Consider the following 57,671-nt stretch of genomic DNA (forward strand, 5'->3'; position numbering starts at 1 on the left):
TTATACGAATCTGAAGAATAAGCTGGGGCATATCCCGGCGCTTGCGGATTTTGATAAATATGGGGAAATGGATGTGCTGCGGATCTTCGGCAATAACAGCTTGGGTTCGTATTACAAATTCCTTGTAAAATACGAAAAGGAATATACCATCCGGCTGTCAGAAGACGAAGAAAAAGTGATCGAATTCATTTCCAAAAAGCTGGCAAGCGGATTCATGAGCTGGAATTGTTGAAACGTACGTTGCAGTATCGCCATGGAATCATTGGGCGTCTGCGGAAGCGTTTATCCGAGACGTATCAGTGTGAGATGGACGAGCATTGCACGGAAAATGTGATCAATATGATGACAAATGAATTCCCGACGAGCGCAGCAAAGAAGACTTACGCACAGTGTGTATTTCTCAAGAAGGAACAGGATGATTACGGCATTTCCGATGTGTATGGGAAAATGTTAGAGAATCCGGAATTCTGTGCGATTCTGGAGGAACTGGTGGACTTCGGAATCTCGAGATATAAGGTCAATTACAGTTACCATTATCAGGATACGAATCTGGTATTGTATCAGAAATATACATATGAGGATGCCTGCCGTCTGCTGAACTGGGAGAGAAATGAAGTGCCGCTGAACATCGGCGGTTACAAATATGATAAGAAGACTAAGACATTTCCGATATTCATTAACTACGATAAGCAGGATAATATCAGCGATACCACGAAATACGAAGATCATTTCGTAGCAGAGAACCGGCTGATCGCGATTTCCAAAAGCGGAAGAAGCATGGACTCAGAAGATGTGCAGAATTTCCTGAACGCAACAGAACGTGGCATAGATGTGCAGCTGTTTGTGAGAAAGAATAAGGATGATAAGATATCCAAGGAATTCTATTATCTGGGGCGTGTGATCGCGACTGGGAATGCGAAGCAGTTTGTGATGCCGAATACGGATAAGACGGCGGTGGAGATCGAATGGGAGCTGGAGACTCCGGTGAGAGAGGATATTTATCAGTATATTGTGAATGAAATGAAAAAGAACTCAAATTTGAAGTATAAATTTGAGTTCTTTTTTAGTTCATAAGAATAATATTTGAGTTTCTCTCATAAACTTAAATATAGTGCTAGAATCTAAAATATAAATGGAGGAACTAAAATGACAACAGAAGAATTATATGACAAACTAAAATTAATTCAAAAAATGAAATGCGAAACGCAGAATTTGGAATTGAAATCAGCGGAGCAAGAATATCCGAAACGATTATATGATTCTTTGTCAAGTTTTTCTAATCAGGATGATGGTGGCATTATTGTTTTTGGAATTGATGAGAAACAAGATTATAAAGAAGTTGGTGTTTATGATGCTCAGGACATTCAAAAGAAAATTAACGAGCAATGCTTGCAGATGAATCCGGTTGTACGGCCGCTTATTACAGTTGTGGAGAAGGAAAATAAAAAATTTGTTTCTGCTGAAATTCCCGGAATAGATTTGGCAGACAGACCTTGCTATTATCAAGGACGTGGAAGGTTGAAGGGGTCCTATACCCGTATTGGGGATAGTGATGAACCGATGACAGAATACGAAATATATAGTTATGAAGCATATAGAAGAAAATATCAAGACGATATCCGTGAGGTTCCGAGAGTAACATTAATGTCATTGGATCAGGAAGAACTGAATCGTTATGTTGAACTGTTAAAGAGAGGAAAACAAAGATTAGCAACACTTGATAATGAAAGTATTTATGAACTTATGAGCATAAAGCGAGGAGAGAAAGTAACGCTTAGTGCGACTTTGCTTTTTAGTCCATATCCACAGGCATATTTTCCACAATTGTGTATTACGGCAATTGTAATTCCTGGGAGAACAATAGGAAGTCTTGGCGACATGGGGGAAAGATTCTCAGATAATCAGAGAATAGAAGGAACAATTCCGGAAATGTTGGATGAGGCATTATTATTTGTGAAACGCAATATGCGGACAAAGACAATTATAAGTCCGACAACCGGACGAAGAACTGACAGAACAGACTATCCAATAACAGCGGTTAGAGAAGCTATTATAAATGCATTAGTACATCGTGATTATAGTATTCATACAGAAGGAATGCCGATTCAACTTATAATGTTTGAAGACAGGATTGAAATACATAATCCAGGTGGATTATATGGAAGAATCACTATCGACCAATTAGGAAAAATTCAACCGGATACAAGAAATCCGGTACTTGCATCGGCACTTGAAACATTGGGAATAATAGAAAACAGGTATTCGGGAATTCCAACAATCCGGATGGAAATGGAGAAATATAACTTAAGACAGCCAGAATTCTTGGATGAAAGAGGAAGTTTTATTGTAAAACTATATAAAGAATCAAAGAATGATTATGAAGATATGTCAAATGATGAAGAAACAAATAATTTAATAGTATTTTGTAAAACACCGCGTACAAGAAAGGAAATTTGTGATTATCTGGGGTTAAATTCTGTTACTTATGCTATACAGACGTATGTAAATCCATTAGTAGAAGCTGGCGTAATTAAGTTGAGTATTCCAGATAAGCCAAAGAGTCCAAAACAGTTATATTATAGCGTAGAAAGAGAAAAATGAGAGAAGACCAATTCCTGCGGCAGCGTCTGCAGAAAGAAATCCCGATTGAGATTTCACCTGTTTTAAGAGATTTAATAACTGTTATATTTTGTTATTAAATTCTCCGCAAACCCTTGAAAATCTTTGTGTGAATCCTCTATTTCGGACAGGAGATAATTTGACAGGAAATTTCAAAGAAGAGTATAATACATATTAAGACATTTTGAATCGGCATGTGTCCGGAAGAAGCTGTCACTGGCAGGTTCTCTGTATTATAAGCAGGTTCGAAATAGACGCTATGGGGGAAAATAATTTGGAAAAAAAACTGACAATAAATGATATAGCCCAGATGTCCGGTGTGGCAAAAAGTACTGTATCAAGATATCTGAACGGGGGAAGCGTTAAAGATGCAACGGCCCAGAAGATAAAAAAAATCATCGAAGAAAATAATTATGAGCCGAATCTGTTTGCAAGGCTGAATGCAAAAGAGAGCCGGATCATAGGACTTACGGTACCTGGATTTAACTCGGTAACAACACCGAGACTTGTAGAAGTAATCGTTGCCTATCTTAAGAAAAATGATTATACACCTCTTATCATGCATACGGAAAATGATATCGAAGAAGAAATACGCTGTATCGAACGGCTGAAGAATATGAATGTAGATGGAATTATGGTTCTTGCGACGGGAAGCACAAAAGAATACGAAGAAGCAGTAAAGAAGTTAAAAATTCCAATCCTGTTTCTTGGACAACGCTTCCCGGGAGAGAATTCTGTCATTAATGATGATTACAATGCAGGATATGCGGTGGGTAATTATATCGGACAACGTAAGTTCAAGGAGATTTATATGCTCTGGGTACCTGAAGATGACCCGGCAGTAGGAGGAGAACGACGCCATGGAGTGATCGATGGACTTATGTCCTGTGAGAAAAAGCCAAAAGAAGTCATAGAGACAACGTTCTTTTATGAAAATGCAATTGAAAATGTACAGAAATTTGTAGATCATATGAAGACACCGGCGGCAGTCGTATGCGCAACAGACCGTATCGCATTTGGCGTGTACAAAGTAATGTCAGAGAAAGGTATACGGATACCGGAAGAAGTATCCGTGGTAGGATTTGGCGATTACGAAGCAGGAGAACTGTTACAGCCGCCACTTACGACGGTAAAATTTGACTGGAAGAACTGGGGGGAGATCAGTGCTGAGTCGATGATCCAGATGATTTTAGGAAAGCCGGTAAGCCCGCTTCAGGTCAACCCGTATGAAATTATAGAAAGAAAAAGTGTAAAAGAGAACTGAGAATCAGGCGGATCTGTCAATTTGACAGACCTGCTTTTGTGCAATATAGACAAATTTAGATATCAATTTTTGGAACCGTTTCCAAAAATGAAATTGCAGTGACGTTTTGTGTTGACATACAAAAGCTGATGTATATAATAAAAACATAGGAACGGAACCGGTTCCAAAACAAAACAATACAAGGAGAAGAGAAATGGGAAAGAACAATGAGTATCTGGAAATATCAAAACAGATCGTAGCCAATATTGGTGGAATGGATAATATCCAGGGAACAGCACACTGTGCAACCAGACTCAGGATCGTATTGAAAGATAATGATCTTGCAGATATTGAAAAACTGGAAGATATCGACAAAGTAAAAGGTGCGTTCATAGCAGGTAATCAGTTACAGCTGATCCTGGGAGCTGGAACAGTGAATGATGTATATGAGGTATTTGCCGAGTATACGAATACACAGAATATGTCACTGGGAGATCTGAAGGAAGAAAGTGCGAAGAGGCAGAATCCACTTCAGGCAGTGATCAAAGCGTTATCTGATGTATTTATCGGAATCATGCCGGCACTTCTTGCAGCAGCCCTTCTGATGGGAATTACAAGCGTCCTTGGCGGACTTGAAGTAGTAAAGACACATGATACCTTATATGCGATCAACCGGCTGGTAAGTCTTGCGTCTACAGGTATCTTTGCAATCCTTCCAATGGCAGTATGCTATTCAGCCGTAAAAAGATTTGGCGGGAATCCGGTTCTTGGTATGGTAATCGGAGCAATCATGTTAGACAGTTCTCTTGCCAATGCTTACCAGGCTGCACAGGGAACCGTTGATATAGAAGTTATCCGTCTGTTCGGACTGAAGATTGAGATGGTAGGATTCCAGGGAGGAATCATCATCGCGCTTATGATGGGATTTGTAGTTGCAAAACTGGATAAATTCTTCAATAAGGTAATTCCGGATGTAATCAAGCTTCTGGTTGCACCAATGCTGACAGTATTTATCTCTACGGTATTACTTTTTACACTTGTAGGTCCGGCAGGACGAATTCTTTCTAATGGAATCACAGACGGACTGATGTGGAGTACAGAACATCTGGGAGCATTCGGGTATGCGTTATTTGCCGGAGTTCAGCAGATCGTAGTTATCACAGGTCTTCATCACATTATCGGTGCGGTAGAAGCACAGCTTATTGCATCGACAGGAACAAACTTTTTAAATCCACTGATGTCTGTAGCTTTATTTGGACAAAGTGGTGCGGTACTTGGTTATCTTTCCCTGAACTGGAAGAATTTAAAAGCCAGAGAGCTTTGTATTCCAAGTTTCTGCTCGACATTATTTGGTATCAGTGAACCGGCAATCTTCGGAGTAAACTTACGTTACAAGTTTCCACTGATCGGTGGATGTATCGGTGGTGCAGTTGCAGGTGCATATGTATACTATTCAAAGCTTACTGCTCTTGGATTCGGTACAACTGCACTTCCTGGAATGGCAATTGCTAATCCGGCACATCACGGGTACATTAACTACATCATTGCACATGCAATCGCGATTATGATTGGATTTGTATGTACAGTCATCTTTGGAAAAATGTGGTCAGCACCGGATAAGAATAAAAATGACAAAAAGAACGATACAAAAGAAAATGATACAACAAAGGCAGTTATTACAGAAGAGCCTGGTGCAGTCTATGCAGCAGCAGAGGGAACAGTAAAAGATATCGAAGCATCGACAGATCCGACATTTGCAAACAAGGTACTTGGAGACGGTGTCGTTATCTTTCCGGAAGACGGAACCGTTATGGCACCATGTAAGGCAACCGTATCACTCGTATATCCAACCGGACATGCAATCGGACTTACAACTGCAGATGGAGCAGAGATCCTGATTCACTGCGGGGTAGATACCGTCAATATGAACGGTGAAGGATTTGAGACACTTGTAAAAGAAGGACAGGAAGTAACAGCAGAAGAAGCACTTATCAGATTTGACATCGATCTGGTGAAGAAGCATGGATACTCTCCGGAGATTCTTGTTATCTTCACAGAGCTTCCGGAAGGAAAGACCATCAAAACAGAAGAAAAACATATTGCAAAAAATGATAAGATGGCTGAAATCGTGTAAGGATAAGGTGGGCAGGAACAGATGAACAAAGAGACATATTTAACAGAATATCCGAAGCATGAAAGTATGAGGGAGAATGTAAAAAAAGATAAAAACAGACTTCACTTTCATATGATGCCGCCGACAGGCTGGATGAATGATCCGAATGGTCTGTGTGAATTTCAGGGTGTGAATCATATTTATTTCCAATATACACCATTTCTTGCCGGATGGGGAACGAAGCTTTGGGGACATTACACAACAAAGGATTGGATTCATTATAAAGAAGAAGAGCCGTTCCTTTATCCGGACGAAGAATGGGACAGAGACGGTGTATATAGCGGATCAGCCTATACCTGTGAAGATGGAATTCACTATTTTTACACAGGAAATGTAAAACTCTGGGATAAAGATTATGATTATATCATGAATGGACGGGAACAGAATACGATTCACGTATTCAGTCCGGATGGAAAGAATATTGCATACAAGAAGCTTGTAATGACCAATGATGATTATCCGGTGAATATGTCCAAGCATGTCAGAGATCCAAAAATCTATAAAAAAGACGGCCGTTATTATATGATCCAGGGAGGCCGTGATGCGGAATCTTATGGCTGTGCACTTTTGTTTTGTTCCGACGATCTGGAACACTGGAAATGGTACGATACGGTGCGGACAGCAAAGCCATTTGGTTATATGTGGGAATGCCCGGATCTGTTCGAGATTGACGGCCAGCAGATTATGACATGCTGTCCACAGGGAGTAGATCAGAAGGGATATGATTACCAGAATGTGTACCAGTGTGGATATTTTCCGGTAGAGTTTGACCTGAAGAACAAATCATACAGCTTTGGAAAATTTCAGGAATTTGACAAAGGATTTGACATCTATGCGACACAGACATTTGCAGATGAAGCGGGTAGAAGAATCCTGATTGGCTGGATGGGGATTCCGGATGCAGATTATGATAATGATGCAACGGTTGCATATGACTGGATCCATGCACTTACCATGCCAAGAGAACTGGAATGGAAAGATGGAAAGATCTTACAGCATCCATTAAAGGAGATGAAAGATCTGCGTAAAAATGCATTTACCTGCGAGCTGGAAGCATTTACAAAGTGGGCGCCTGCGGACTGCTGTTTTGAACTGAGACTTGACGTGGAAGAAGCAAAAAATCTGGAGCTTAAGCTTCGTGAAGATGTTACAATAAGCTGGAAGGACGGGCTTTTTACCTTATCGATGGGAGAAAGCGGACGTGGAAGAAAGCAGCGCTTTGCTAAGGTGGAAGAGCTTTCGGATATTACCATCTTTTCGGATACATCAGCCATTGAGATATTCATTAATAACGGGGAAACGGTTCTGACAACAAGAGTATATAGTGAACATCTTGAACAGAAAGTAGAGCTTGTATCCAGAGAGGTAAAGGGAAGCGTTCATGGATATGAACTTGGATCATTCGAGGTTGAATATAAAAAATAGATTCCGGACTGCATAAGATATAACAGGTGAATATACGGAAAAGAAAATAAAAATGTGGACAGGTTCCTGAAAAAAGAGGTGCCAGTCCACATTTTTTATACCATAGTATGCAAGAGATGCTGTCAGTGGCAAGTTTTATGTATTGCCATGCATTTGTAAGAAGTAGCAGGTGGCAAGTTTTTTGTATCTGACTTTGTACTAGCATATTAGCAAAGAGAAAATTGCAAAATGTATAAAACAGAGATATTTGAATCATCCCAGGGATAATTACAGTAAGTTCAAGTGTCGGGCGAAGAATATTGTTCATTATGTATGCCCCCTTTCAAATAAGAAATATATAAAAGCTTTCTCTCATGCGTTTATTTTAACATAAAGCAGATAGACAAACTAAGGGGCGGATTTACAATTCGTGCTATTTTTTGACTATTCGTGACAGAGCGATTGAAAACGAGAAGTGTTTTTTTATAATAAAAGCAGTAGATGACAAAGGCTGGAAAAAGGAGGAAAGTATAAATGAAAGGAAGAAAAATACTATTAGCGTTTATTATATCTGCAATTACGCTCACATCGGGATGTGCAAATGGTACATCAAAGACAGAGGAGGCAAAATCAGAGCAGAAGACAACAGAAGAAAATGCAGTTGTTCCAATTAAGCCGATTACGGAAAAAGCAATTGATGATAATCCATATATGGCAAAGAGTGATGCCAATGTTCATCAGGACTGTTATAATTCAGATACGACAGATGAAGTATTACCGGTTGATATTTATCCGGAGATTAATGTTTCTTATGAAAAAGTAAATCAAAATGCATCTCCGGCGGTATTTTTTGATACATATGGACATGCAGTTGTTCCATTTCAAGGAGGACTGGCTATCCGTGATATTAATGCGGATGAAACACAGACAGAAGGTTATTTTTCACCGGCAAAGCATGATGGCGGAGGATATGTGATACAAAGCTCATATTCATTTGTAGATGAGAGCAATCGCCTGGTATGTCCGACAAGCAACAACCACGTGCTTATGTTGAAAGCAACAGATGATGCGGGAAATGTCCTTCCGGAATTTGAAAAAGTGCTGGATATTGATATTAAAGCAGCGGCAGAAGAAATTACAGGGAAAACATTGGATCAGAACTTATTATCTGTAGTTTTTGACTATGAAGGAAATTTATGGTTTGCTACAGGCGGTTTCCGTATTTATCCGGAACGTAAACAGCAAGGTGCAATGGGATATATTTCAAGGGCAGCAATTGATGCCATCTTAAAGGGAGAACATGTTGATCTGAAAGAATCTACATTTGTATATGAATTGGAGCCTGGCGAAGGTGCAGAGAATGGAATTGCATCGTCAAAGGAAGGTGCAGTTATATTAACGAATCAAAATTGTTATTTATTAAATGCAAAAGATGGTGTACAGGTGCAGTGGTGTACCCCATATGAAAGCGTGGGAGCGAAAGACAGCAAAGAGGGAGATGAAACTACAGGCGGAGGTCTTGCCTGGGGAGGTGGATGTTCACCATCTCTGACAAGCAAATTAGTTATGTTTACAGATAATCAGGATCCGGTAAATCTGTTGGCATTAGATATGAAGACCGGGAAAATAGTGGCAAGCATGCCGGTAATCGATGAGCTTCCGAAAAATATGCAGGTGTCGGTAGAAAATTCAGCAATGGTATATGATAACGGAGAAGGTACAGTCAGCACAATCGTATGTAACTGGTTTGGAGCCGGAAGTGCTAAACTTGCGGACGCAGACAACGATTCTTCTATACAGACCTATGAAAATATTTACGATGTAAACTGGTTGAAGAAGGGAAATAAGATGGTTGTGCCGGGAGTAGAGCGTGTCGATACCATTAAGACAAAGGACGGATACGAAATGAAGAGTATCTGGTGCAGAAACGATATCCGTGATACATCTATGATGAAGCTTTCTACAGCGACAGGTTATATCTATGGTTATGTTCAGGATCTGGAAAGTGGCATGTGGCAATTCATCATGTTAGATTTTGAAACAGGAGAAACAGCATTTACAATGGATGTCTCAGATAAACCGGGATACAACAATATGGCAATCGGCATGTATGCAGGAAATAGTGGAAATACATTATATTGCCCGACAGGATATCTGGAGCTCTTAAGATTGCAGGACAGATTTGTTTATCTGCCGGAGATGCCTTATCGAAAAGTAGATTTAGACAAGGCAAAGAGAAATGTACTAACACAAGAAGAATTTACAGAAGCCGGCGGGAAAGGAAATGTTGCAGGCTGGCTGAATACGGTTACAGTAGAAAATGTACATCCAAATACTACTGTGGCAATACGAATGAAAGGAATTGCAGGAAAAGCAGATACATTTACATTATATGCATATGATAAAGAGAATAAATTAAAAGAAGTTCCTGCAGAGTTATGGCATATTCAGGAAGAAGATGGAACATTGCCGGATAAACTTACAGAGGATACATTATATGAAGTGCATGTTATGGTAGAAGATGGAGGAGAATTTGATCTTAGTGATACAGAAAAAGAAATTAAGATAGCAGTTATTCTCGGAAATAAATGATTTGTTTTTAAGGAAATCACCTGAGTTGTATATCACAAGGCTCCGTTCTAAAAAAGAATGGAGCTTTTTAAAACTAATGCAAAGCAAACACCCCAAAAATTTAACGAAAGTTAGCAAGAATTCTCCTTCCTCTATAGGTGGGAGATGAATTGCAGAAAAAGAAGATAGAACGCTTGTTCTGTAATGCGAAGTGTGGTATACTATAATCAGTCGAAAGGATAGAAAGGACTGACTATATGGACAAAATGGATCATAATGCACATTCAGTATATTTGATGTATTATCATCTGATCATGGTTGTAAAATACCGAAGAAAAGTAATAGATGATCCGATTTCGGAACGTGCAAAAGAGATCTGGGAACGTATTGCACCTGATTATGGAATCACACTGGAAGAATGGAATCATGATGTTGATCATGTGCATGTTATGTTTCGAGCACAGCCAAAATCAGAACTCAGTAAATTTATCAATGCGTATAAAAGTGCAAGCAGTCGTTTGTTAAAAAAGGAATATCCACAGATCAGGGAAAGACTTTGGAAGGAAGCATTCTGGAGTCAAAGTTTCTGCCTGTTGACAGCGGGTGGTGCACCGATTGATGTTATCCGTAATTATATCGAGACGCAGGGAGAGAAAAAAAGATGAATATAGCTTACCATTTTCGTATATATCCAAACAGAGAGCAGGAAGTTCTGCTCGCAAAAACATTTGGCTGCTGTCGTTTTTTATATAATCAGATGTTGAATGATAAGATACGGGAATATGAAGCAACGAAAAAAATGCTGCGAAATACACCGGCGATGTATAAAAAAGCATATCCATTTTTGAAAGAAGTGGATTCCCTGGCACTTGCAAATGTGCAGATGCATCTGGAAAAGGCATATAAGAATTTTTTCAGGGATCCAAAGATTGGCTTTCCAAAATTCAAATCAAAACACAGGAGCCGAAAAAGCTATACGACAAATGTGGTCAATGGAAATATTCAGGTAGAAGATCATCAGATAAAACTACCGAAGTTGAAATGGATCCGTATGAAAAAACATCGTGATATTCCAGAAAAATATTGCCTGAAATCTGTAACAATAAGTATGGAACCATCTGGAAAGTATTATGCAAGTCTATTATATGAAAAAACTGACTGTGAAAACCAAGCAGAAGAATTAGATTATGAAGACGCAAAGATACTAGGAATTGATTATGCAATGCATGGAATGGCTGTGTTTTCTGAAGATATACAGAAGGAAAATGAAGGATACTTCAGAAAAAGTGAGGAGCGGCTGGCAAGGGAACAAAGAAAGTTATCCCATTGCGTGAAAGGAAGCAATAATTATTACCGACAGAAAAAACGTGTTGCATTATGTCATGAAAAAATCCGAAATCAGAGGAAAGATTTCTTACATAAGCTGAGTCATGAAATGGCAGAGACATATGATGTTGTTGCAGTAGAAGATATTGATATGAAAGCAATGAGCCAGTGTATGCATTTTGGGAAAAGTGTCATGGATAACGGTTACGGAAAGTTTCGGGAATTGCTGGAATATAAGCTGACATGGAGAGGAAAGAAATTGGTACGTGTAGACCGTTTTTTCCCTTCCAGTAAAAAATGCTGTAAATGTGGTAGTGTAAAGAAAGAACTGAAACTTTCGGACAGAGTATATTTTTGTACATGTGGAAATCGGATAGACCGGGATCTGAATGCGGCAATCAATATACGTGAAGAAGCACGCCGCATGTTGTTAGCAGGATAAATGGGAAGTGTCTGTATCCAGACAATGAAAATATCCCATAACTGGGTAAAAATGAATCGCGGGGCACGCGAGGATAGCTTGTAGATACTTGGCTCAGTAGAGCCATTGAGCAAGAAGCCCTCACTTCAAAATCTGTGATTTAAGTGGTGGGAGCATGTCACCCTAAAATGGAATTATTATGATGAGTAATTATATGAGGAACAAAAATGAACATACAAATTTTCGGAACCAAGAAAAGCTTCGACAGTAAAAAAGCAGAACGCTTTTTCAAAGAGCGAGGAATTAAATATCAGTTCGTGGACATGAAAGAAAAGGGCCTGAGCAAAGGCGAATTCAATTCAGTATGCCAGGCTGTCGGAGGAGATGAAAAACTGATTGATCAGGAGTGCAAGGATAAAGATCTGCTTGCGTTGATTACTTATCTTGCAGAGGAAGATAAAGCAGAAAAGATTCTGGAAAATCAAAAGGTGATCAAGACACCGATTGTGCGTAACGGGAAACAGGCAACAGTAGGATATCAGCCAGATATCTGGAAAAATTGGAAGTAAAAGAGTATAAAGAAAGTAAAAAAGGAACTCAAAAATAATAACAAATAAATTTGAGATTAAGGAAAGAATACTGAGTGAGAAGATGATAGATTACAACCGAGAAGACCAATTCCTGCGACAACGCCTGCAGAAAGAAATCCCGATTTTACGGGCATTAATACAAAATCTATATGAAGAACTGGACAGAAAACTCCATTTGAATGGTGCAAAAGTGCCGATAACATTTGGATATGACACGGACACACTGGGATCTTACACCAGACGAAGTGCACATGAAAAAGAGCATTTTCATTTTTCGCTGTTGTTTATTGCATATGGTGTGAAGAATCCGCTGTCCAAAGAGGACCGCATAGATCTGTTTAAGCATGAGTATGCCCATTATATGCAGTACAATATGCAGATTCCCGAAAAGTATAAATGGCAGGCGGGAACGCACGGAAGTGCGTGGAAATACTGCTGTTCTCTAATCGGAGCGGCGCCGACGCCGTATTATAAGGCGGGCGAAGCGCTTATGAATCATGACTACGATAAGGTATTAAAGAACAAGATTCATGATAAGTCCGTGCCGGTCCGGGATACTTATCAGCAACTGAAGACTGCACAGAAGAAAAAAGATGAAGTGGTTCAGTATAAGCTTGGCGACGCAGTGACACATCCGAAATTCGGACATGGAATTGTGGAGAAGATTAATCAGAGATCTGGCGGGGTGCATTTACATATCCGGTTTGATGGGGAAGTGAAGTGTATTGATCAGAAATGGTTGTCGCGGAAGAAGTATATGTGAAAAGATTCAGTAAAAACAAATAAGCAAGGTAGTGAAGTATCTGAAGAGGATAAACGTACACGAAGAATGTTAGAAGATGAGATGACATTTTTCGTGTGCGTAAATTTATATATTGACATACTATCAAAGTGATACTATCATAAAGATAATAATATAGGACGAAAAAAGAAAGAGGTAGTAATCATGCGGAAAAAATCAGAAATGCAAAAGGCTAACGAAGAATTTGTAAAGACTTACGATGATTCAAAATATCCAAAACCATCCGTGACTGCAGACATTGTTATTTTCGGAATGTTTGATAAAGAAGAAGATAATTATAGAAAAATAGCGGAGAAAGAGTTAAAGGTACTTTTAATCCAGAGAGGTGCGGCACCATATGAAGGCTGTTATGCCCTTCCGGGCGGATTTGTTGGTCCGAAGGAAACCATCGGCGAAGCCGCAGAACGTGAATTAAAAGAAGAGACAAACTGCAACTGTAATTTCCTGGAACAGTTCGGTACCTACAGCAATCCAAACCGTGATCCGAGAAGATGGGTGATCAGTAATGGATACATGGCACTTGTCAATGCTGGACAGGAAATAATCCAGGCAGGAGATGATGCTTCAGATGCAAAGTGGTTTGATGTATCATTTCAGGAAGAAGCCGGTATATGGAATCTGTGTCTGACACATGGGGATGAGAAGCTTCATGCAAGATTAGAAGAGACAACTTCGAAGTGGGATGTAAAGAAGAAATTTAAGACTATAGAAAGCGATGACCTTGCATTTGACCACGAGCTGATTCTTGCAGATGCAATCGTACAGCTTCGCAAGTGGATTACGGAGACGCATATAGCGTTCCGGCTTTTAACGGAGAAGTTTACACTGAGAGAATTGCAGCAGATTCATGAGACGGTGCTGGATACGAAGCTTCTGGTTCCGGCGTTTCGAAGAAAAGTGGCTGATCTGGTAGAAGATACCGGGGAGATGACGGGGGATGCCGGGCATCGGCCGGCGAAGTTGTATCGGGAGAGATGGTAAGTTACAATCGAAGGAGAAAAATATATGCATGCAAATGATGAAATCATCAGCCTTGCCGATTTCCGAAAAAAATTAAAAAGATTTCAGGAATGCTATGACGAAATATATTTTCGGGGAGAAGTAAAAGAATTTCTAAAGCGTGAGCCAAGTATTTTGCGAGATGAGGGCTATTTGGAAAATGAAGGACATATGTATCAGGAAATGATGCAAATGTATAGCAAACAATTGAATAATGCATATAGCTATATGGGAAAACTTGCACTGCTTCAACATAACAATGTTCCGACGAGATTGCTGGATATAACTGTCAATCCATTTGTTGCACTGTATTTTGCATGCGAGCAGAATGGAATAGCGAATGATGAAGATGGATATGTCTTTATGTATATCAGAAAAGGAAAAAGCTGTCATTCACCAGATGTGTATATACTGGCACTTCACGCCTGCTTTCCGGAGCTTTCTTATAGAAAAATTGCAGAGAAGGTTCGGCAGGAATTGGAAATGAATTACACAGAAGATGAAATTCAGAAAGTTATTCATACACCGTTATTTGTAAAAAGATCAGAGGATTTAAGTGTGGGAAATGCAAGAATTCAAGCACAAAAAGGATGCTTTTTTATCTGTGCAGATGATGAAAAAGGTGGACTTATTACGCTGGATTCGATCCCGCCGGTGATGGTTTATCGAATACCGGCATCTTATAAGGCCGGCATACGGGACGAACTGGATAAAGAGGAGAAGATTAACGTGTGTTCCATTTATCCGGAGATGCCGTCTGGTGGGGCATATTTAAGAGCAAAGTACAGAACTGTCAGATACGAAGTGTCAGAGGAAGATTATACGGTATATGATATATCGCAGAAAACGCATTGTAGAAGGGACACGGATTTACGCATTATCGTGAAAGAAGATTTGCCGATAAAGTGGGCGAAGCAGATCGTTCGACATGTTTGTGAGGGGTATAAAAGTTCTTCGGATGTTATATGGATATATGTCGGAGTGTCGAAGGAAGATATGCTTTTGTATAACTGGCGGATTACGGGCAGGTGGATTAATCCATTATGGAAAAATACGGGAATTGATCCGTTAAAAGAAAGAGATGGAGAATTTTCATGGGAGAATCAATCCGGAACTTCAATTATATCGGAGTATAATGAGAAAAATGTCTATAAACCGGACGATGAATTATATGCATATTATCATCAGGTTTTTGAGGATTCCATGCCATATATACGAGAAATAATTTCTTTATATGATAGTGAAGAAAAAGAAAAATTATATACATGGATATCTAGAAATAAGGAACAGATTCGGGAATTTTTTAATAAAACCACCAATGGTGGCTGCTCAAGAATCCGGGAATGGAATGAATTTATAAAACATTATAGCTTGCTGTATGTAGAGATGGAGAATATATGTCTTGAAAATGAAAATAAAAATTGGAATCCTCAGGCAAAATGGCATTTAATGGGGAGGAGGATTCAATCCATTCAGAAGGAGAAGGCGGTTATTGAAAAGGGAGAAGTAAAGTGGAGAAAAACGCTGGATGTTACGGATGAAGAACTGAAAAAGTGTAAGCCATGCTATGAAACTCATCAGGTAAGATCATTCGCTCAGACAATCCCTATGAGTGAAGATGCCATAGAAGTCAAGATGGAGATTAAGTATGAGAAAAATACAGAAGGAAAAATAGTTGTTTCCGGTAAAACCAACTTGTTTGACGGAGCACAATTGATGATTTCAATCATTCCAGATGGAAAATTTTATGGTCCGTCTTGTAAAGTAAACTGTTTAAATGGAACATTTACTTCAGAACCATTAGGAAATGGAAAGAATCTTTTAGGAAAATGTAAGATGAGTATTACAATGCCTGTAAGTTCCGCACAACCAATTGAATTTGTAAAAAAAGCTGGTATGCAATATGAAAACTTGAAAGGGGACTTTATCGTCAGAAAGGGGATATCACCTTCGGGGAAATATGAACAGGAAGTGGTTTTATGAAATGGAGAAAATCCTTATACGACATAATTGAAGTGAACGATGAACAAAATACAATAAGCAAGCTATATGACTGGATGATGATGATCGTCATAGTAGTAAGTATTATTCCGCTTGCCGTTAGAAACGCAAATGAACTTACGCAAATGTTAGATTTTGTTACGGTTATTATATTTATCATAGACTATATTTTAAGATTATTAACGGCGGACTTGAAATTGAAAAAAGGAAAGAAATCATTTGTCGAATATCCGTTTACACCAATGGCGGTAATCGATTTGGTATCGATCCTTCCATCAGTAACGCTTTTGAACAGCAGCCTGAAGTTATTAAGGCTCTTCCGGTTGTTCAGAACTTTCCGGGTATTCCGAGTATTTAAAGTGATCAGATATTCTAAGAGTATTAATATCATTATCAATGTATTCAAAAAGCAGAGAGAGGCGTTGCTGGTAGTAGGCGGATTGGCGATAGGATACATAGTGATCTCGGCACTGATCATGTTTAATGTAGAACCGGCAACATTTCCAAGCTTTTTTGATGCGGTATACTGGGCGACCGTTTCGTTGACTACGGTTGGATATGGGGATATCTATGCCGTTTCAACGATTGGTAAGGTGATTACGATGTTATCGTCGGTATTTGGAATTGCAATTGTGGCATTGCCGGCAGGCATTGTTACAGCCGGGTATATGGAAGAGATTAATAAAGATGAATCTTTGTAATTTAGGAGAATTGCAGATGGAAAATAAAGAGAAAAAGCAAATGCTTACAACGGAGCTAACAAAAGAAAAGGGCGGAGGGATTGTCGGGATAATTCAGGATATTACAATAAACGGAATCAAACTACAGGTGTTTCAGAACGGAACCGGCGGCCCGGTCATCTTCTGGGGCATGTATCCACATCAGCCGAACGAAGTAGAACATCTGTGGGAGTCTTTACTGGAACTTGTGCCGGAACAAAATTTCCTGCTCGTCGCATTTCAGGTGGAAGATTGGAATCGGGATTTTTCGCCTTGGGAAGCAGCGGCTGTATTCGGAAAGGAAGGCTTCGCCGGACAAGGTCTGAAGACGCTGAGATGGCTGACAGAGGAATGTGTGCCACATATTGACCGGACTTTTGGTGTGAAGGACAGGGAACATTGGCTGATGGGCTATTCGCTTGCCGGATTATTCGCGCTATGGGCAGCTTATGAAAGTGACGTGTTTTCTGGAATTGTATGCTGTTCGGGTTCGTTGTGGTTCCCGGACTGGGACCATTATGTGAGGAATCATGTGATTCAGAGTAAATGTAGCGTGTATCTGAGTCTTGGCGGAAAGGAAGAGAAGGCGAAGAACAAAGTAATGGCAGCGGTCGGTGACAGGACCAGGGCGCAGGAAGGGCTGTTACAGGAGGACTCGATGGTGGAATCTGTGGTTTTAGAGTGGAATGCGGGAGGACATTTTGCTGATGCGGGGAAGAGACTGGCTAAGGGTGTCAGATGGATGTTTGGTGCGAAAAGTGGCTTATAATAGAAGTTGAGGACGTTGATGTTTCATGGTATCATAATCAGTATAGAAGTAGATTAGAAGGTGTAATATATGGGAAGATTTGTGAATCCGGATAACAGTGCATTTCAAGTAGCACTGAATTCAAAAATCTATATAGATAAAACGGGCTTAATTGCCTGCATGAATGATGTACTGGACTCAACAGACGGATATATTTGCAATAGTCGTCCACGCCGGTTTGGAAAATCATATGCGGCGAATATGCTTGCAGCATACTATAGCAAAGGTGCAGATTCGGAAGAGATGTTTTTTGATCTTGAGATAGGAAAAACAGAAGATTTTAAGAAGCATCTTAATAAATATGATGTGATCCATATAGATGTACAATGGTTTCTGACCAATTGTGAAGAAGCAGAAAATGTTGTAGCATATATTACCAGGATAGTATTGGATGAATTGAGGGAAATTTATCCGGAAATTTTGTCTGAGGATGTAAGATCTTTGCCGGATGGGCTTTCACGGGTTAAGGATAAGACAGGACAGAAATTTATTATTATCATTGATGAATGGGATGTGCTTATCCGGGATGAGTCGGCAAATAAGAAAGTACAGGATGAATATATCCGTTTCCTGAGAAGTATGTTCAAGGGAACGGAACCTACGAAATATATCCAGCTCGCCTATCTTACAGGAATTTTACCGATAAAAAAAGAAAGAACACAATCGGCACTTAATAATTTCCGTGAATATTCGATGCTGAATGCGGGACCACTGGCCTCTTATATTGGATTCACAGAGGAAGAAGTAAAAGAACTTTGTGAGGAATATAAAAAGGATTTTTCAGAGGTGAAGCGCTGGTATGATGGCTATCAATTAGGAAAATATCATGTCTATAATCCAAACGCAGTCGTAAATCTGATGACCGATGGAAATTTTCAGAGTTACTGGTCTGGAACGGCTTCCTATGATTCGATCGTTCCATTGATTAATATGGATTTTGATGGATTAAAGACTGCAATTATTGAAATGTTGTCGGGGGCAGCGGTTGAAGTGGACGTTGCTTCATTTCAGAATGACATTGCAAATATTGTGAATAAAGACGATGTCCTGACGTATTTGATTCATATGGGATATCTGGGTTATTCGGGCGCTTCCAGAATGGCGTTTGTACCGAATGAGGAGATCAGACAGGAGCTGATTCGTGCGACGCGGAGAAAACGATGGAACGAGATGTTACTTTTCCAGCAGGAATCCGAATTGTTATTAGATGCAACGTTAGATATGGATGGTGAAGCGGTTGCAGAACGGATAGAAAAGATACATGAGGAATATGCATCAACAATTCAATACAATAATGAAAATTCACTTAGCAGTGTGTTGGCATTGGCATATCTGAGTGCGATGCAATATTATTTTAAGCCGGTTCGAGAATTACCGACAGGACGAGGCTTTGCGGATTTTGTGTTTATTCTAAAACCGGAATATAAGAGTGATTATCCGGCGCTTGTTGTGGAATTGAAATGGAATAAAAGTGCTGTGAGTGCATTGCAGCAGATAAAGGATAGAAAATATCCGGATTCTATTCAAGATTATACAGGTGATATTTTGCTGGTTGGGATTAATTATAGTAAAAAAGATAAGAAACATGAGTGTGTTATTAAGGCGTATAAGAAAAAATAACAGTGTTTCGTCAGGCATATAAGTGAAATGAAAGCATAGTAGAGGTGAATAAAATGCTCCCGGAAAGAAAAATACATTTTGAAGCAAAAAAGAAAGAAAAAGAGAACTTAAGATTTCGAAGCTTCTTAAAATGCAATGCGGATGAAGAAGAACTGGACCAGCAATTTTTACAACTGCACAAAGAATTATTTGAAAACTTCGATTGCGGCAGATGCCGTAACTGTTGTAAAGAGTACTGTGCGGAACTTACGACAGATGAAGTGAAGGAAGTGGCAGAGTATCTTAAGATGGAAGAGCCGCAATTTGTTCAGACATATCTGGAAAAAGATGAGACAGAAGGGACTTATTTAACGAAAAATAAACCATGTGATTTTCTTCAAAAGAATGGAGAATGTCTTTTAGAGGAGTGCAAGCCGGATGGCTGTAAGAAGTATCCATATACGGATCAATCGGGACGTTTGGGGAGTTTGTATGGTATGCTTGATGCGATAGCGGTGTGTCCTGTAGCATATGAGATCTGGGAACGGTTAAAGAAAATATATAACTTTCATTGATGATAATGTAAATGGAATGATAAAGAGGTAATTACAACCGGAGGTGAAAATCAATGAACAAAGCAGACAAAGCGGAATCTCTCTTCCGCACAGGCTACAACTGCAGCCAGTCGGTCTATGCAGCATTTGCGGAAGAACTGGGAATAACAGTGGAAGAGGCAGCAAAAAAAGCAAGCCCGTTCGGAGCAGGATTCGGCAAGCTTCGTGAAGTATGTGGTGCTGTGACGGGGATGGTCATGGTGATCGGTGATCTGTACGGATACGATGATCCGAAAGATGCGGCGGGGAAAAAGAAGCTTTATGCACTTGTGCAGAAGCTTTGCGGAGCATTTGAAGAATCGGAAGGAAGTCTAATTTGCCGGGAACTTCTTGGGCTGGAGAAGGGCGAAGATCTGGAAGAGCCTGCGGTCAGAACGGAAGAGTATTATCAGAGCAGACCGTGCGTGAAAGCATGCAGAAGAGCAGCAGAGATTTTGGAAGAATATATGAAGAATAAGTAGAAAAAGACAGCAAAAAAATCGGGGAATATATAAAGAATAAAAGGATAATAGAACGATTGATGTTGAATATAAAAAATAGAGCGGTACGATGAAGGTACCGCTCTGTTTTATATTCTGAATCGCCATGCGTTCGTAAGAAGCTGCCAGTGGCAGGAATTGTTATGTATTCGTAAAGTCTGGTTGGGGGCAGATTCCGCAGACAATGAAGGATTTTAAAATTTCTCATAATGAATTTTCTCAAATGGAAGCTTTGAAAGTTCGGCAGGTGTTTTCTCCTCAGCCGGCATCCCCAGAGACAGAATCGCTTCAAGCTTATACCCTTCCGGAAAATGCAGACATTCACGCACATAATCTTCGGTTGTAATAGATGCAGTACCGGAATCGGCGGAAGTTGCAGTTCTTAACCGTCCCTGGATCCAACAGCTTCCGATACCAAGACTGTCGGCCATCAGATGCATATTTGCCATGGCGATGGAGCTGTCCTCAATCCATACATCAGAGACTTCGGCATTGGCGATGACGACGATGGCCGCATCTGCGCCGGCCAACATCCAGGCGGCGCCGGTACGGCATTCGGACAGATGACGGAGCATGTCTTTGTCTTTGACGACGATGAATTCCCATGGGCGGATTGAACGGCTGGAAGCGGACAGAAGTCCGGCCTGAATGATCTGTGTCAATGCTGCATCATCAATAGGTGCACCGGTGTATTTACGAATGCTGTGGCGTTGCTGGAAAATTGATAATAAATTCATAAAAAACCCCCTTATCTTTTTTTCTTATAGTATAATTGAGAATATAAGAAAAGGGAAGAGAAGAGTATTTAGACAAGTATTAGACAAAAGAAAGCAGGAAGGATATGAGCGAATACATTACGACCTACACAGGAAAACATTTTAAACCAACAGAACCGGATCCGGAGTTATTTGACATAGCAGATATTGCACATGCGCTGTCTCTGATATGCAGAGGAAATGGTCATGTGAAGACGTTCTGGTCGGTCGGGGAACATTGCATTTGCTGTGCAAAAGAGGCAAAGGCGAGAGGCCTGTCGGATAGGGTGGTGCTTGCATGCCTGCTTCACGATGCAAGCGAGTGTTATATGTCGGATGTTCCGTCGCCTTTTAAGAAGGAACTGCCGGAATATAATGAACGCGAAGAACGTATGCTTTCTATGATTTATGAAAAATTTCTCGGTTCGGACCTGACACCGGAAGAGAAGATGCAGTTGAATGTGATTGATAAGGCAATGCTATGGTATGATCTGACGTTTCTTCTGGGAGAGAAACAGGAGAGCGAAGCGCCAAAATTGCATATTGATCTGAGGTATGAGGTCAGAGCATTTGGTAAGGTGGAAGAGGAATACCGGAGGATTTTTGAAGAACAGCTTATAACCGTACAGAATAAAAGAATCTAAAATCGTACGGATAAGATAGAAAAGGAGGAATACATTATGTTACACGAAGTATCTTTTGCGTCCTACAACGGACGTGACCAGGTCCAGGGATGGATCTATGTTCCGGCTTGCAAACCGAAGGGAATTGTCCAGGTGATCCACGGATTTGGTGAACATTCCAGACGTTATCTGCATATGATATCTGCCTTCATGGATGCGGGTTATATCGTGGCAGCAGACGATCATGTAGGACATGGGAAGACAGCAATGGTCAATAATGTGTGGGGTGATTGGGGAGACAAAGGACCGCATACAATGATGGAAGACGAGCATACATTGAAAGGAATCGTGTGTGAAAAATATCCGGATCTGCCATATTTCTTATTCGGACACAGCATGGGATCTTTTATCACAAGAGATTTCATTGCAAAATACGGGGACGAACTGGCCGGGGCAACCATCTGCGGAACAACGGGAATCTTCCGCGGGGCAGAAGAGACGGGAAAGAAATTAAAAGAAGCGATCGATGCAGGACATGGAGAAGAATCCGATCCGTCATATACCGGAGAACTGATGGGATGGATGTGTGAGCGCTGTGGAGAGGTCAGCATCGGAAATGAGTGGATCTGTGCCGATCCGTATGTACAGCGGGATCATGCCGATGATCCGTTTGATGCATTTACCAGACCGACCAGCAACCGTTCGGTATATGATTTCATCCAGATGATGTTACAGATCGAGGGAACAGAGTGGGCCGAAAAAGTGCCGACAGATCTGCCAATCTATAATATTGCGGGAGATCAGGATCCGGTAGGTGAGTATGGTGTCGGTGTATATCAGGTAAGTAACTGGCTGGTACAGACCGGACATAACGTAACAACGAAGCTGTACTCGGGATACCGTCACGAGATACATAATTATGCTGAGATTAAGAACGAAGTCGAAGCGGGTATTATTGCATTCATGGACAAGGCATTATAAAAATGTATTAGGTGCCGGGACCACCGGATACCATAGCTGTGGTGACACCAAGGATATTACCGATTTCAATCGTAGCGGCAAGAGCCGTAGTCAGAGCGGAAAAAGGAGAAACATCTCCTACTATTCCTTCCTAAAACGCAAAGAAGAGCAATGCTGTGAACAACATTGCTCTTCAAAATTCAGTTCCTGCAATTAGAACAAATGTGAGGTTGAGGGCGTTAAAGTTTCATGATATCATAATCAATATAGAAGAACAGTGTGACAGATTATGTTATTACAACCGGAGAGTCTTTTATCGCATTCTTCAAAAGGACCTGTTTTCATAAACAAGGAGTGAAGGCGGATTACGAATGTCCGTTTCATTAAAGGAAGGAGTTAAGATGAAGCAATTAAAAAAACAATGGAATAAGGTAACGGCACTTTTGCTGACCTTTGGGATGGTTTTTGGATTATTTGCGGCAGTGCCGGTACAGGCGGAGGATGGAAATGCGTCCGGAAGTACAATTTTTGATGTAAAAATTGTACATACGAATGATATTCATGCGCGGGTAGAAGAGGACGATTACAATCAGGTGATCGGAATGGACCGGCTGAGCGGAATTGCACAGGCATTTACGGAAGGAGCAGACGGTTTGCTGATGTTGGATTCCGGAGATACTTTTCATGGACAATCGATTGCGACATTGGTAAAGGGAGAATCAGTGGCAAAACTGATGAAAGCTTGTGGATATGATGCAATGACTACAGGAAACCATGACTGGAGTTATGGCAAAGATCGTTTAAAAGAGCTTGGTGGAATTGCTAATGTCAAAATTTTATCCGGTAACATCAAAAATACAGACGGAACATCCTTTTTTGATACGGATGCACTTGTAAAAGAGATTACAAAAAATGGAAAAACACTGAAGATCGGTGTGTTTGGTGTAAGTGATCCGGAGATGAAAAATAAGACAACACCATCTAACGTGGAAGGGCTGGACTTTCAGGATGCGGTAGCTTATGCAAGAAAGGAAGCTGCCGCGTTAAAGGCAGAGGGGTGTGATGTGGTGATCGCATTGTCCCATACGCTTGATCCAAAGAGTGTGGCTGCACAGGTGGACGGTGTCGATTTGTGGCTGTGTGGACATGAGCATATTGAACTCAGTGAATCTGTGACGACACCGGATGGTTCAACAACCTATGTATCGGAAAGTGGATATTATTTAAATACTGTGGGTCTGATCGATCTGAACTGTACTATGGATGAGAATGGAAGCGTACATGTGGATTATAAGAAGACATCGGTCGATTATGAAGCGGCACAAAACTATCCGAAGGATGCTTCCGTGACAGCTGTATTGGATACGATCAAAGCGGAAAACGAGACAGTACTGAATCGTGTCATCGGTACTTCACCGGTGGAATTAGACGGTGTCTGGGAACATATCCGTATTGGACAGACAAATCTTGGAAATGTCATAACGGATGCGTACCTGCTTGCCACAGGGGCTGATATAGCCTTTGAAAATGCTGGTGGAATCCGTGCTTCTATCGCTGCCGGAACGGTAACGTATGGAGATGTCATCAATGTCAGCCCTTATGGAAACTATGTGGTGACCAAAAAACTGACCGGCGCACAGATAAAGGAAATGCTGGAGACCAGTCTTACTATTCAGAAAAACTGTATTGTTGCAAATGACAGTGGTGAGTGGGATGCGTGGCCAAATGACAGCGGAAGTTATCTGCAGGTTGGCGGAATTACCGTCCGCTTCGATCCGGCGCAGCCAGCGGGTGCCCGTGTGCTTTCTGTGCAAAAAGATGGGCAGGATCTGGATGATACAAAAGAGTATACCGTAGCAGTTAACAATTACCTTGCCGGCTCTGACAGCTATCCTCAGCTTGCCGGTGCAGTGGAGACCGGAGAATATTCCTGCTGTGAAGAGTTGTTGATTCGCTTCTTTGAACAGGGCTCTGATACAGTTATGGCAAGTGCAGCGAAGCAGAACATGATTCAGACAACCAAAGAGGCAGAAGAACCGGGACAGCCACCTGTGCCTGTTACACCGCCTGTACCGGAGCAGCCAGCGAAAGAACAGCTGGAAGCTGTGAAAACAGAGAATAAAGAAAAAGCAAGTGGAACAAAAACTTCGGTAAAAAGTCCGAAAACAGCGGATAATAATGAGATATTCTTCTGGATGATACTACTGTTGCTCAGTAGCGGAGCAGGAAGTATCTGCCTGGTTCAGAAAAATAAAGGATAATTCAAGATGCGGAAGCCCTTAAAAAAATCAAGGACTTCCGCACTTTTTTTGTTTACAGAAAAATAGTTTTGTAATCGCATGCGCCAAATAGCAGAAAATTAAGACGGAATCAACACACATGCACAATATCCCGGAGCAGGTTGAAAACAGTAGATGGTCAGAGTCTTGTCGGCTTCGACAGCAAAATGTAAGGACTCCGGTTTTATTAAACCCGGAGTCCTTTTTGAAGAAGTTCATCGAAAGAGCAAGGTTTTCCCCACAGATATCCCTGACTATAATCAGGATCCAGCAGTCGAATCTTTTCCCATTCATCCTCAGTCTCCACACCTTCTATGCAGATTTTTATGTTCAGACGGTGTATCATAGTGCAGAATCGTTTTAAAAGATCATATTCCTTTGCATCTTTTATAGCTTTTGCGGTAAAGGAACGGTCAATTTTAATGATATCCGGACGAAGTTCATTGAGATAATGGAAGTTCGAATAACCGGTTCCGAAATCATCCAGTGCAAGCCGTATGCCGGCTTTTCTTAATTCCTTCAGGAAATGCCGTGCATTGGAATTGTCTTCCAGCAAAGCACTTTCTGTTAATTCCACGATCAATGCTTCCGGAGGAAGTTTGGCATTTTCAAGTTCAGCAGAGATATCCTGTATCACATCAGACTTTTCAATCTGTATCTGTGAGATATTGATGCTGACCTGGAAGTCCGGAATTGTTTCACGGAGCTTTTTACATGCCTGTAGAGCTTCCCTTATGATCCAGCGGCCGGCCGGAATGATGAGTCCGCTTTCTTCCAGGATAGGGATAAATTCTGCCGGTGAGATAGTTCCGAACTGTCCGGAAGAAAAACGCATCAAGGTTTCCGCACCAAAAGGCTGTCTGCAGCCTGCTTTCACCAATGGCTGTAAGGCAACAGAGAATCCACGAAAGTCATGTATGACTGCCGCATGAAGGACATCGCTGATATCTTTCAGATGTAAGAACCGTTGATAGTCCTGTTCATTGAAAATGTAATAACGGTTTCTTCCCCGTTTTTTAGCTGTGTTCAATGAAAAATCTGTCCGCTTCATCATTTCATCATATTCGCTTTCCAGAAGATTATAAAATGGGAGAATCCCACCGGAAATCGTAAAGATTGCCGTATAATGATTCTTTTTAATAAACTGGTTGATGTTTTCCCTGATTTTATTGTAAAGGTGTACTGCTGTCTGCTTATCGTCAGAAGTAATATCCACGATGATAAATTCATCAGAGGATAATTTGTATACCTGCTGTTCCCCTGAAATACAGTGCGAAATACACTCTGCAGTTTTCCGGAGAATATAATCACCATAATCCCATCCGAATTTTTCATTGATCGATTTGAAATTATCAATACCAAGGCGTAACAGAAATCCATTTTCCAGAGGAGTCTCCTGGGTCTTCAGGTATTCAATCAGACCATTCTCGCCGAAAAGTCCACTGATATTATCTGCTTTCTGCTTTTCGCCGATCTCATTAATACATCCAACCATGTAGAGCGGCTTTTGATAATCATCCCGTACAAGATATCCGCGGCAGTTGATCCAGACCGGATTCCTGTTCAGATCCAGCCAGCGGTATTCCATATTATGGATACAACGGTTGGTAGTAAGCAGATCACGGAATTCGGCAGTCAGCAGCGGATAATCCTCGGCATATACAAAGTCCCGGTGTGTTTCCATAACATTATAAAAAGCATTTTGAGGAACGCAGAAACGTTCCAGTGACTGTGGTGCAATATAGTAAAAGTCGGTCCGGAAATCAACAAAGTACAGATAGTCATCGGTACTTGGACTGAGCAGGTCAATGATCCCGCATAATTCCGTCGGTGAAATATGCTGGTATTTTTTCTCCTGCGTGATCAGTTCATCCGTGATCCCTTGTGCACGAGATTGCTTTCCGGAAGAAAGCATCGGATGAGAAGAAGCGGAATGTGATATTTTTTTTCTTCGTTTTTCACGGTAAAGCATAGTATCACTGCGTCTTACGATATCTTTAAAATCCATATCGGTGTCAGGCTGATAATAGGCATATCCGGAGGAGACGCTGAGAGAATAGGAAAGATCCTGATCCTTTTCATTTAGAAGCAGCTCCAGTTTATGGATCTTATCGGCAATCAGCTCTTTTTCATCTTTATGGAAAATATAAGCAAATTCGTCTCCACCGATTCGGAAACAATTCTGTTCCGATGGAAAAGCCTGGCGGATACACTGATAGCAAAGCTTTAAGGCTTCATCTCCCTTTTCGTGGCCAAAGTTATCATTAATTTCCTTCAGATTATCAAGGTCTAACAAGACAACTCCGGTTGTATGTAATTCCAGCTCCTGCTCGTCCAGATAACGGATCATATTTTCATAGGCATTCCGGTTCATGGCTTCGGTGAGCATATCTATATTAGCCAGTTTCTGGAAGTAGATTAGTTTTTGCTTCTGGATACACTGCTCATAATATTGCGATACCTGGATCCAGATCAGCATAAGGATAAACAGCAGAGTCCCAAGCGGAAGAAATACAGATGTCTGCTGGAATCTGCGGATATAATAAACCAATAGTTCCGACAAGGCAAAATACATAATGAGGTACATCGGGTATCTGAATTTTCTGGCAAGTTCGTTTCCAAGCTGTTTTGCCTCGTAATGGATCAGTCCGATCGTATATGCTGCATTCACAAGCATGATCAGATGCGTGATCGGAAGAATCAGGAAGATATCGACAATTCCCATACACTGAAGAAGGACGGCTGCGCCCATATTGATCAGATAAGAAACAGACAGGAACAGGGCACCTTTTCGGAATTTACTTTTGCAAATATCATACAAAAGGAAATTAAACGGTACAGGAAAGAGATAAAATGTAAAGAAGTCAATAAAATACAGTGTTCTTCCATCCGGAACTAAAAACTGCAGAAAACCACATTGCTTCAGGGACCATAAGGCGATCAACAGAGAAAAGATTCCAAGATTCAGGAATATTTTAGATGTTTCTTCGGAAAAATCCTCCTGTTTCTTACGGATCACTGCAATATACAATACCAGAGAGAGAAATCCCAAAAATAAAACACCGCAACTGACGATCAGTATTCCTAGACTCTGGCTGAGAATCTTCAGAATACAATCGCCCCTCGTACCCAGAAAAAGATGAGCCGGGTTCCCATAATAACCCTGATATACAGGGATGATTTTGACGGTCAGTTTCTTGGCATCACTGTTTGCCGGAATGTCTACAATATGCCAGCAGGAGCCGGGTGATTTCATGAATTTGGGTGTGTGTGTTTCATTTCCGTATTGATAAATAAGTTTCCCATCAAGCCAGACTTCTGCATTGGTATGAGTAGTCTGGAAAAGAATCGCTTTTTGTGTGTGGAATTCATCGGACAGGATCACAGATTCTGTTTTCGCACCGTCAGTTTTAAAACTTGTTGTTTTCAGTGAGGTGGTGTTATCAAAAGGCAGTTCGTTCCGAACAGTATCCTGTCTGAATATCCAGATGGAAAAGATGACGGCAAATAAGACAGATGCGATCAACGAGAGCCATATTTTTTTCTCTATTTTCATAATTTGATTTCCTTTAGATTCTACGTATTCTCAGGTGACAATAATCTATACGTATAGAATAACAAAATTGGCAGATGAAATCAATGTGAAAAGGAGTTTGCTATTTCCAAACTTTTGCTTTACAAATGATATATAAAGTATTATGATAAAAAAAACGAAATCTTCAGGGCAGGGTGCGATTCCCTACCGGCGGTAAAGCCCGCGGGCCGAGAGGCATGATCCGGTGTGATTCCGGAGCCGACAGTATAGTCTGGATGAGAGAAGATGATGGTACAGTTATTTTAATAGATGAATGTAGTGTCTGAGCTCTGAGATGGTGATCCATTTCAGAGCTTTTTTGGTTAACAGATCATTTGTCAGTTACATGTAACAGATCATTTCCCCTGTAGGTATCCTGCAGGGGTTATTGTATAACTAAGAAAGAAGGAAGAAAAATGACGGATCAGGAATACATGCTCCGGGCAATCCAGCTTGCAAAAAAGGGAGAAGGATGGACGAATCCGAATCCGATGGTAGGTGCGGTGATCGTAAAAGACGGCCGGATCATCGGGGAAGGTTATCATAAAAAATGCGGAGAACTTCATGCAGAGCGCAATGCAATCGCATCGCTTACAGAATCGGCAGAGGGTGCGACAATCTATGTTACGCTGGAACCATGCTGTCATTATGGCAAGACACCGCCGTGTACGGAAGCGATCATAGAACAGAAGATTAAAAAAGTGGTGATCGGTTCCAGGGATCCGAATCCAAAGGTGGCAGGAAAAGGTGCACAGATATTGCGTGAATCGGGAATTACAGTAGTTCAGGATTTTATGCGGGAAGAATGTGACTGTCTGAACCCGGTGTTCTTCCATTATATTACGACGAAGACACCGTATGTAGTGATGAAATATGCTATGACACTGGATGGGAAAATTGCGACAAAGACGGGCGCATCGAAGTGGATCACAGGAGAACCGGCCCGACAGGAAGTGCAGCATATGCGGCACCGGTATATGGGTATTATGGCCGGTATCGGGACTGTACTTGCGGATGATCCGATGTTGAATGTCCGGGTAGAAGGATGGAAAAGTCCGGTCAGAATAGTATGCGACAGCAGTCTTAGGATACCGCTTGACAGCCAGATCGTAAGAAGTGCAAAAGAGTACCGGACAATCGTGGCTTATGCAGGACGGGAAGAGAACGAAGAAATAACAGAAGAAATAGAACGGCTACATGCGAAAGGCGTGGATACCGTCTGCTGTCCGGATGAAAAAGGTCAGATAGACCTTAAAAAGCTGATGACATATCTTGGAAATGAGGGTATTGACAGCATTCTGCTGGAAGGCGGGGGCACGCTGAACGACAGTGCACTGCGGGCAGGAATTGTAAAAGAGGTACACTGTTTTATCGCACCAAAATTATTTGGCGGAAAGAACAGTAAGACACCGGTGCAAGGAATCGGCATCGGACTTCCATCAGAAGCATTGAAACTGAAATGTACGGATATCTGCCGGATCGGTGAAGACATCAGGATAATCTGTCAGGTATGTGAAAAAGAACAGGAGGGGCCATGTTTACAGGAATCGTAGAAGAGAAAGGATCGGTCCGCTATATGCAGCTGACCGGAGAGTCGGGAGTTCTGGCAGTCAGGGCGAAGAAGGTATTGGAAAGAACGAAGATCGGTGACAGTATCGCAGTCAATGGAGTGTGTCTGACAGTTACATCACTTCAGCCGGATGGATTTACTGCAGATGTGATGGCAGAGACCATCAGGAGAAGCAGTCTGGGAAGCTGTAAAGTCGGAAGTCAGGTGAATCTGGAACGGGCAATGGCTGCAGACGGAAGATTTGGAGGACATATCGTAAGCGGTCATATTGACGGAACCGGTGTGATCCGGTCTCTGATCCGGGAGGAGAATGCCATCTGGGTATCTATCGGAACATCGCCGCAGATATTACATCTGATCGTAGAAAAAGGCTCCATCTGTATAGATGGCATCAGCCTGACGGTGGCAAAAGTAGAGGAAGAGGGATTTCAGGTATCGGTTATCCCGCATACAGGAGAAGAAACGACGCTTTTGGAAAAAGTGCCGGGCGATTCGGTGAATCTGGAGAATGATGTGATCGGAAAATACGTAGAAAGGCTGTTAGGCCTTGGAAAGAGTGAAGAAGAGAAAAAAGAATCCGGAATTACGATGGAATTTTTGCAGGAATTCGGATTTTAGAACAGGAGGATAAATAGAATGTCACAAAACAATCAGTACAATACAATCGAAGAGGCACTAAGGGATCTGAGGGAAGGAAAGGTTATTCTGGTTACAGATGATCCGGACAGAGAGAACGAAGGGGATCTGGTATGTGCAGCAGAGTTTGCAACACAGGAGAATATCAATTTTATGGCGACTTATGCGAAAGGGCTTATCTGTACACCGATGAGTGCGGAAATTGCAGCAAGGCTTAACTTTCCACCGATGGTTGCGGAGAATACCGATAATCACAGCACAGCATTTACCGTTGCGGTGGACCATGTTGATACGACGACAGGTATTTCGGCAGCAGAACGTTCCTATACAATCATGAAATGTGTGGATGAAGATGCGAAGCCGGAAGATTTCAGAAGACCGGGACATGTATTTCCACTCATTGCCAGAAAAGGCGGAGTCCTGGTGCGGAACGGACACACAGAGGCGACGACTGATCTGGTGAGACTGGCTGGATTGAAAGAATGCGGCGTGTGTTGTGAGATTATGAAAGAAGATGGCACAATGATGCGTACACCACAGTTGTGGGAATTTGCAAAAGAGCATAATCTTACATTTATTACGATCCGTGATCTTCAGGATTACATGAGAATCCATGAAAAACATGTAAAAGAAGAGGCGGTTGCAGACCTTCCGACGCAGTATGGAGATTTCAGACTTCACGGATATATCAATGATATTACAGGAGAACATCATCTTGCACTGGTAAAAGGTGATATCGGAGACGGTGAAGATGTACTTTGCAGGGTACATTCGGAGTGCCTGACAGGTGATGCATTTGGCTCGCTTAGATGTGACTGTGGTCTGCAGCTTCAGACAGCGATGCGTCAGGTAGAAGCAGAAGGCAGAGGGATCATTCTTTACATGAGGCAGGAAGGCAGAGGAATCGGGCTGCTCAATAAGATCAAGGCATATGCACTGCAGGAGCAGGGATATGATACGGTAGAGGCCAATGTAAAGTTGGGATTTGCACCGGATCTCAGAGAGTACTGGATCGGAGCGCAGATATTATCTGATCTCGGAGTGAAGTCATTGAGACTTCTGACCAATAATCCGGACAAAGTCTATGGACTTGGTGGGTTTGGACTGAAGATCAATGAAAGAGTACCGCTGGAGATCCCACCGCAGAAGTATGATCTGAAATATATGAAGACAAAACAGGAAAAGATGGGACACATTTTCAAAGAAATAGAATTATAAAAAGATTTAATGAATAACAGGAGGAAGAAATCATGAGACAGATCAATTTAGTAGAAGGAAAAGTAGTAGCACCTGAGGGAATGAAAGTCGGAATCGTGGCTGCCAGATTCAATGAGATCATTGTGAATAAGTTATTGGGCGGAGCCGTCGACGGGCTGGTAAGACATGGGGTAGAAGAAGAGAACATTACGGCTGCATGGGTACCGGGAGCATTTGAGATTCCGCTGACTGCACAGAAGATGGCACAGTCCGGAAAGTATGATGCAGTCATCTGCGTGGGAGCAGTTATCCGCGGGGATACTTCCCACTATGATCTGGTGTGTAATGAATCGGCCAAAGGAATCGCGCAGGTTGAACTTGCAACAGGAATTCCGGTATTATTCGGAGTGATCACAACAGAGAATATCGAACAGGCTATCGCACGTGCAGGAAGTAAAGCAGGAAATAAAGGATATGACTGTGCATTGTCCGCAATTGAGATGGTAAATCTGATGAAGCAGCTTTAATCAGGTGCAGCCGATGGTGAAAACAATCATTTTTGATTATGATGGAACGATACATAATACTCTTGGAATCTATGAGCCGGCGTTCAGGGAAGCTTATCAGTGGTTGTCAGAACAGAATGTTGTAGAGGAACAGAAGATAGAGACGGCGCAGATCGCAGGCTGGCTGGGCTTAAACAGCAAAGAAATGTGGGATACATTTCTGCCGGAATTAGATCAGAGATACAAAGATCAGGCGAGTGCGATCGTGGGAGATTCCATGGTCAGGCAGATCAGGAAGCACCGGGCAGTGTGGTATCCGGGAGCGGAAGAGATGCTTACAGCTTTGAAGAACAGAGGATATCATCTTGTGATCTTAAGCAACTGTAAGGTGGCATACCGCAAAGCACATTGGGAAGAATTCCGAATGGAAAGATGGTTTGAACAGTTTTATGACTGTGAATCGTATGGTTTCTGCCCTAAGACGGAGATCGTGCAGGAAGTTATCCGGGACTATCCGGGACCTTATCTGGTGATCGGAGACAGAAGACAGGATTTGGAATGTGCCAGATCCTGTAAAAGTCCGTTTATCGGATGCCTGTATGGTTATGGTGAGAAGGGAGAACTGGATGGAGCAGATTATTTTGTGAAATCTGTAGAAGAGATAACCGGAATCGTATAATGTGAAAAAGTGCACAAAAATAGAACTGTATTTTTGTAAATTATATTTAATTCCACTCTTGCACTTTACAAGAAAAAAGTGTAAAACATTAAGTAAGCTAAAAAAAGTAAATAAGAAATGCAATGAAAGGGATACGTCATAAAAGTTAACTGGAATTCAGAGAGCCGTTGGATGGTGTGAAACGGCAGAAAGTATTTTATGATATCACCCAGGAGCATCCCGCTGAAATATACAGGTTGGAAGAATCAACATAGTCAGGTATCGAGTAAGCCGGGACGTTGTCTTCACGTTACAGAAGAAACTGTTAGATATTTTGACAGTAACAAGTGGTTGTGGTTAGTGATGACTGCAGTAAAACGAAGTGGTACCACGGAAGAATATTCCGCCTTTGTTATCCGAAAGGATAGCGAAGGCGTTTTTTTATATATTTACTTTAAAGAGAAAGAAGAGGGATTATTTTATGAGTGGAATATTAATGATGATCATTGCCATTGTTGTGCTTGGTGGAGCATATCTTCTTTATGGTCGTTATCTCCAGAACAAATGGGGCATTGACCCAAATGCCAAAACTCCGGCATATGAGATGGAAGACGGGGTTGACTATGTACCGGCCGATACGAACGTCGTATTCGGTCACCAGTTTGCATCAATTGCAGGTGCAGGTCCGATCAACGGACCGATCCAGGCAGCAATCTTCGGATGGCTTCCGGTACTTTTGTGGATCTTAATCGGAGGGGTATTCTTTGGAGCTGTTCAGGATTTCGCATCTATGTATGCATCTGTAAAGAATAAAGGACGTACAATCGGATATATCATCGAAGAATATATCGGAAAATTAGGTAAGAAATTATTCCTGTTATTCTGCTGGCTGTTTTGTATTCTGGTCGTTGCAGCTTTTGCTGATGTTGTAGCCGGAACTTTTAATGGATTCTCAGTAAGTGAAGCCGGAAAAGTAACAAAAATTGCAGCTAACGGTGCAGTCGCAACTACTTCTATGATATTTATCTTAGAAGCAGTCGGACTTGGAATGTTTTTGAAGTATACGAAATTCAACAAGTGGATTAATACAGCGGTTGCAATCGTATTATTGGTAGCAGCAATCGCACTGGGACTTCACTTCCCAATGTATGTAGGACTGGATGCATGGCATCTCATCATCTTCGTTTACATCCTGATTGCCAGTGTCGCTCCTGTATGGGCACTTCTTCAGCCTCGTGACTATCTGAATAGTTACCTTTTGATTTTTATGATTGTTGGTGCGATTGTTGGTGTATTTGTAGCAAATCCATCTTGTAACCTTCAGGCATTCACAAGCTTTAACGTAGATGGACAGTATATGTTCCCAATCTTATTTGTAACGATCGCTTGTGGTGCGGTTTCCGGCTTCCATTCACTGGTATCTTCCGGTACAGCATCCAAACAGATTAAGAATGAGAAGAACATGCTTCCTGTATCATTCGGAGCAATGTTAATGGAAAGTATGCTTGCAGTTATTGCACTGATCGCAGTTGCATCTTTTGCCAAAGGTGAAGCAGCAGCACAGGGACTGACAACACAGCCTCAGATTTTCGCCGGAGCGATTGCGAACTTCCTGTCAGTCATCGGACTGCCACACTCTCTTGTATTTACGCTGATCAATCTGGCAGTATCCGCATTTGCACTGACTTCTCTGGATTCTGTAGCCAGAGTAGGCCGTCTGTCATTCCAGGAATTCTTCCTCGATGATGATGTAGATCAGGATAACATGAGTCCATTCTTAAAAGTGGTAACGAATAAATACTTTGCAACGGTTATTACACTGGTACTTGCATATTTCCTGACAAAAGTCGGTTATGCAGAGATCTGGCCTTTATTCGGTTCAGCCAACCAGTTGTTATCTGTACTGGCACTGGTAGCTTGTGCGGTATTCCTTAAGAAAACGAAGCGCAAGGGATTCATGCTCTGGGGACCAATGGTATTCATGATGGCTGTTACATTTACAGCACTTGGTATGACGATCGTGAAACTGACAAAAGCATTCCTGACAACAGGGCTGGATCTTGGAAATACATTACAGCTGATTTTTGCCGTATTGCTTCTGATCCTTGGTGTGTTGGTTGCAATCCAGGGTGTAAAGAAACTTCTTGAAAAAACAGATGATAAGAAAGCAACAGCTTAATCATTATTTTATTCGTAATAAGAACATATAAGAGAAACTGTGATAATAGCGTGAAGGTTATTATCGCAGTTTTTTTGTTTTATATTATATATAGTAGAGACAGATTCTGCACAATTGGATAAAGTGTATAAAAAAATATAGATCAATATAAAAATATTGATAATTAATCCAAAAATATTCTATGTCAAAAAAATAGTGTTGTAATTATAATGAGATTAGTCAATGAGTTAGACGCGATTAAAAACAAAACGCACAAAACAGGAGGAAAGAAAATGAAAAAGAAAAAAGTATTTGCACTCATGATGGCAGCAACACTTGCATTATCACTGGCAGGCTGCGGAGGATCTTCGTCAGGTGATTCAAAATCATCAGGATCTTCAGACAGCAGTTCTGTAGCCAATAAGGACAAACCGCTTTGCTGGTTTAACCGTCAACCTTCTAATAGTTCAACAGGGGAATTGGACAAAGAAGCGTTGAATTTCAACAAAGATACTTATTATGTAGGATTTGATGCTAATCAGGGAGCAGAACTTCAGGGAGAGATGGTTGTTGATTATATCAAAGCAAATGCTGATAAGATTGACAGAAATGGTGATGGAGTTATCGGATACGTACTTGCAATCGGTGACATCGGACATAATGATTCTATCGCACGTACACGTGGTGTTCGTGCGGCACTTGGAACAGGAGTTAAAGAAGGTGACGAAGTTGCTTCCAAGCCGGCAGGAACAAACGTAGACGGAAAAGCAAAAGTTGTCCAGGATGCTAAGATTGATGTAGACGGAAAAGAATTTACAGTCCGTGAACTTGCTTCTCAGGAAATGAAGAACTCAGCAGGGGCAACATGGGATGCGGCTACAGCAGGTAACGCAATCGGAACATGGGAAGCTTCTTTCGGAGATCAGATCGATATTGTTGTTTCTAACAATGATGGTATGGGAATGTCAATGTTTAATGCATGGGCAAAAGATAACAAAGTTCCTACATTCGGATATGATGCAAACAGTGACGCTGTTGCAGCAATCGCTGAAGGATACGGCGGAACAATCTCTCAGCATGCAGATGTTCAGGCTTATCTGACATTAAGAGTACTCCGTAACGCACTTGACGGAGCAGACGTTGATACAGGTATTGGTACAGCAGATGATGCCGGTAACTGCCTGACAGAAGGTGAAGATTACAGATACAGCGAAGAAGACAGATCTTACTACGCATTAAATGTTGCAGTAACAGCTGATAATTACAAAGACTTTACAGATTCAACAAAGATTTATGACAAAGTGTCAAAACAGCTTGATTCAAGCAAGAGTCCATCTAAGAAAGTATGGCTTGATATTTACAATGCATCAGACAACTTCCTGAGCTCAACATACCAGCCACTTCTTGAGAACTATGATGATCTCCTTAACCTGAAGGTTGATTACATCGGTGGAGATGGACAGACAGAGTCAAACATCACAAACCGTCTCGGAAATCCAAACGAATATGATGCATTTGCAATTAACATGGTTAAGACAGACAATGCATCAGCATACACATCACTTCTCTCAAAATAAGAGACTGGTTAAATGGTAAATGAATGAAACGCAGAGGGGTGTCAGAGATGATACCCTTCTTTCATCAAGAAAAGGAAGCAGAGTTATGACAGTAGATAAGAATAAATACATCTTATCGATCAATGGCATGAGTAAGTCATTCGGTAGAAACAAAGTTCTGAAACATATAAGCCTGAATGTCAAACCTGGGACCATTATGGGACTTATGGGTGAAAACGGTGCCGGAAAATCGACAATGATGAAATGTCTCTTTGGTACTTATCAGAAAGATGAGGGGACAATTATATTAGACGGCAGAGAAGTAAATTTCTCGGGACCAAAAGATGCACTGGAAAACGGAGTAGCGATGGTACACCAGGAATTGAACCAATGTCTTGAAAGAAGCGTTGTAGATAATATGTTTCTTGGACGATATCCAAAGAATTCTTTTGGAATTGTCGATGAAGGAAGAATGAAAAAGGAAACTGCAAATCTCTTCAGACAGCTTGGAATCACAGCAAATCTGACACAGCCAATGAAAAAAATGTCTGTGTCCCAGCGGCAGATGTGTGAGATTGCAAAAGCTATTTCCTATCATTCCAAAGTAATTGTACTGGATGAACCAACCTCATCCCTGACAGCACCGGAAGTTGAGAAACTTTTCAAGATGATGCGTCAGTTGAAAGCACAGGGAATTTCGCTGATATATATATCACATAAGATGGATGAGATATTCAATATATGTGATGAGATATCTGTGCTCAGAGATGGTAGTCTGGTTATGACAAAAGAGTGCAAAGATACAGATATGAATGAACTGATATCGGCAATGGTTGGGCGCTCGCTGGATAACAGATTTCCACCTGTTGACAATGAGCCCGGAGAGAAGATTCTCTCTGTACAGAATCTTTCGTCAAAATATGCACCAAAGATTCAAAATGTATCCTTTGATATCAGAAAAGGAGAAATATTTGGATTTTACGGTCTGGTTGGTGCCGGACGTACGGAACTTTTAGAAACAATCTTCGGAATCCGCACAAGAGCAGAAGGAAATGTAATATACGATGGAAAGATCATGAACTTTTCATCGCCGAGAGATGCAATGGATCATGGATTTGCCCTGATCACAGAAGAAAGAAAAGCTAATGGTCTGTTCTTAAAAGGCGATATTACATTTAATACGACCATCGCTAACATGAACCATTATAAGAATGGTGCAGTGCTGTCACATGACAGAATGGTACGTGCAACTGCGGAAGAGATTAAAATCATGCATACAAAGTGTATGGGCCCGGATGATATGATCACAAGTCTTTCCGGAGGAAATCAGCAGAAGGTAATCTTCGGAAAATGGCTGGAGCGTTCACCGAGTGTATTCATGATGGATGATCCGACACGAGGAATTGATGTTGGTGCGAAATATGAGATTTACGAACTGATCATCAATATGGCAAAGCAGGGGAAAACAATTATTGTTGTATCTTCTGAGATGCCGGAGATTCTTGGTATTACGAACCGTATCGGTGTTATGTCAAACGGACGACTGGCCGGAATCGTAAATACAAAAGAGACGAACCAGGAAGAATTATTGAGACTCAGTGCAAAATATCTGTAACAGAGAGGGGTATGGAAGATGGCAGAAAAAAGCATTATCATTTCGGCTGAAGAAGAAGCAATACTTTTGAAACCGATTGACGAATATGTTGGAAAAATACAGGAGCAGATCGATGCACTGCGTGTGGAAGGATCTGACAAAGTCAACAGTTTAAAAAATCAGATTGCAATAGCAAAAGAGAATAAGAACTTAACAAAAGAAGAACAGAATAAGATTATCGGGGAATGTAAGAAGAATCTGGAGAAGGCAAAAGCGACAGAAGATGCAAATAAACAGCAGATTGCAAAACTGATCGCAGATGCTGAAGGTTTTCTTTCCAAACATTACAACAGTGAGTATTATAACATTGTTGCAAAGAGCTGCGAAGCAGAGAAAAAAGCGGAAAACAGTAATTTTGAAAAATTAAAAGCGGATCTGCAGGAAGAACATAAGAAGGCAGTCAGCAGCCTGAAAGATGCAGAAGAGATCAAAGCTGAAAAATACACATATAAGAATAAATTATATGATGCGCAGATGACACATGAGTCCAGGCTCCAGGAGATCAAGGATAGAAAACATGATGCATACATGCATAAGTTCCACCTGATCGATCTGCTCAGAATGTCAAAATATACATTTGCACAGAAGCAGGCACAGAATTTTGAAAATTACAAGTACACATTTAATATGACACAGTTCCTGTATAAGAACGGTCTGTATATTGTAATTATCATGATCTTTATCGCATTGTGTATTATTACACCATTCGTGAAAAATACACAGCTTTTTACAACCACAAACATCCTTAACATTTTGCAGCAGGCTTCACCGCGAATGTTCCTTGCACTTGGAGTTGCCGGTCTGATCCTTCTGACAGGTACAGACCTTTCTGTAGGACGTATGGTTGGTATGGGTATGGTTACAGCAACCATTATCATGCATAACGGAATTAACACAGGTACTGTGTTTGGACATGTTTTTGATTTTTCGGGTATGGCACCGGCATCAAGAGCTATATTAGCATTATGTGTGTGTATACTTTTCACAACTGTATTTGCAATGACAGCCGGATTTTTCATGGCAAGATTTAAGATGCATCCATTTATTTCAACGATGGCAAATATGTTGATCATCTTTGGTCTTGTTACATATGCTACAAAAGGAGTTTCTTTTGGTGCGATTGATCCGACAATTCCAAATATTTTTATTCCACAGGCAGGACGTTTTCCGATGATTATTTTATGGGCAGTAGTTGCGATTGCTGTTGTATGGTTTATCTGGAATAAGACAACATTTGGAAAAAATTTATATGCAGTTGGTGGAAATCCAGAGGCGGCAGCTGTATCAGGAATCTCGGTATTTAAAGTAACGATGGGAGCATTTATCCTTGCAGGTATCCTTTATGGATTCGGTTCATGGCTGGAGTGTGTACGAATGGTTGGATCCGGTAGTGCCGCTTACGGACAGGGATGGGATATGGACGCCATTGCAGCCTGCGTAGTTGGTGGAGTTTCCTTTACCGGTGGTATTGGTAAGATATCGGGAGTTGTGACAGGTGTACTGATCTTTACATCATTGACCTATTCTTTGACGGTTCTTGGTATTGATACAAACCTTCAGTTTATTTTTGAAGGTATCATTATTCTGGCAGCAGTAACACTTGACTGTCTGAAATATGTACAGAAGAAATAATAAATAAAAGACTGTTTATACAAAAAGAAGTAGACCGTCCTGCTCATCGGAAAGATGAAAGGGACGGTTTTTTCAACATGATGCGTTCGAAAGGAATTTGTGAGTAAAAAAATTTTGAAGGCAGATTTTGTATTTGGATATGTTATAAGAGACGTAAATTTGTTATACTGGAATAAACGTATAGCGGCCATGAAAAAGGGGAAAAAGATGGAACGATATAAAGTGATTCTCGTAGATGATGAAGCCGAAGTCATCGATATGATAGAGAAAAAAATTCATTGGAATGATCTGGGGTTTGAGGTGGCAGGAAGTGCGACAAATGGGGTGAAAGCACTGGAATTAGTAGAAAAACTCCAGCCGGATGTGGTGCTGACGGATATTAAGATGCCTTATATGGACGGGTTAGAGTTATCCAGAAGGCTGAATCGGGAATATCCGAATATTTATATCATGCTCTGTACGGGATTTGATGAGTTTGAATATGCGAAAGAAGCAGTGCATTTGGAAATCAAGGAATATATGCTCAAACCGGTCAATGCAACAGAATTGTCAGAAAGTCTGACTAATCTGAAACATACGCTGGACAGGGAAAGAGAAGAAAAATTAAATGATTATTTTCAGGAAGTACTTCCGAAATTACAGTCCAATTTTTTTATTTCATTAATTGAAGGAAGAGTAGAAAAACATGATTATGAAAGGTTTTTACAGGCATATCAGGTAGATATGAAAGGACCTCTCTTTGGTTGTGTAATCTTCCACACATCGGAGAACCATGTGCCAGAAGGCATGAACCCACTGCTTTTATCCATGTCGGTAGAAAGAGAGATCAAGCAGAGACTGATGGATCAGTGGAACTGTCGAGAATTTATATATATGGGAAATACACTGCTGATTCTGGAACTGGATGCGGAAGATAAGATTACCCAGATAACAGATGCCTGTGACAGATTCTGTCGGTGGGCGTACCGCATCATGGGTGCAGTTGTTACAGCGGGAATCGGAACCGTGTGTGACAGCCTGTATGAGATCAGTCTTTCCTATGAACGGGCAAGAGAAGCAGTTTCTTACAGGGTTTTATACGGAACAAAACGAGCAATTAATATTGGAGAGATTGTTCCGAAGGAACAGATCAAACCGGTTCAGTCAGAAGAGTCAAGGATGCAGACGCTATTTCGTGCAATTCGTATAGGAGATTCGGCAGAGATAGAGCGGGCAGCACATGGAGAGATGGAAAAGCTTCATAAAAATACAGAAACCATGAGTCAGTATAATCTTGCTACAATGGAGATCGTCAGTGGATTTTTTAAGTTCTGTACAGATAATTCGCTGGATTTCAATAAAATATCCGGTAATATGCAGAATATTTATGAAAAAGTATCGCAGATGGATGAGAGTTCACTGACAGCATGGATTGTGCAGATGTCGGAAACGATCAGTGAAAAGCTGAAATGTGCAAGAAACAGTTCTGCCAGACGGCTCATTCTGGAAGCACAGAACATTGTGCAAGAAAGGTATATGGAGGCGGATATATCATTGGACGAGGTATGTGCGGTTCTCGGTGTATCGAATTCTTATTTTTCTTCTGTATTTAAAAAAGAAGCGGGAAAATCGTTTATCTCTTATTTAACAGATTACAGAATGGATATTGCGGCAGAGATGATATTAAATACAGATGAGAAAAGTTACACAATAGCAGAAAAAGTAGGGTATCTCGATGCCAATTACTTTAGTTATGTATTTAAAAAGAAGTTTGGAGTTTCTCCTTCGAAGTATAGAGCATCTGTAAAGTAGAACAGTAATGCGTATGAAGGGAACAGGAAAAAGCGTGAAAAAAAGAAAAAAAGATTCGGATTTAAAAGAAAATGTTGTATTTAATATACAGTCGATCATCATGTCTGTTCTTATGGCGATTACACTTGTCACGATTGTAACTATGGGATTCCTTTTGTATCAAAGATTTAAGCTTGCGATTGATAAGATGGCAGTATCAAATACAGAGGCGACGGTGGAAAGCACAGTAGACAGGGTGAATTCGGACCTGTTAGATATCCGGCAGATTTTTGATGCAGCGAATTATAATATCGTTCAGGAATTTGATATATCCAGCGAAAAATTTGCTGAACAGTTCAGCTTATTATATGAGGTGAATTCGGATAAAATCGAGAGTCTGGCATTATATGGGAATGAAGGCCGGTTGATTGCTTCGGAACCGGTTGCTGTTGAAAAAGAAAATATAGATGTAAAAGGACAGGACTGGTATAAGAATGCCGAGAGTGCAATTGAAAATGTACATTTTTCCATTCCGCATATTCAGAATTTGTATGAAGATGGTCTGTATCGTTATCATTGGGTTGTTTCACTGAGCCGTTACGTGGATATAAACGATGGGGAGATTCCGGGAAGCGGAGTCCTTCTTGTAGATATGAAATATTCGGTGATCGAAGATGTCTTAAAGCAGATTAATGATTCTTCGGAAGGAATCTATTATTATATGATCAGTCGTGACGGACAGATGATCTATCATCCGAGAAAAACAGAGATGGCCAGAGGACTGTTTGAAGAGAATAGTCTGAAGGCTTCCGGGTATGAGGAGGGCACTTATGAGATCACAACAAATGGACACAAGGAAAGTGTAGTGGTTGGCAACATTGCCTATACAGGATGGAAAATGATTGGAGTTGTACCGGAGAGCGTGCAGACTGCAAGAATTAACAATTTCAGATATTATATCTTTACAACAATCATGGTTCTTATGATGATGCTTCTGGAAGGAAACAGGCTGATTTCCAGAAAAATATCCAAACCGATTCGGAAACTGGATGAATCGGTTAAAACATATGAAGCAGGAGGAAAAACGGATATTTACATAGGAGGTTCTTCAGAAATACGACATTTGGGTTATTCTGTTCAAAGATCATATGAACGGATTGAGACGCTTATGGAGGAAATTATCCGTCAGCAGAATGAACGGAGAAAAAGTGAACTGGATGCATTACAAAGTCAGATTAATCCACATTTTCTGTATAATACACTGGAATCTATTACCTGGATGATCGAAGCACAGAAAAATGAAGAAGCAGTTATTATGATCTCCGAACTGGCAAAGCTTTTAAGAGTCAGTTTATCCCGCGGAAAGACGATCATTCCGGTTAAAGATGAACTTCAGCACAGCAGAAGCTATATGAATATCCAGCTTGTGCGTTATAAAGAACGTTTTCAAATGGAATTTCAGACGGATAAAGAGATAGAAGATTATTGTATTGTAAAATTAGTCATTCAGCCGATTCTCGAAAATGCAATTTATTACGGCGTGGGAAATATGGATGAGGACGATGAAGGAAAAATCACAGTCCGGGGAGAAAAGAAAGAAGACGATATTTACATTATTATAGAAGATAATGGAATGGGAATGCGAAAAGAAGTTCTGGAAAATATCCTGAAAGATAACAATAAAGTTCCAAAACATGGTTCGGGTGTTGGCGTGATCAATGTGCATTCCAGAATTCAGCTGATGTTTGGTGAGCAATATGGCCTGGAGATATATAGTGAACCGGATGAGGGGACCAGGGTTGTTATCCATATACCGGCAATTCCATATACAAAGGAGAATGCAGAACAATTGGAGATGCAGAAATATATACAGGGGAGGGATGTAGATGAAAAAGAATAAAATTACATTCCTGATACTGGAGTGTATTTTCCTGATACTGACATTATTTTTTGCATGGAAGATTTTTGACCGGGATGTGCCGGAAAAACGAGTGGCGGTGATCTTACCGGAATCAGGAGATAACCGGTGGAATTCACTGATTAAAGGGATGAAGCAGTCGGCGAAAATAAACAATCTTCATATGATTATCTGTAATACAGATGAAATTGAAAATGCAGAGATGGAAAAAGAAATTATAAAAGAGCAGAAGCACAACAATATAGATGCATTTATCATATGTCCGGCACCGGGAAGTGATACGAAAGACATGTTAAAAAAACAGTGTGCCAAGATGCCATACACACTGATCATGGAGGATGTATATTCCAAAGAAGGCGGGAATTCCGGTAATCCGGTAATCGGACCGGATTATTATAAGATAGGTTCTGAACTTGGAAAGCAGCTGGGAAAGAAGCGGCAGAAAATCGGAGTTGTCGCAAACTGGAAAGAATCAAAGTCAGATCAGGATGCGATCCGGGGATTAAGGGATTCACTGAAAGATACCAAAAGTGAGATCGACTGGTATTGTTACCGGAAAAAAGATCAGAATATCTATGAAAAAGTAAGTAAAAAAGATAAAGTAGATGCAATAGTGGTTCTGGATCCACATGCATTGGAAGAACTAGGCGAGCAGTCTGATGAAGATTCATATCAGGGAGCGGACATATATGGCATTGGGAGCAGTGTAAAAGCGGTAGTGTTATTGGATAACGGAAATATCCAGGGACTGGTGGTTCCGGATGCCTATGAGATCGGATATAAAAGTGTCGGGGAAATGGCACAAAGGCTGGAACACAGATTCTACAGGCTAAAAGGCTATAAGACAGAGATAAAGGTGTTTGACAGAGATGAATTTTCATTAAATGATAATTTGGAAAGGTTCTTATATTCTTATGAGTAAAAAAAACAGAAAAAGAAGAAGTATGATAGCAGTTATCCTGCTGATTGCTTTTCTGATTACCGGATGTGAAGACAAGAGTGTAAAGAGAGATCATATCATCCGGATAGGAGTTGTAACCTATACGCAGGATGATCCATTTATCAATGCTATGACGGATCAGTTAAAAGAGAATCTGAAAAAAATGGAAACAGATCATATGAAAATCATCACAACGGTAAAAAACGGCGATGATAATCAGCAGGATCAAAATGAGATCGTTGAGGAGATGATTGACGCCGGCTGTGATGTATTGTGTGTGAATCTGGTTGACAGAACGGCACCATCCCGTATTATCAGGATGGCAAAACAAGAAGATATCCCGGTTCTCTTTTTTAACAGGGAGCCGGTCAGGGAGGATCTGATGCAATGGGAGAAGCTGTATTATATAGGATGTAACGCAGAGCAGTCCGGGATCATGCAGGGAGAAATTGTGGCGGATTATATTAAGAATCATCCGGAGGTTGATAAGAATCAGGATGGGAAGATTCAGTATATACTTCTGGAAGGAGAGGCCGGACATCAGGATGCCATCAGCAGAACAGACTATTCGGTTAAGACCTTGCTTGAACAGGGGATTGATCTTGAAAAATTGAGTTATCAGTTTGCAGACTGGAACCGTGGACAGGCTGAAAACAGGATGAGTCGTCTTATTGAACAATATGGAGATAAGATAGAACTGGTTATTTCCAATAATGATGAGATGGCACTGGGAGCAGTGGCAGCCTGGCAGAAGGCCGGATATGACTGCCGGAACTGGCCTGTCATATTTGGAATTGACGGTCTGGACGATGCGCTGGAGGCAATCAAGACTGGAAAAATGAAGGGAACCGTCTATAATGATAAAGAGGATCAGGCAATGGAATTGGCGGAATTATCGGTAGAGATTATCTGTGGAAAAGACACAAATCGGAAACATTTAAAGGAAGGCAGATATTATGTCTCCGAATATTGCCGTGTGGATAGCAGTAATGTAGATCATTTTTTGAAGTAATAATGAGGAAATAGAAAATGGATAACGCATGGATAATTGCATTTTACAAAGAAACAGATCCGGTAAAAAGACTGGAGTTATTAAAAGCAAATACCGGCGACGGAGAGTCGGAGAAAGACAAATACCGGAAACAGTTATGGATTGCAAGATATGGAAAACGAACACCCGTAAAAGATGAATTTATGAGGTGTCTTATGGAAATGAAATATCTGGCAGAGGGTACGACAGTGGATCTGGGAGGAAAACGGAGAAAGCAGGGAGCGAAGATAGCTGCCACTTTGGGGCTGTCAGAATCACTGCTTCAGGAAAAAGTATATAAGGAAATTCTTTTGCAGGAGCTTCAGAATGTCTTTCTGAAATTCATTGAAGTCAGCAGGGGAGGAAGAGCATTTACGTCACTTGTATTTGGAATGGGACAGATGTCAGAAGAAGGAGTGACAAAAAAGATTGCGCAGCAGATTAGTATGATCGCTTTTCGTGCACCGCATCTGCTTCATATGGAGAAAGAGTTTGCGCTGTTACAGGAGGCGGCGCTTGAGGCTTTCAGGCAGGTATATCCGAACAGGGAACATTTCCTGAAAAAATAAAGATAGCAGTCATGTATAGTAGATGAAAAGAGCAAATGTTCGGAAAAGCTTGAAAACAAGAACGCTTGTTTGTATAATAAAACTATGAATATAGAAATCAAAAACAGTAATTATACAACGCAGGAGAAATTACAGATTCTCGCTGATGCGGCAAAATATGATGTGGCATGTACGTCAAGTGGTTCCAGCCGCCGTGGAAAGAAAGGAGAACTCGGCAATACAGAGGCATGCGGCATCTGTCACAGTTTTGCAGCGGACGGAAGATGTATTTCTTTATTAAAGATTCTGATGACAAATCATTGTGCCTATGATTGTAAATATTGCATTAATCGTGCAAGTAACGATGTGAAACGGGCAACATTTACACCCGAAGAGATCTGTGAACTGACGATTGAGTTTTATAGGCGTAACTATATAGAAGGTCTTTTCTTAAGCTCCGGAGTTTTGAAAAATCCGACATACACGATGGAAAAGATGTGTGAGACTTTACTGCTGCTTCGCACAAAATATCATTTTAACGGATATATCCATGTGAAGACGATTCCGGGAGCTTCGGATGAACTTCTTGCCGCAGCGGGATATCTGGCCGACCGTATCAGTGTGAATCTGGAACTTCCGACGGAAGAGAGTCTTCGGACTCTTGCACCGAATAAGCCAATGAAGACAATCCTTAATCCTATGGGAAAGGTTCAGAATACAATTGCTGCACACCGGATGGCCATCGGAAAGACAGCATATATGGAAAGAAGCAGGGGAAATCAACTGTTAAATAACGGCATTTTTTCGGAAATATCCAAAAGGAATTATCGGGAAAGCCTGGAAGAAAAAAAGAAGACAGACAGACTGTCGGATGGAAAGGACGGAACTTTGCCTTCTCAAAAAGAAATGGGGAGAGTGGATGGACTCCTTACATGGGACAATGCATATCAGTTAGCACCCCATGATATGTCTGGTTTAAAGCGTCGTTTTGCACCTGCTGGGCAGAGTACACAGATGATCATCGGTGCGACGGGGGAAAGTGACTATACATTATTGCAGACGACCCAGCAGTTGTATCAGGGCTTTGATCTGAAACGAGTGTTTTACTCAGCATATATTCCGCTGAATGAGGATGATGCACTGCCGGGGCTTGGAACACCGACACCGCTTTTGCGTGAACACCGCCTCTATCAGGCAGATTGGCTGCTTAGATTTTATGGATTCCAGGCAGGTGAATTATTGTCGGAAGAAAAGCCGGATTTCAATGAACTGATCGATCCAAAGTGTGACTGGGCATTACGCCATCTCGAACAATTTCCTGTGGAAATAGAGACTGCAAGTTATGCAAGACTGCTTCGGGTACCGGGAATCGGTCCCAAATCCGCCAGCCGGATCACACATGCAAGACGGTATGGAAGACTGGATTTTGCAAGTTTAAAGAAGATGGGTGTGGTACTTAAGCGGGCGCATTATTTTATTACCTGTGGGGGAAAACAGATGTATCATACACCGGTTGAAGTATCGTATATTATGAGACAACTGGTGAGTGTAGATAAGAAAGATGTATGGAATATAGAACATTCCAATGAATCTTATGTGCAATTGTCGTTGGCAGACTTTGGGATAGGGTAGGAAATTATGAAGATATATACTTGTAAGGATCGTCTGGAGGACATTATGACCTGCATCTATGATGCCTGGTCGGAAGCTTTACGAATCGGTCATGATCAGATACAATTAAAGAAAGAACCGATATTACAGCAGACAATGTTTGATGAATATGTCCATGTAGATGGGGATAATGTGAAAGCAGAAAAAGTAATCCGTTCTGTTCGCAGGGATATTTCCGATGAAGCATATCTGGATGTATATTATGCAACCCTTTCTGCGGAGGAAGATGCGTTACAGGCAATTTATAATTTCCTGCGTGTCGGATTTGCAGTGGGAAGTAAGGTACTGGAACAGTATTCGAATCCTCATGTGATGCGCATGTTGGAACTTCGGCGGAAAGTCGGTAATGAAAGCCATCATTTTAATGAATTTGCACGATTCCAGTCGCTGGACAGAAAGGTCTATGTCAGTCATCTGGAACCCAAAAGTGATGTGATCATGCTGGTTGGCAGACATTTTGCGGACCGGATGCCATCAGAACATTGGATGATCATAGATGATAACCGGAAAACAGCATGCGTACATCCAAAAGATGGAACAAACTATTTGCGTTATCTGACGGATGACGAATTTGAGTCACTTCGTAAAACAGAACAGTATGAAGATGAATATACAGAGATGTGGAAGACGTTTTTTCAGGCGGTTGCGATCAAAGAGAGGGAGAATTATGTGTGTCAGAGGAATTTGTTCCCAATCTGGAAGAGGAAGCATGCGGTGGAATTCAGAACGCTAAGGATATGAGCATAAAAACTTGCGAATCCTGAAAGAAATATCTGTCAGGAAGAGAATCATTGAAAGGGGAACAAATCAATGCAGCAAAATTTAAAAGTGTTAATGTTAAATGGAAGCCCACGGGCTAATGGCAATACATCTGTTGCATTAAAAGAAATGGAACAGGTATTTAAAGATAACGGAATCGAGACAGAGATCATACTGGTCGGCAATAAAGATATTCGAGGCTGTCTCTCCTGTGGTTCCTGCTATGAGAAAGGCAAATGTGTATTCAACGATATGGTAAATGAACTGGCACTAAAGTTTGAAGAAGCCGATGGACTTGTCGTTGCAAGCCCGGTATATTATGCGTCAGCAAATGCGACACTGATTGCCTGTCTTGATCGTTTGTTCTACAGCAGTCATTTTGACAAGACGATGAAAGTCGGAGCAAGTGTTGTATGTGCGAGACGCGGTGGTTGTTCAGCAACATTTGATGAATTGAACAAGTATTTTACAATCTCCGGAATGCCGGTTGCATCAAGCCAGTATTGGAACAGCATTCATGGACGTATGCCGGGTGAGTCAGAGCAGGACGGAGAAGGAAAACAGACGATGCGTACACTTGCAAGAAATATGACATTCTTGATGAAGAGTATTGCGCTTGGAAAAGAACAGTTCGGATTACCGGAAAAGGAAGAACGAATTGCGACACATTTTATACGGTAATGGGATTGGAGAAAAGCAAATGACAGATACACATATTTCAGAAAGATATGAATTTAGAAACATAAAACAGAACGAAGCAGAAGAAGCAGCAGAGATCGAAAGGATCTGTTTTCCGCCGAATGAAGCCTGTTCTAAGAAGCATATGAAAGACCGTGTTGCCGGAATTGCGGATTTATTTCTGGTAGCGATTGATAAAGAAAATGGAAAGATGGCAGGTTTTTTAAATGGACTAGCAACGGATGATGAGATATTAAAGGACGAGTTCTTTACAGATGCCAGTCTGCATAACCCGGAAGGCAAGAATGTCATGCTTCTGGGATTGGATGTACTGCCGGAATATCGCAGTCAGGGACTTGCAAGAGAACTGGTACGCCGGTATCTCGAAAGAGAATGGGGAAGGGGAAGAAAAGAGATTATCCTTACCTGTCTGGAATCGAAGGTAGCGATGTATGAGAAATTCGGATTTAAAGATAAAGGAATCGCGCAGTCAACCTGGGGCGGGGAAGAATGGCATGAGATGGGTGTAAAGAATCAGAATTAGAACACTGGAAAAGATGTATCAGCAAGAGAATAAATAGGCAAGAATACGGGAGGTACAATGTGAGCAAAATAGTAAATATAAATTCCACATCAACAAAAGAAGAACAGTTAAAAGACCTGATAACATCCATCCAACAAGTAAAAGATTCTCTGGTAAATATACTGGATGAATATGAAGAAGACGGTGAAGCGGATAAAGCAGACACTCTGACGGAAGCGTTGGATGCATTGGAAGATGCATACGATGTGGTTAATGATGTACTGTTAGATGACTGATAAAATAATAAAAAATAGTCTGGAAGCTATAGTCTGAAATCAGAAAAGAATCCCTGAGATCACAGTAAAACGACAACTTTATCAACTCTACATACGGCTTCCTGAACTGGAGAAAGATTGCGAATGAAAAGTTTAATCCCCCAGCTATGCTGGGGGAGAATAGTTTTATATTGAAACATGGAAGTTATGTTTCGCGACTTTGAATATATCTCTTATATTCTTCTTCAGACCAGCGCCGGTATTCGGCAGCTTCGTCGTTTTTACCCTGCTTTTCCAAAATCTTAGATTTGATATCATAAAGCCAGTATTTCCGGCAATTTTCTTCACCATAATATTCATATTCATAAGTAAAAGCCTGCTCCAACGCATTCGTAGCTTTTGTGCAGTCATTCAAATCAAGATAGGCTTCTGCGATACAGATATAGGCAGGTACACAGATACCAATCTCGTTAATCCGCAGGAAACGCCTGATGGCTTCTTCATAATATTGAATGGCCTTTTCTGTCTCTTTCATCTTAGTCAGCACACTGGCACTGTTGAAATATGCCCAGGCGATCAGCACATTGTCGTCTGAAAGCGTTTCTTTACGGAGCTGCAGAGAATGTTCAAAATAAGAAAAAGCCTGTTCAAAGTCATCCGTATGATATTTTGCCCATCCCATCATAGAATAACTTCTGGAGAGCTGCTGCTTCTTTTCTAAAGAATCCGGAAGGTCTTTCAGTAGGGAAAGGGACAACGCAGCTTCAGAAGAAAGTCCATCATATTGTTCAAGGCAGCGCAGCTGATTTGAAATGTAGTAGTGATACCAGCTGGCTTTCAGTGGCTTCGGATTCAGCGTCAGAAGCCGTTTCATGATGGCAATACTTTTGTCTCGTATAAAATATTCGGCATAAGCTTCCGCAAGATGTTCCATGAATGGAATATCAAAAGAGCGGGATGGACTGCACCATTTCAGATAGTAAGCTTCCGCAAGTGAGAGCAGGGTACGCTTTTCCGTTGACTTCAAATGTGTAAAAGATGAGAGCTGTCTGGTCAGATTCTGGATATAAATCTGGCAGTCATCTACAAAATCAGGATCATTTTTCTGAATGGTATTGACGATGAGCGGATGCAGGGATATCACATCGGTAATGTAATTATACTGGATAAAACTGGAATCAATCAGTTCATCTATCAACATAAAATCATCTAGTTCTGTTAAGTCAAAAAAAGTCTCTGTTTCAATACCTTCTACCGGAAGAAGTGCCATATTTTTCAAGATGGAGAGTTTCTCTTCTGTAAGGCTGCCCAGGTGGAACAGATCTGTCATTACATTCAGGATATGTTCCATTACTATGTGAGAACGTCTGGAGGCAGGAGTTTCTTTTCCATTGAAAAAGTCCAGCATACTGGCAGGGGACATTCTGGAGGCTTGCATTTGTCTGGCCAGAAGTTCGATGCCGTAGGTGTGATGGGCAATCTTATCAAAAATCTGCAAGAGAATCATATCATCGCCAGACTGTAGAGGGCGTTTATAAAATTTCTGAAACAAAGCAATAAGATCTTCCGGATTGTCCATTGGATGAATGGAAAGTTCCTGATATCCATCTTTTTCACGACTGATACGGGTAGTGAAAATTACAGAATATGGTCCCTCCAGAAGTTCCTGTGTGCGTTCATCTTCGGCATCAAAATTGTCGATGATAAGAAGTGTATGTTTATCACAGTGTTCTTTTAAATAATTCAGCTTTTTATAATAATAAGTTTCCCGTGCCTGAGGAGTTGTAAGGTCTTGTTTCTCATTTTCCAGACCATGGATGAGAAGAAACTGATCTGTGATGATCATATCTTCCAGCGTACTGTTGTAAGTGAACCAGAGAATGGTTCGGTATTCGTTCTGAAATTTCAGTCCATATTGTCTGGCAAGTTCACTTTTTCCAATGCCACCGGTTCCGCATAAAAATAATTTATTGTTGTCGCTATGAAGTAAACGGTATATTTCGTTAAGTTCAGATGCCCGGCCAACAAAATTTGTGTTGTGTACAAGGGTGGTACTGTGTATGCTCTGAACCTGAACGACCGGTTGGGCATTGTTGTTCCATTCACTGCTTTGAATCCAATAAGAAATTCTGGATACAAGGGCATTGATACGGTCTTCTTCTGGCGGTTCGGTACCATCCAGAAAATGAATCCGTCCAAGGTAATACCGGACATCATCCGATATTTCCCTGTTATCGGTTCGGAAAGGTAACAGGCGGATGGATTCATGTTGATGGAACCGGTTAAAAGCACAGTCAATTTCATTGAGTACATGGGCAGAGTGAGAAGACTGCTCATTCATAACCAGAAGGAAGACTTTGCATGTATTGATTGCTTTAACAATATCTCCGGCATAGCTTGAATCTACATCCCGTGGGGCATACCAGCATTTGATTCCGTGACTTTCCAGTGCCGCTACAATATGTTCCACAAGTTCAGCAGATGAGTTTCGATGATAACTGATAAATACTTCGTGCTGCATAAAAGCACCTCGTTTCTGTATTGATAATAATTCTATTTTAGCATATGACAAACAACGGGGAAACTGTAAAAACGGTGAAACCAAGGAAGTGGGACATTGACGTCCCACTCCTTTTGATATAAACTATTATCTATATGTCTATAGTAAAATATAGACGTTATATTATAGTTAAAAGAGTAAGGAGAGTACATACGAATGAAGAGTTTTTATGAGTGGTACAGAAAACACATCACCGGTGCGATTTTCGGCGGATTGATCCTCGGAATCCTGACCGGACTGTTTTTGGCGGGACGGTTTAAAGTGGTTCTGACTGCAACGAGTGTACTGGGAAGCATCTATATGAGTGCATTGAACATGATGATCTTCCCGCTGGTATTCTGTTCGATCGTAATGGGTATTGCAAGCATCGGAAGTGCCAGGACGACAGGTAAGATCACAGGAGCGGCAATGCTGTTCTTCCTGTGCACCACAGCGCTGGCAAGTTTTGTCGGGCTGATCATTCCGAGACTGATCCGTCTTGGAAAAGGTGTCAGCTTTAAGATGGCTACATCTGATATTCAGGCAACAAAGATGGACAGTATATTAGATACAGTGAAAGGACTGATTCCTTCCAATCCGGTGTCTGCATTTGCAGAGGGTAATATGCTGCAGGTGCTGGTATTTGCACTGATCATGGGATTTACACTGATCGCGATCGGAGAAAAGGGAGAGCCATTATTAAAGGTAATTGATTCTTGCAACGAAGCATGCCTGAAGATTATCAGTACGGTTATGTATTTCACACCGATCGGAGTATTCTGTACGATCGTTCCTGTCGTAGAGGCAAATGGAACAAAGACGATCATATCACTGGCTACACAGCTGATTATCTTATATGTTGCGTTCTTTGGATTTGCATTTGTTGTATATGGCGGTGCAGTAAGCATTCTCGGAAAGACAAGTCCGGTGAAGTTCTTCAAAGCGATCATGCCGGCAGCATTGAATGCATTTGGTACATGCTCAAGTTCTGCAACGATTCCTCTCAGCAAAAGTTGTGTGGAAAATGAGCTGGGCGTACCGAATCAGATATCCAGTATCACAATTCCGCTTGGAGCAACTGTTAACATGGACGCAGTATCAATCCTGATGTCGTTTATGATCATGTTTTTTGCAAATGCATGTGGCGTACATGTCAGTATTCCGATGATGATCATCATCCTTCTGGCGAATGTTCTTCTGTCAGTTGGAACACCGGGAATCCCGGGAGGAGCAATCGCATCGTTTGCGGCACTGGCAACAATGGCAGGTCTTCCGGCTGGAGTCATGGGTGTGTATATCAGTATCAATACATTATGTGACATGGGAGCAACCTGTGTGAATGTAATCGGTGATATGGCCGGATGTGTCGTACTGAAAGAGAAGATAGAGATTGAAAAATAAAATGGAAATTACAGAAAAACAAAATAGATTAACGAGGACCTGGGTGGTTGCAGCTCTGGCGTGTGTCTGCTGCATCTTATGGGGCAGCGCAATTCCAGTGATCAAGACAGGCTATCGCATCTTATCTGTAGATTCTGCAGATACCGCAAGCCAGATCGTCTTTGCAGGTATCCGGTTTGCATTGGCTGGAATTCTGGTATTAGTATTTGCATCTATCCGTGAAAAACATATGGTTCTTCCGGATGGAAAAGTATTCCGCTATGCAATTCCTGTCTGTTTTGCACAGACCTTTGTCCAGTACTTTTTCTTCTACATCGGAGTAGCACATACCTCCGGTGTAAAAGGCGGAATTATCACAGGTCTTGGAAATTTTATCGCAATTTTAATGGCATGTCTGTTAGTAAGAAATGAAAAGATGACAGGCAGAAAACTTGCCGGCTGTATTCTCGGATTTGCAGGAGTCGTGATCATCAACATGGCAGGTGGTTCTATGGATATGGGCTTCAGACTGACGGGAGAAGGCTTTGTGCTGATCGCACAGTTGTCCTATGGGGCATCGACCGTACTGATCAATATTTTTTCCCAAAAAGTATCACCGGTTATCTTAAGCGGCTGTCAATTCTTCATGGGTGGAGTGTTGTTGTTTGTAGTAGGAATCCTCATGGGTGGACATCTGGATCATATGTCTGTTGCGGGAGCGGTATTGATCCTGTATCTGGCGATGGTATCGGCTGTAGCGTATACACTCTGGTCAGTTCTGCTGGCACATAATGAAGTGTCAAAAGTAGCAATCTTTGGATTTGTCAATCCACTTTGCAGTGTGGTGTTATCGGCACTGGTTCTTGGAGAAGTAAGCCAGGCATTTAATGCGAGAAGTCTGATTGCATTGATTCTGGTATGTGTGGGAATTTATATTGTGAATTACAAAAATAAAAAGTAGATTTCGGGAAATATCTTTTTGAAAAACAGTAATGAAATGTAAATAAAGTAAGAGGCTGAGAAGTTCTTTCTAAAAAGAATTTTTACAGCCTCTTTTGCATGTCAGCGATATAGAGTTTACAATTTCCCTTCCGGAATCTTACTGATAATCGTCTTATAAATCCTGATCAAAAATGCCATAGACGCAATAAATGATATTACTTCCGCAATCGGGAAAGACCACCATACAACGTGCAGTCCGCCAATCTTAGACAGGATATAAGCAGCAGGGATCAGTACAACCAGCTGACGCATGATAGATACGATCATGCTGAATACTGCTTTGCCGAGTGCCTGGAATACGGTACCGGCAATGATACAGAACCATGCGATCAGGTAGTGGATACCGATGATACGAAGTGCCGGAACACCAATCTTCAGCATGTCAGCAGATGCATTGAACATTCCAAGCAATACCTGTGGGATACCCTCAAAACAGAGAAATCCGATAAAAGTAAGGCAGAATGCAGTTGTCAGACTGATCCTGATCGTCCGGATCATACGCTTTCTCTGTTGGGCACCGTAGTTGTAAGCAATGATCGGTGTGATACCATTGTTCAGTCCGAATACCGGCATGAAGAAGAAGCTTTGAAGCTTAAAGTATACACCGAATACAGCAGTTGCGGTAGAAGAAAACTCGATCAGGATGCGGTTCATTGAATAGGTCATGATTGATCCGATAGACTGCATAATAATAGACGGAATACCAACTGCATAAATGTGTCCGATCAGGCTTATGTCCGGACGGAATCCTTTGAAGCTTAAGGACACTTCATGGTTATATTTGTGATTGCAGGTTCCGGCTACGATGCCGGCTACGCACTGTCCGATGACGGTGGCAACGGCAGCTCCGGTTACTCCCATCTTCGGGAATCCGAGAAGTCCGAAGATCATAATCGGGTCAAGGATGATATTGGTGATAGCACCGCATAACTGAGAAGTCATACTGAAGATCGTTCTTCCGGTAGAAGTCAGTAATCGTTCAAAGAAAATCTGTGTAAACAAACCAAAAGAAAAGATCATAACTGTACTCAGGTAATCAATTCCGAGATTCATGATCTCGACATCTGCATTTCCAATCTGGCTTGCATAGAACGGTTTTACAATCGTAAAGCCAAGGATTAAAAATACGATGTAACTGATGGCATAGATAAATGCTGCATTATCAGCAATCTTATTCGCCTTTTTAAAATTGCGCTCTCCAAGGGATTTGGACAGGAGTGCATTCATGCCGACACCGGTACCGGTAGCTACCGCAATCAGAAGTGTTTGAAGCGGAAAAGCTAACGAAACGGCAGTCAGCGCATTTTCTGATAATTTTGCTACGAAGATACTGTCAACGATGTTATAAAGTGCCTGTACCAACATGGAAATCATCATTGGCAGGGACATGTTAAATACTAATTTTCCGACGGGCATGGTTCCCATCTTGTTTTCTGCTATGGGAGCAGATGATTGATTTTCACTCATAAATCTCTTTCCTCCACAGTGACGCCGGCAAACCAGAGCGCCTGTTCATACAATTTCATTCTGTCTGTTATCAGACCCAAAAACATATATTAACATGAATGTGAGAAGGATTCAATCATTTGAATGCAGGATTGGACGATATTCGTAGCTCGGTATAAAATCCTTCTTATCATATAACGTATCATAATATTGGAAGATACGATCCATTACTTTTGGAATCTGTGTTTCATCCGGTTCATACAGAATGAGCAGATACTGCATGGAACTGTAGCGGGTACTGATGTCTACCTTGCGGATTTTTTCATGAATGGCTTGTTCCATACATGCAAGGGCATGTTCTCTGTTTTCCGTATATGTGACAGAGCCGGGTGCGGTGTCAATTGTGACCATTATAAGGAAACAGTGATGTTTATAGCGCTCATTGAGATGGTTCATGTATTCATAAATTTTTGCAAATTCCCGGTAATCAAGGTTCAGGGCACCATTGTAACGGCCGCTTTCGCTCAGAGCATGGGCAATTAATCCTAGATCTTTGCCGGTCACTTCGTCTTCGGAAAAATCCAGTTCCATCTGCTGATAGAAGAAGAATCCCTGCTTTCCGTTTTGTTTTACATGATAGAGTGCTTTATCGGCTTTGGAGTAGCAATCTTCAAAAGGTTCGCCCTTTGTACTCAGGTATAATCCTGCGGAGATAGAAGCATATTGGATCTCAGGGTCTTTTGAGGTGGCATGTTCGAATTTTTCAAAAAGATCCTGAATGAATGCTGTCACCTGTTCCTTGTCTGTTTCAGGAATGAAGAGCAGGAACTCATCACCACCGAGACGGCATACGACAGAATTCTGCGAGGATTCAGCAAGAAGCGTACCGAGAACTTTCAGTGCTCTGTCACCTGCTTTATGTCCATGGATATCATTGATCTTTTTCAGATTGTCCATATCTATGAAGATGAGGCATCCGCTATATTGCTGCATGAATTGTGCAGTGAGCTTTTCACCTCTGCTCCGCATCGGAAGTCCGGTGAGGAAGTCAAAGCTTTCACTGTCT

General features: G+C 41.3%; 45 protein-coding genes, 2 pseudogenes, 1 riboswitch and 1 other annotated feature (2 of these 49 cut by a window edge). Of the genes and pseudogenes, 41 read left to right on the forward strand and 6 right to left on the reverse strand.

Annotated elements, in window-relative coordinates; all coding sequences use genetic code 11:
* The 17 genes and pseudogenes from OCV72_RS16790 to OCV72_RS08485 form a co-directional block, all read left to right on the forward strand.
* Positions 1 to 1,074: pseudogene (locus OCV72_RS16790) on the forward strand (DUF3427 domain-containing protein); its annotated part reaches 887 nt to the left of the window's first position; the annotation flags it as partial.
* Between the two features lie 72 nt (positions 1,075 to 1,146).
* Positions 1,147 to 2,601 carry an ATP-binding protein gene (locus tag OCV72_RS08410; protein WP_055283134.1) on the forward strand — a complete coding sequence of 485 codons (1,455 nt, stop codon included), beginning with the start codon at positions 1,147 to 1,149 and terminating at the stop codon, positions 2,599 to 2,601.
* 292 nt (positions 2,602 to 2,893) lie between these two features.
* Entirely contained in the window at positions 2,894 to 3,883 is a 990-nt protein-coding gene (locus tag OCV72_RS08415; RefSeq protein ID WP_028087351.1) for a LacI family DNA-binding transcriptional regulator, read from the forward strand.
* Between the two features lie 193 nt (positions 3,884 to 4,076).
* Complete coding sequence (locus OCV72_RS08420) at positions 4,077 to 5,996, forward strand: PTS sucrose transporter subunit IIABC (RefSeq protein ID WP_055283136.1); 1,920 nt, start codon at positions 4,077 to 4,079, stop codon at positions 5,994 to 5,996.
* A gap of 21 nt (positions 5,997 to 6,017) precedes the next feature.
* Positions 6,018 to 7,460, forward strand: a complete 1,443-nt coding sequence (locus tag OCV72_RS08425) for a glycoside hydrolase family 32 protein (protein ID WP_006427688.1) — start codon at positions 6,018 to 6,020, stop codon at positions 7,458 to 7,460.
* Between the two features lie 513 nt (positions 7,461 to 7,973).
* Positions 7,974 to 10,031, forward strand: coding sequence for a hypothetical protein (locus tag OCV72_RS08430; RefSeq protein WP_055181750.1), 2,058 nt, complete (start codon positions 7,974 to 7,976; stop codon positions 10,029 to 10,031).
* A gap of 236 nt (positions 10,032 to 10,267) precedes the next feature.
* Positions 10,268 to 10,675 (forward strand): IS200/IS605 family transposase, encoded by a 408-nt coding sequence (gene tnpA / locus OCV72_RS08435; protein ID WP_055182673.1) that lies wholly within the window; start codon positions 10,268 to 10,270, stop codon positions 10,673 to 10,675.
* A complete protein-coding gene (locus tag OCV72_RS08440; RefSeq protein ID WP_055182670.1) occupies positions 10,672 to 11,778 on the forward strand; it encodes an RNA-guided endonuclease TnpB family protein in 1,107 nt (368 codons plus the stop codon). Before tnpA ends, OCV72_RS08440 begins: the two co-directional genes overlap by 4 nt.
* Before the next feature lie 206 nt (positions 11,779 to 11,984).
* Positions 11,985 to 12,326, forward strand: coding sequence for an arsenate reductase family protein (locus tag OCV72_RS08445; RefSeq protein ID WP_055283138.1), 342 nt, complete (start codon positions 11,985 to 11,987; stop codon positions 12,324 to 12,326).
* An 82-nt stretch (positions 12,327 to 12,408) separates the two neighbouring features.
* On the forward strand, positions 12,409 to 13,110 hold the full coding sequence (locus OCV72_RS08450) for a hypothetical protein (RefSeq protein ID WP_055283140.1): 702 nt from the start codon (positions 12,409 to 12,411) through the stop codon (positions 13,108 to 13,110).
* Between the two features lie 183 nt (positions 13,111 to 13,293).
* Entirely contained in the window at positions 13,294 to 14,130 is an 837-nt protein-coding gene (locus OCV72_RS08455; RefSeq protein ID WP_055283143.1) for an NUDIX hydrolase, read from the forward strand.
* 24 nt (positions 14,131 to 14,154) lie between these two features.
* A complete protein-coding gene (locus OCV72_RS08460; protein ID WP_055283145.1) occupies positions 14,155 to 16,131 on the forward strand; it encodes an FRG domain-containing protein in 1,977 nt (658 codons plus the stop codon).
* Positions 16,128 to 16,850 (forward strand): ion transporter, encoded by a 723-nt coding sequence (locus OCV72_RS08465; protein ID WP_055283148.1) that lies wholly within the window; start codon positions 16,128 to 16,130, stop codon positions 16,848 to 16,850. The genes OCV72_RS08460 and OCV72_RS08465 overlap by 4 nt, the downstream gene beginning before the upstream one ends.
* A 16-nt stretch (positions 16,851 to 16,866) precedes the next feature.
* A complete protein-coding gene (locus OCV72_RS08470) occupies positions 16,867 to 17,637 on the forward strand; it encodes an alpha/beta hydrolase (RefSeq protein WP_242859241.1) in 771 nt (256 codons plus the stop codon).
* A 69-nt stretch (positions 17,638 to 17,706) separates the two neighbouring features.
* Positions 17,707 to 19,296, forward strand: coding sequence for an AAA family ATPase (locus OCV72_RS08475; RefSeq protein ID WP_055283151.1), 1,590 nt, complete (start codon positions 17,707 to 17,709; stop codon positions 19,294 to 19,296).
* Positions 19,297 to 19,349: 53 nt separating this feature from the next.
* Positions 19,350 to 19,850: a YkgJ family cysteine cluster protein gene (locus OCV72_RS08480; protein WP_055283153.1), complete on the forward strand. Its 501-nt coding sequence runs from the start codon at positions 19,350 to 19,352 to the stop codon at positions 19,848 to 19,850.
* 53 nt (positions 19,851 to 19,903) lie between these two features.
* Positions 19,904 to 20,350: a C-GCAxxG-C-C family protein gene (locus OCV72_RS08485; protein WP_055283155.1), complete on the forward strand. Its 447-nt coding sequence runs from the start codon at positions 19,904 to 19,906 to the stop codon at positions 20,348 to 20,350.
* 212 nt (positions 20,351 to 20,562) lie between these two features.
* On the opposite strand, the gene OCV72_RS08490 is transcribed toward OCV72_RS08485, so the two are convergent.
* Complete coding sequence (locus OCV72_RS08490) at positions 20,563 to 21,105, reverse strand: nitroreductase family protein (protein ID WP_055283158.1); 543 nt, start codon at positions 21,103 to 21,105, stop codon at positions 20,563 to 20,565.
* Positions 21,106 to 21,209: 104 nt separating this feature from the next.
* Here OCV72_RS08490 and OCV72_RS08495 point away from each other — a divergent pair, with 104 nt between their 5' ends.
* The gene (locus OCV72_RS08495) at positions 21,210 to 21,767 is read left to right on the forward strand and encodes an HD domain-containing protein (protein ID WP_055283160.1); all 558 of its coding nucleotides are present in this window, start codon (positions 21,210 to 21,212) and stop codon (positions 21,765 to 21,767) included.
* A gap of 36 nt (positions 21,768 to 21,803) precedes the next feature.
* Positions 21,804 to 22,727 (forward strand): alpha/beta fold hydrolase, encoded by a 924-nt coding sequence (locus OCV72_RS08500; protein ID WP_055283162.1) that lies wholly within the window; start codon positions 21,804 to 21,806, stop codon positions 22,725 to 22,727.
* A gap of 13 nt (positions 22,728 to 22,740) precedes the next feature.
* Here the strand turns inward: OCV72_RS08500 and OCV72_RS16795 are convergent.
* Positions 22,741 to 22,845: pseudogene (locus OCV72_RS16795) on the reverse strand (alanine:cation symporter family protein); the annotation flags it as partial.
* A gap of 262 nt (positions 22,846 to 23,107) precedes the next feature.
* Here OCV72_RS16795 and OCV72_RS08510 point away from each other — a divergent pair.
* Positions 23,108 to 24,967, forward strand: a complete 1,860-nt coding sequence (locus OCV72_RS08510; RefSeq protein ID WP_055283165.1) for a bifunctional metallophosphatase/5'-nucleotidase — start codon at positions 23,108 to 23,110, stop codon at positions 24,965 to 24,967.
* Positions 24,968 to 25,172: 205 nt separating this feature from the next.
* On the opposite strand, the gene OCV72_RS08515 is transcribed toward OCV72_RS08510, so the two are convergent.
* A complete protein-coding gene (locus OCV72_RS08515) occupies positions 25,173 to 28,541 on the reverse strand; it encodes an EAL domain-containing protein (RefSeq protein ID WP_055283167.1) in 3,369 nt (1,122 codons plus the stop codon).
* A gap of 155 nt (positions 28,542 to 28,696) precedes the next feature.
* A riboswitch (FMN riboswitch) is annotated at positions 28,697 to 28,811 on the forward strand.
* Between the two features lie 164 nt (positions 28,812 to 28,975).
* Here OCV72_RS08515 and ribD point away from each other — a divergent pair.
* From ribD to OCV72_RS08610, 19 genes are all read left to right on the forward strand, one after another.
* On the forward strand, positions 28,976 to 30,112 hold the full coding sequence (gene ribD, locus OCV72_RS08520) for a bifunctional diaminohydroxyphosphoribosylaminopyrimidine deaminase/5-amino-6-(5-phosphoribosylamino)uracil reductase RibD (RefSeq protein WP_055283169.1): 1,137 nt from the start codon (positions 28,976 to 28,978) through the stop codon (positions 30,110 to 30,112).
* Positions 30,094 to 30,747 (forward strand): riboflavin synthase, encoded by a 654-nt coding sequence (ribE, locus tag OCV72_RS08525; protein WP_055283171.1) that lies wholly within the window; start codon positions 30,094 to 30,096, stop codon positions 30,745 to 30,747. The genes ribD and ribE overlap by 19 nt, the downstream gene beginning before the upstream one ends.
* Positions 30,748 to 30,765: 18 nt before the next feature.
* Entirely contained in the window at positions 30,766 to 31,983 is a 1,218-nt protein-coding gene (locus tag OCV72_RS08530) for a bifunctional 3,4-dihydroxy-2-butanone-4-phosphate synthase/GTP cyclohydrolase II (protein ID WP_022416305.1), read from the forward strand.
* A 32-nt stretch (positions 31,984 to 32,015) separates the two neighbouring features.
* A complete protein-coding gene (gene ribH / locus OCV72_RS08535) occupies positions 32,016 to 32,489 on the forward strand; it encodes a 6,7-dimethyl-8-ribityllumazine synthase (protein WP_006427673.1) in 474 nt (157 codons plus the stop codon).
* 13 nt (positions 32,490 to 32,502) lie between these two features.
* Positions 32,503 to 33,147 carry an HAD family hydrolase gene (locus OCV72_RS08540; protein ID WP_055283173.1) on the forward strand — a complete coding sequence of 215 codons (645 nt, stop codon included), beginning with the start codon at positions 32,503 to 32,505 and terminating at the stop codon, positions 33,145 to 33,147.
* Positions 33,148 to 33,260: 113 nt separating this feature from the next.
* Positions 33,261 to 33,540 (forward strand) — a binding site (T-box leader).
* 67 nt (positions 33,541 to 33,607) lie between these two features.
* Entirely contained in the window at positions 33,608 to 35,305 is a 1,698-nt protein-coding gene (locus OCV72_RS08545; RefSeq protein WP_055283175.1) for a carbon starvation CstA family protein, read from the forward strand.
* Positions 35,306 to 35,577: 272 nt separating this feature from the next.
* Positions 35,578 to 36,861 carry a substrate-binding domain-containing protein gene (locus tag OCV72_RS08550; RefSeq protein WP_055215270.1) on the forward strand — a complete coding sequence of 428 codons (1,284 nt, stop codon included), beginning with the start codon at positions 35,578 to 35,580 and terminating at the stop codon, positions 36,859 to 36,861.
* A gap of 85 nt (positions 36,862 to 36,946) precedes the next feature.
* Positions 36,947 to 38,455: a sugar ABC transporter ATP-binding protein gene (locus tag OCV72_RS08555; protein WP_055182359.1), complete on the forward strand. Its 1,509-nt coding sequence runs from the start codon at positions 36,947 to 36,949 to the stop codon at positions 38,453 to 38,455.
* An 18-nt stretch (positions 38,456 to 38,473) separates the two neighbouring features.
* Complete coding sequence (locus OCV72_RS08560) at positions 38,474 to 40,126, forward strand: ABC transporter permease subunit (protein WP_055283178.1); 1,653 nt, start codon at positions 38,474 to 38,476, stop codon at positions 40,124 to 40,126.
* 207 nt (positions 40,127 to 40,333) lie between these two features.
* Positions 40,334 to 41,917 carry a response regulator transcription factor gene (locus tag OCV72_RS08565; protein ID WP_055283219.1) on the forward strand — a complete coding sequence of 528 codons (1,584 nt, stop codon included), beginning with the start codon at positions 40,334 to 40,336 and terminating at the stop codon, positions 41,915 to 41,917.
* 13 nt (positions 41,918 to 41,930) lie between these two features.
* The gene (locus tag OCV72_RS08570) at positions 41,931 to 43,796 is read left to right on the forward strand and encodes a sensor histidine kinase (protein WP_081021037.1); all 1,866 of its coding nucleotides are present in this window, start codon (positions 41,931 to 41,933) and stop codon (positions 43,794 to 43,796) included.
* The gene (locus OCV72_RS08575; protein ID WP_055283180.1) at positions 43,783 to 44,736 is read left to right on the forward strand and encodes a substrate-binding domain-containing protein; all 954 of its coding nucleotides are present in this window, start codon (positions 43,783 to 43,785) and stop codon (positions 44,734 to 44,736) included. The genes OCV72_RS08570 and OCV72_RS08575 overlap by 14 nt, the downstream gene beginning before the upstream one ends.
* Entirely contained in the window at positions 44,729 to 45,766 is a 1,038-nt protein-coding gene (locus OCV72_RS08580; protein ID WP_055283182.1) for a galactose ABC transporter substrate-binding protein, read from the forward strand. The genes OCV72_RS08575 and OCV72_RS08580 overlap by 8 nt, the downstream gene beginning before the upstream one ends.
* A gap of 17 nt (positions 45,767 to 45,783) precedes the next feature.
* Entirely contained in the window at positions 45,784 to 46,353 is a 570-nt protein-coding gene (locus OCV72_RS08585; protein WP_055182322.1) for a DUF6553 family protein, read from the forward strand.
* 84 nt (positions 46,354 to 46,437) lie between these two features.
* A complete protein-coding gene (locus OCV72_RS08590; RefSeq protein ID WP_055283184.1) occupies positions 46,438 to 47,964 on the forward strand; it encodes a putative DNA modification/repair radical SAM protein in 1,527 nt (508 codons plus the stop codon).
* Positions 47,965 to 47,970: 6 nt separating this feature from the next.
* On the forward strand, positions 47,971 to 48,744 hold the full coding sequence (locus tag OCV72_RS08595) for a TIGR03915 family putative DNA repair protein (protein WP_006427661.1): 774 nt from the start codon (positions 47,971 to 47,973) through the stop codon (positions 48,742 to 48,744).
* Positions 48,745 to 48,813: 69 nt separating this feature from the next.
* On the forward strand, positions 48,814 to 49,443 hold the full coding sequence (locus tag OCV72_RS08600; RefSeq protein WP_055283186.1) for a flavodoxin family protein: 630 nt from the start codon (positions 48,814 to 48,816) through the stop codon (positions 49,441 to 49,443).
* 19 nt (positions 49,444 to 49,462) lie between these two features.
* Positions 49,463 to 49,984, forward strand: coding sequence for a GNAT family N-acetyltransferase (locus OCV72_RS08605; protein WP_172677217.1), 522 nt, complete (start codon positions 49,463 to 49,465; stop codon positions 49,982 to 49,984).
* Positions 49,985 to 50,043: 59 nt separating this feature from the next.
* Complete coding sequence (locus OCV72_RS08610; RefSeq protein ID WP_055283188.1) at positions 50,044 to 50,259, forward strand: hypothetical protein; 216 nt, start codon at positions 50,044 to 50,046, stop codon at positions 50,257 to 50,259.
* A 184-nt stretch (positions 50,260 to 50,443) separates the two neighbouring features.
* Here OCV72_RS08610 and OCV72_RS08615 read toward each other — a convergent pair whose 3' ends face one another.
* On the reverse strand, positions 50,444 to 52,759 hold the full coding sequence (locus OCV72_RS08615; RefSeq protein WP_055283190.1) for a TIR domain-containing protein: 2,316 nt from the start codon (positions 52,757 to 52,759) through the stop codon (positions 50,444 to 50,446).
* Between the two features lie 195 nt (positions 52,760 to 52,954).
* Between OCV72_RS08615 and OCV72_RS08620 the strand changes: the two genes are divergently transcribed.
* Positions 52,955 to 54,178: a dicarboxylate/amino acid:cation symporter gene (locus OCV72_RS08620; protein WP_055283192.1), complete on the forward strand. Its 1,224-nt coding sequence runs from the start codon at positions 52,955 to 52,957 to the stop codon at positions 54,176 to 54,178.
* A complete protein-coding gene (locus tag OCV72_RS08625) occupies positions 54,168 to 55,118 on the forward strand; it encodes a DMT family transporter (RefSeq protein WP_319017398.1) in 951 nt (316 codons plus the stop codon). The genes OCV72_RS08620 and OCV72_RS08625 overlap by 11 nt, the downstream gene beginning before the upstream one ends.
* Before the next feature lie 116 nt (positions 55,119 to 55,234).
* Here the strand turns inward: OCV72_RS08625 and OCV72_RS08630 are convergent, their stop codons facing one another.
* Together OCV72_RS08630 and OCV72_RS08635 are read right to left on the reverse strand one after the other, a co-directional pair.
* Positions 55,235 to 56,626: an MATE family efflux transporter gene (locus OCV72_RS08630; RefSeq protein ID WP_055283194.1), complete on the reverse strand. Its 1,392-nt coding sequence runs from the start codon at positions 56,624 to 56,626 to the stop codon at positions 55,235 to 55,237.
* Between the two features lie 111 nt (positions 56,627 to 56,737).
* Positions 56,738 to 57,671, reverse strand: the 3' end of a protein-coding gene (locus tag OCV72_RS08635; protein WP_055283196.1) for an HD domain-containing phosphohydrolase. It continues 1,886 nt past the right edge of the window; only the last 934 of its 2,820 coding nucleotides appear in the window; its start codon lies off the right edge, out of view — the gene reads right to left on this strand; it ends in the stop codon at positions 56,738 to 56,740.

The sequence above is a fragment of the Dorea amylophila genome, assembly GCF_025567265.1.
Taxonomy (GTDB): Bacteria; Bacillota; Clostridia; order Lachnospirales; family Lachnospiraceae; genus Dorea_A; species Dorea_A amylophila.

What these genes read in the sequence shown, in the direction of transcription:
- OCV72_RS08410 (WP_055283134.1), top strand. Translation starts at nt 1,147, where the DNA reads ATGACAACAGAAGAATTATATGACAAACTAAAATTAATTCAAAAAATG.
- OCV72_RS08420 (WP_055283136.1), top strand. Translation starts at nt 4,077, where the DNA reads ATGGGAAAGAACAATGAGTATCTGGAAATATCAAAACAGATCGTAGCC.
- OCV72_RS08425 (WP_006427688.1), top strand. Translation starts at nt 6,018, where the DNA reads ATGAACAAAGAGACATATTTAACAGAATATCCGAAGCATGAAAGTATG.
- OCV72_RS08430 (WP_055181750.1), top strand. Translation starts at nt 7,974, where the DNA reads ATGAAAGGAAGAAAAATACTATTAGCGTTTATTATATCTGCAATTACG.
- tnpA (WP_055182673.1), top strand. Translation starts at nt 10,268, where the DNA reads ATGGACAAAATGGATCATAATGCACATTCAGTATATTTGATGTATTAT.
- OCV72_RS08440 (WP_055182670.1), top strand. Translation starts at nt 10,672, where the DNA reads ATGAATATAGCTTACCATTTTCGTATATATCCAAACAGAGAGCAGGAA.
- OCV72_RS08445 (WP_055283138.1), top strand. Translation starts at nt 11,985, where the DNA reads ATGAACATACAAATTTTCGGAACCAAGAAAAGCTTCGACAGTAAAAAA.
- OCV72_RS08450 (WP_055283140.1), top strand. Translation starts at nt 12,409, where the DNA reads ATGATAGATTACAACCGAGAAGACCAATTCCTGCGACAACGCCTGCAG.
- OCV72_RS08455 (WP_055283143.1), top strand. Translation starts at nt 13,294, where the DNA reads ATGCGGAAAAAATCAGAAATGCAAAAGGCTAACGAAGAATTTGTAAAG.
- OCV72_RS08460 (WP_055283145.1), top strand. Translation starts at nt 14,155, where the DNA reads ATGCATGCAAATGATGAAATCATCAGCCTTGCCGATTTCCGAAAAAAA.
- OCV72_RS08465 (WP_055283148.1), top strand. Translation starts at nt 16,128, where the DNA reads ATGAAATGGAGAAAATCCTTATACGACATAATTGAAGTGAACGATGAA.
- OCV72_RS08470 (WP_242859241.1), top strand. Translation starts at nt 16,867, where the DNA reads ATGGAAAATAAAGAGAAAAAGCAAATGCTTACAACGGAGCTAACAAAA.
- OCV72_RS08475 (WP_055283151.1), top strand. Translation starts at nt 17,707, where the DNA reads ATGGGAAGATTTGTGAATCCGGATAACAGTGCATTTCAAGTAGCACTG.
- OCV72_RS08480 (WP_055283153.1), top strand. Translation starts at nt 19,350, where the DNA reads ATGCTCCCGGAAAGAAAAATACATTTTGAAGCAAAAAAGAAAGAAAAA.
- OCV72_RS08485 (WP_055283155.1), top strand. Translation starts at nt 19,904, where the DNA reads ATGAACAAAGCAGACAAAGCGGAATCTCTCTTCCGCACAGGCTACAAC.
- OCV72_RS08490 (WP_055283158.1), bottom strand. Translation starts at nt 21,105, where the DNA reads ATGAATTTATTATCAATTTTCCAGCAACGCCACAGCATTCGTAAATAC.
- OCV72_RS08495 (WP_055283160.1), top strand. Translation starts at nt 21,210, where the DNA reads ATGAGCGAATACATTACGACCTACACAGGAAAACATTTTAAACCAACA.
- OCV72_RS08500 (WP_055283162.1), top strand. Translation starts at nt 21,804, where the DNA reads ATGTTACACGAAGTATCTTTTGCGTCCTACAACGGACGTGACCAGGTC.
- OCV72_RS08510 (WP_055283165.1), top strand. Translation starts at nt 23,108, where the DNA reads ATGAAGCAATTAAAAAAACAATGGAATAAGGTAACGGCACTTTTGCTG.
- OCV72_RS08515 (WP_055283167.1), bottom strand. Translation starts at nt 28,541, where the DNA reads ATGAAAATAGAGAAAAAAATATGGCTCTCGTTGATCGCATCTGTCTTA.
- ribD (WP_055283169.1), top strand. Translation starts at nt 28,976, where the DNA reads ATGACGGATCAGGAATACATGCTCCGGGCAATCCAGCTTGCAAAAAAG.
- ribE (WP_055283171.1), top strand. Translation starts at nt 30,094, where the DNA reads ATGTTTACAGGAATCGTAGAAGAGAAAGGATCGGTCCGCTATATGCAG.
- OCV72_RS08530 (WP_022416305.1), top strand. Translation starts at nt 30,766, where the DNA reads ATGTCACAAAACAATCAGTACAATACAATCGAAGAGGCACTAAGGGAT.
- ribH (WP_006427673.1), top strand. Translation starts at nt 32,016, where the DNA reads ATGAGACAGATCAATTTAGTAGAAGGAAAAGTAGTAGCACCTGAGGGA.
- OCV72_RS08540 (WP_055283173.1), top strand. Translation starts at nt 32,503, where the DNA reads ATGGTGAAAACAATCATTTTTGATTATGATGGAACGATACATAATACT.
- OCV72_RS08545 (WP_055283175.1), top strand. Translation starts at nt 33,608, where the DNA reads ATGAGTGGAATATTAATGATGATCATTGCCATTGTTGTGCTTGGTGGA.
- OCV72_RS08550 (WP_055215270.1), top strand. Translation starts at nt 35,578, where the DNA reads ATGAAAAAGAAAAAAGTATTTGCACTCATGATGGCAGCAACACTTGCA.
- OCV72_RS08555 (WP_055182359.1), top strand. Translation starts at nt 36,947, where the DNA reads ATGACAGTAGATAAGAATAAATACATCTTATCGATCAATGGCATGAGT.
- OCV72_RS08560 (WP_055283178.1), top strand. Translation starts at nt 38,474, where the DNA reads ATGGCAGAAAAAAGCATTATCATTTCGGCTGAAGAAGAAGCAATACTT.
- OCV72_RS08565 (WP_055283219.1), top strand. Translation starts at nt 40,334, where the DNA reads ATGGAACGATATAAAGTGATTCTCGTAGATGATGAAGCCGAAGTCATC.
- OCV72_RS08570 (WP_081021037.1), top strand. Translation starts at nt 41,931, where the DNA reads ATGAAGGGAACAGGAAAAAGCGTGAAAAAAAGAAAAAAAGATTCGGAT.
- OCV72_RS08575 (WP_055283180.1), top strand. Translation starts at nt 43,783, where the DNA reads ATGAAAAAGAATAAAATTACATTCCTGATACTGGAGTGTATTTTCCTG.
- OCV72_RS08580 (WP_055283182.1), top strand. Translation starts at nt 44,729, where the DNA reads ATGAGTAAAAAAAACAGAAAAAGAAGAAGTATGATAGCAGTTATCCTG.
- OCV72_RS08585 (WP_055182322.1), top strand. Translation starts at nt 45,784, where the DNA reads ATGGATAACGCATGGATAATTGCATTTTACAAAGAAACAGATCCGGTA.
- OCV72_RS08590 (WP_055283184.1), top strand. Translation starts at nt 46,438, where the DNA reads ATGAATATAGAAATCAAAAACAGTAATTATACAACGCAGGAGAAATTA.
- OCV72_RS08595 (WP_006427661.1), top strand. Translation starts at nt 47,971, where the DNA reads ATGAAGATATATACTTGTAAGGATCGTCTGGAGGACATTATGACCTGC.
- OCV72_RS08600 (WP_055283186.1), top strand. Translation starts at nt 48,814, where the DNA reads ATGCAGCAAAATTTAAAAGTGTTAATGTTAAATGGAAGCCCACGGGCT.
- OCV72_RS08605 (WP_172677217.1), top strand. Translation starts at nt 49,463, where the DNA reads ATGACAGATACACATATTTCAGAAAGATATGAATTTAGAAACATAAAA.
- OCV72_RS08615 (WP_055283190.1), bottom strand. Translation starts at nt 52,759, where the DNA reads ATGCAGCACGAAGTATTTATCAGTTATCATCGAAACTCATCTGCTGAA.
- OCV72_RS08620 (WP_055283192.1), top strand. Translation starts at nt 52,955, where the DNA reads ATGAAGAGTTTTTATGAGTGGTACAGAAAACACATCACCGGTGCGATT.
- OCV72_RS08630 (WP_055283194.1), bottom strand. Translation starts at nt 56,626, where the DNA reads ATGAGTGAAAATCAATCATCTGCTCCCATAGCAGAAAACAAGATGGGA.